The 57,671-nt window shown below is 39.7% G+C and carries 55 protein-coding genes and 4 tRNA genes (2 of these 59 running past the window's edge); 26 read left to right on the forward strand and 33 right to left on the reverse strand.

Going from position 1 to position 57,671, the window contains the following annotated elements; genetic code table 11:
* From proB to B9T33_RS02840, 3 genes are all read right to left on the reverse strand, one after another.
* Positions 1-822 carry the 5' portion of a glutamate 5-kinase gene (proB, locus tag B9T33_RS02830; RefSeq protein WP_086177443.1) on the reverse strand. It extends 312 nt beyond the left edge of the window, so the window shows 822 of its 1,134 coding nt (coding positions 1-822); its start codon is at positions 820-822; its stop codon lies beyond the left edge, outside the window.
* 40 nt (positions 823-862) lie between these two features.
* Positions 863-2,077 (reverse strand): Obg family GTPase CgtA, encoded by a 1,215-nt coding sequence (gene cgtA / locus B9T33_RS02835; protein ID WP_086177444.1) that lies wholly within the window; start codon positions 2,075-2,077, stop codon positions 863-865.
* Between the two features lie 211 nt (positions 2,078-2,288).
* On the reverse strand, positions 2,289-2,663 hold the full coding sequence (locus tag B9T33_RS02840) for a winged helix-turn-helix transcriptional regulator (protein ID WP_086177445.1): 375 nt from the start codon (positions 2,661-2,663) through the stop codon (positions 2,289-2,291).
* 116 nt (positions 2,664-2,779) lie between these two features.
* On the opposite strand from B9T33_RS02840, the gene B9T33_RS02845 reads away from it, so the two are divergent.
* Positions 2,780-3,637 (forward strand): SDR family oxidoreductase, encoded by an 858-nt coding sequence (locus B9T33_RS02845; protein ID WP_086177446.1) that lies wholly within the window; start codon positions 2,780-2,782, stop codon positions 3,635-3,637.
* A gap of 69 nt (positions 3,638-3,706) precedes the next feature.
* On the opposite strand, the gene B9T33_RS02850 is transcribed toward B9T33_RS02845, so the two are convergent.
* The 7 genes from B9T33_RS02850 to uvrB all read right to left on the reverse strand — a co-directional run bounded on the left by B9T33_RS02850 (position 3,707) and on the right by uvrB (position 13,014).
* The gene (locus B9T33_RS02850) at positions 3,707-4,387 is read right to left on the reverse strand and encodes a hypothetical protein (protein WP_086177447.1); all 681 of its coding nucleotides are present in this window, start codon (positions 4,385-4,387) and stop codon (positions 3,707-3,709) included.
* Between the two features lie 3 nt (positions 4,388-4,390).
* Entirely contained in the window at positions 4,391-5,092 is a 702-nt protein-coding gene (locus B9T33_RS02855; RefSeq protein ID WP_171263566.1) for an MFS transporter, read from the reverse strand.
* Positions 5,093-5,415: 323 nt separating this feature from the next.
* On the reverse strand, positions 5,416-6,873 hold the full coding sequence (locus B9T33_RS02860) for a glyceraldehyde-3-phosphate dehydrogenase (RefSeq protein ID WP_086177449.1): 1,458 nt from the start codon (positions 6,871-6,873) through the stop codon (positions 5,416-5,418).
* A gap of 345 nt (positions 6,874-7,218) precedes the next feature.
* Complete coding sequence (locus B9T33_RS02865) at positions 7,219-8,898, reverse strand: hypothetical protein (RefSeq protein ID WP_086177450.1); 1,680 nt, start codon at positions 8,896-8,898, stop codon at positions 7,219-7,221.
* Positions 8,899-9,178: 280 nt separating this feature from the next.
* On the reverse strand, positions 9,179-10,111 hold the full coding sequence (gene rarD, locus B9T33_RS02870) for an EamA family transporter RarD (RefSeq protein WP_086177451.1): 933 nt from the start codon (positions 10,109-10,111) through the stop codon (positions 9,179-9,181).
* Between the two features lie 137 nt (positions 10,112-10,248).
* Positions 10,249-10,836: a lipocalin family protein gene (locus B9T33_RS02875; RefSeq protein ID WP_086177452.1), complete on the reverse strand. Its 588-nt coding sequence runs from the start codon at positions 10,834-10,836 to the stop codon at positions 10,249-10,251.
* Positions 10,837-10,992: 156 nt separating this feature from the next.
* Positions 10,993-13,014, reverse strand: coding sequence for an excinuclease ABC subunit UvrB (gene uvrB / locus B9T33_RS02880; protein ID WP_086177453.1), 2,022 nt, complete (start codon positions 13,012-13,014; stop codon positions 10,993-10,995).
* Between the two features lie 300 nt (positions 13,015-13,314).
* Between uvrB and B9T33_RS02885 the strand changes: the two genes are divergently transcribed.
* Positions 13,315-14,094: a hypothetical protein gene (locus tag B9T33_RS02885; RefSeq protein ID WP_086177609.1), complete on the forward strand. Its 780-nt coding sequence runs from the start codon at positions 13,315-13,317 to the stop codon at positions 14,092-14,094.
* A gap of 52 nt (positions 14,095-14,146) precedes the next feature.
* On the opposite strand, the gene B9T33_RS02890 is transcribed toward B9T33_RS02885, so the two are convergent.
* The gene (locus B9T33_RS02890; protein WP_086177454.1) at positions 14,147-14,326 is read right to left on the reverse strand and encodes a hypothetical protein; all 180 of its coding nucleotides are present in this window, start codon (positions 14,324-14,326) and stop codon (positions 14,147-14,149) included.
* Between the two features lie 469 nt (positions 14,327-14,795).
* On the opposite strand from B9T33_RS02890, the gene B9T33_RS02895 reads away from it, so the two are divergent.
* The 4 genes from B9T33_RS02895 (at position 14,796) to B9T33_RS02905 (ending at position 18,536) form a co-directional block, all read left to right on the forward strand.
* Positions 14,796-15,854 (forward strand): OmpW/AlkL family protein, encoded by a 1,059-nt coding sequence (locus B9T33_RS02895; RefSeq protein ID WP_086177455.1) that lies wholly within the window; start codon positions 14,796-14,798, stop codon positions 15,852-15,854.
* Between the two features lie 186 nt (positions 15,855-16,040).
* The gene (locus B9T33_RS02900) at positions 16,041-17,252 is read left to right on the forward strand and encodes an MFS transporter (protein ID WP_086177456.1); all 1,212 of its coding nucleotides are present in this window, start codon (positions 16,041-16,043) and stop codon (positions 17,250-17,252) included.
* Positions 17,245-17,379 (forward strand): hypothetical protein, encoded by a 135-nt coding sequence (locus B9T33_RS16635; RefSeq protein WP_265733587.1) that lies wholly within the window; start codon positions 17,245-17,247, stop codon positions 17,377-17,379. The genes B9T33_RS02900 and B9T33_RS16635 overlap by 8 nt, the downstream gene beginning before the upstream one ends.
* Before the next feature lie 200 nt (positions 17,380-17,579).
* Positions 17,580-18,536, forward strand: coding sequence for a TauD/TfdA dioxygenase family protein (locus tag B9T33_RS02905; protein WP_086177457.1), 957 nt, complete (start codon positions 17,580-17,582; stop codon positions 18,534-18,536).
* Between the two features lie 137 nt (positions 18,537-18,673).
* Here B9T33_RS02905 and B9T33_RS02910 read toward each other — a convergent pair whose 3' ends face one another.
* The gene (locus B9T33_RS02910) at positions 18,674-19,579 is read right to left on the reverse strand and encodes a LysR substrate-binding domain-containing protein (protein WP_086177458.1); all 906 of its coding nucleotides are present in this window, start codon (positions 19,577-19,579) and stop codon (positions 18,674-18,676) included.
* Positions 19,580-19,681: 102 nt separating this feature from the next.
* On the opposite strand from B9T33_RS02910, the gene B9T33_RS02915 reads away from it, so the two are divergent.
* The gene (locus B9T33_RS02915) at positions 19,682-20,533 is read left to right on the forward strand and encodes a pirin family protein (protein ID WP_086177459.1); all 852 of its coding nucleotides are present in this window, start codon (positions 19,682-19,684) and stop codon (positions 20,531-20,533) included.
* A 277-nt stretch (positions 20,534-20,810) separates the two neighbouring features.
* On the forward strand, positions 20,811-22,061 hold the full coding sequence (gene chrA / locus B9T33_RS02920; RefSeq protein WP_086177610.1) for a chromate efflux transporter: 1,251 nt from the start codon (positions 20,811-20,813) through the stop codon (positions 22,059-22,061).
* Here chrA and B9T33_RS02925 read toward each other — a convergent pair.
* On the reverse strand, positions 22,056-23,174 hold the full coding sequence (locus B9T33_RS02925) for an AAA family ATPase (RefSeq protein WP_086177460.1): 1,119 nt from the start codon (positions 23,172-23,174) through the stop codon (positions 22,056-22,058). The genes chrA and B9T33_RS02925 overlap by 6 nt on opposite strands.
* A 186-nt stretch (positions 23,175-23,360) precedes the next feature.
* Complete coding sequence (gene sthA / locus B9T33_RS02930; protein ID WP_086177461.1) at positions 23,361-24,776, reverse strand: Si-specific NAD(P)(+) transhydrogenase; 1,416 nt, start codon at positions 24,774-24,776, stop codon at positions 23,361-23,363.
* A gap of 207 nt (positions 24,777-24,983) precedes the next feature.
* Here sthA and lipA point away from each other — a divergent pair, with 207 nt between their 5' ends.
* The 3 genes from lipA to B9T33_RS02945 all read left to right on the forward strand — a co-directional run bounded on the left by lipA (position 24,984) and on the right by B9T33_RS02945 (position 29,580).
* On the forward strand, positions 24,984-25,997 hold the full coding sequence (gene lipA / locus B9T33_RS02935; RefSeq protein ID WP_086177462.1) for a lipoyl synthase: 1,014 nt from the start codon (positions 24,984-24,986) through the stop codon (positions 25,995-25,997).
* Positions 25,998-26,429: 432 nt separating this feature from the next.
* On the forward strand, positions 26,430-28,961 hold the full coding sequence (locus B9T33_RS02940; RefSeq protein WP_086177463.1) for an acyl-CoA dehydrogenase: 2,532 nt from the start codon (positions 26,430-26,432) through the stop codon (positions 28,959-28,961).
* Positions 28,962-29,193: 232 nt separating this feature from the next.
* Entirely contained in the window at positions 29,194-29,580 is a 387-nt protein-coding gene (locus B9T33_RS02945) for a carboxymuconolactone decarboxylase family protein (protein ID WP_086177464.1), read from the forward strand.
* 114 nt (positions 29,581-29,694) lie between these two features.
* On the opposite strand, the gene B9T33_RS02950 is transcribed toward B9T33_RS02945, so the two are convergent.
* The 9 genes from B9T33_RS02950 to B9T33_RS02990 form a co-directional block, all read right to left on the reverse strand.
* Complete coding sequence (locus B9T33_RS02950) at positions 29,695-30,567, reverse strand: NAD(P)-dependent oxidoreductase (RefSeq protein ID WP_086177465.1); 873 nt, start codon at positions 30,565-30,567, stop codon at positions 29,695-29,697.
* Between the two features lie 29 nt (positions 30,568-30,596).
* Positions 30,597-31,955, reverse strand: coding sequence for a pyrimidine utilization transport protein G (gene rutG, locus B9T33_RS02955; RefSeq protein ID WP_086177466.1), 1,359 nt, complete (start codon positions 31,953-31,955; stop codon positions 30,597-30,599).
* A gap of 33 nt (positions 31,956-31,988) precedes the next feature.
* On the reverse strand, positions 31,989-32,525 hold the full coding sequence (gene rutF / locus B9T33_RS02960; protein WP_228145775.1) for an NADH-dependent FMN reductase RutF: 537 nt from the start codon (positions 32,523-32,525) through the stop codon (positions 31,989-31,991).
* Between the two features lie 112 nt (positions 32,526-32,637).
* On the reverse strand, positions 32,638-33,018 hold the full coding sequence (gene rutC / locus B9T33_RS02965) for a pyrimidine utilization protein C (protein ID WP_086177468.1): 381 nt from the start codon (positions 33,016-33,018) through the stop codon (positions 32,638-32,640).
* Between the two features lie 27 nt (positions 33,019-33,045).
* The gene (gene rutB / locus B9T33_RS02970; RefSeq protein ID WP_086177469.1) at positions 33,046-33,813 is read right to left on the reverse strand and encodes a pyrimidine utilization protein B; all 768 of its coding nucleotides are present in this window, start codon (positions 33,811-33,813) and stop codon (positions 33,046-33,048) included.
* Positions 33,810-34,925: a pyrimidine utilization protein A gene (gene rutA / locus B9T33_RS02975; protein ID WP_086177611.1), complete on the reverse strand. Its 1,116-nt coding sequence runs from the start codon at positions 34,923-34,925 to the stop codon at positions 33,810-33,812. The genes rutB and rutA overlap by 4 nt, the downstream gene beginning before the upstream one ends.
* Before the next feature lie 321 nt (positions 34,926-35,246).
* The gene (gene rutD / locus B9T33_RS02980; protein ID WP_086177470.1) at positions 35,247-36,050 is read right to left on the reverse strand and encodes a pyrimidine utilization protein D; all 804 of its coding nucleotides are present in this window, start codon (positions 36,048-36,050) and stop codon (positions 35,247-35,249) included.
* 100 nt (positions 36,051-36,150) lie between these two features.
* Complete coding sequence (locus B9T33_RS02985; protein ID WP_086177471.1) at positions 36,151-36,408, reverse strand: hypothetical protein; 258 nt, start codon at positions 36,406-36,408, stop codon at positions 36,151-36,153.
* A 160-nt stretch (positions 36,409-36,568) separates the two neighbouring features.
* On the reverse strand, positions 36,569-37,747 hold the full coding sequence (locus B9T33_RS02990; RefSeq protein WP_086177472.1) for a S1C family serine protease: 1,179 nt from the start codon (positions 37,745-37,747) through the stop codon (positions 36,569-36,571).
* A gap of 171 nt (positions 37,748-37,918) precedes the next feature.
* Here B9T33_RS02990 and B9T33_RS02995 point away from each other — a divergent pair, with 171 nt between their 5' ends.
* Together B9T33_RS02995 and B9T33_RS03000 are read left to right on the forward strand one after the other, a co-directional pair.
* Entirely contained in the window at positions 37,919-38,677 is a 759-nt protein-coding gene (locus B9T33_RS02995; protein WP_086177473.1) for a Nif3-like dinuclear metal center hexameric protein, read from the forward strand.
* A gap of 156 nt (positions 38,678-38,833) precedes the next feature.
* Positions 38,834-39,460: a superoxide dismutase gene (locus B9T33_RS03000; protein ID WP_086177612.1), complete on the forward strand. Its 627-nt coding sequence runs from the start codon at positions 38,834-38,836 to the stop codon at positions 39,458-39,460.
* Positions 39,461-39,738: 278 nt separating this feature from the next.
* On the opposite strand, the gene B9T33_RS03005 is transcribed toward B9T33_RS03000, so the two are convergent.
* Both B9T33_RS03005 and B9T33_RS03010 read right to left on the reverse strand, forming a co-directional pair.
* On the reverse strand, positions 39,739-40,098 hold the full coding sequence (locus B9T33_RS03005) for a tetratricopeptide repeat protein (RefSeq protein ID WP_171263558.1): 360 nt from the start codon (positions 40,096-40,098) through the stop codon (positions 39,739-39,741).
* On the reverse strand, positions 40,085-40,876 hold the full coding sequence (locus B9T33_RS03010; protein WP_228145769.1) for an SEL1-like repeat protein: 792 nt from the start codon (positions 40,874-40,876) through the stop codon (positions 40,085-40,087). The genes B9T33_RS03005 and B9T33_RS03010 overlap by 14 nt, the downstream gene beginning before the upstream one ends.
* Before the next feature lie 462 nt (positions 40,877-41,338).
* Between B9T33_RS03010 and B9T33_RS03015 the strand changes: the two genes are divergently transcribed.
* The 5 genes from B9T33_RS03015 (at position 41,339) to B9T33_RS03035 (ending at position 42,725) form a co-directional block, all read left to right on the forward strand.
* Positions 41,339-41,414: transfer RNA gene (locus B9T33_RS03015), tRNA-Asn, on the forward strand.
* A 5-nt stretch (positions 41,415-41,419) separates the two neighbouring features.
* Positions 41,420-41,495: transfer RNA gene (locus B9T33_RS03020), tRNA-Asn, on the forward strand.
* A 254-nt stretch (positions 41,496-41,749) separates the two neighbouring features.
* Positions 41,750-41,825: transfer RNA gene (locus B9T33_RS03025), tRNA-Asn, on the forward strand.
* 321 nt (positions 41,826-42,146) lie between these two features.
* A tRNA-Asn gene (locus tag B9T33_RS03030) sits at positions 42,147-42,222 on the forward strand.
* 59 nt (positions 42,223-42,281) lie between these two features.
* Complete coding sequence (locus tag B9T33_RS03035) at positions 42,282-42,725, forward strand: DUF2726 domain-containing protein (RefSeq protein ID WP_086177476.1); 444 nt, start codon at positions 42,282-42,284, stop codon at positions 42,723-42,725.
* 61 nt (positions 42,726-42,786) lie between these two features.
* On the opposite strand, the gene B9T33_RS03040 is transcribed toward B9T33_RS03035, so the two are convergent.
* From B9T33_RS03040 to B9T33_RS03055, 4 genes are all read right to left on the reverse strand, one after another.
* On the reverse strand, positions 42,787-43,062 hold the full coding sequence (locus tag B9T33_RS03040; protein ID WP_086177477.1) for a hypothetical protein: 276 nt from the start codon (positions 43,060-43,062) through the stop codon (positions 42,787-42,789).
* A 140-nt stretch (positions 43,063-43,202) separates the two neighbouring features.
* Positions 43,203-44,654 carry an alpha/beta hydrolase gene (locus B9T33_RS03045; RefSeq protein WP_086177478.1) on the reverse strand — a complete coding sequence of 484 codons (1,452 nt, stop codon included), beginning with the start codon at positions 44,652-44,654 and terminating at the stop codon, positions 43,203-43,205.
* A 112-nt stretch (positions 44,655-44,766) separates the two neighbouring features.
* On the reverse strand, positions 44,767-45,648 hold the full coding sequence (gene ubiA, locus B9T33_RS03050; protein ID WP_086177479.1) for a 4-hydroxybenzoate octaprenyltransferase: 882 nt from the start codon (positions 45,646-45,648) through the stop codon (positions 44,767-44,769).
* Positions 45,649-45,672: 24 nt separating this feature from the next.
* Positions 45,673-46,155: a chorismate--pyruvate lyase family protein gene (locus B9T33_RS03055; protein ID WP_086177480.1), complete on the reverse strand. Its 483-nt coding sequence runs from the start codon at positions 46,153-46,155 to the stop codon at positions 45,673-45,675.
* A 358-nt stretch (positions 46,156-46,513) separates the two neighbouring features.
* On the opposite strand from B9T33_RS03055, the gene B9T33_RS03060 reads away from it, so the two are divergent.
* Positions 46,514-47,374: a polysaccharide deacetylase family protein gene (locus B9T33_RS03060; RefSeq protein WP_086177613.1), complete on the forward strand. Its 861-nt coding sequence runs from the start codon at positions 46,514-46,516 to the stop codon at positions 47,372-47,374.
* Between the two features lie 56 nt (positions 47,375-47,430).
* On the opposite strand, the gene B9T33_RS03065 is transcribed toward B9T33_RS03060, so the two are convergent.
* Positions 47,431-47,709, reverse strand: coding sequence for a hypothetical protein (locus tag B9T33_RS03065; protein WP_086177481.1), 279 nt, complete (start codon positions 47,707-47,709; stop codon positions 47,431-47,433).
* A gap of 97 nt (positions 47,710-47,806) precedes the next feature.
* A complete protein-coding gene (gene glnA, locus B9T33_RS03070) occupies positions 47,807-49,222 on the reverse strand; it encodes a type I glutamate--ammonia ligase (RefSeq protein WP_171263559.1) in 1,416 nt (471 codons plus the stop codon).
* A gap of 884 nt (positions 49,223-50,106) precedes the next feature.
* On the opposite strand from glnA, the gene B9T33_RS03075 reads away from it, so the two are divergent.
* The 7 genes from B9T33_RS03075 to B9T33_RS03105 all read left to right on the forward strand — a co-directional run bounded on the left by B9T33_RS03075 (position 50,107) and on the right by B9T33_RS03105 (position 55,232).
* Positions 50,107-50,691 (forward strand): anthranilate synthase component II, encoded by a 585-nt coding sequence (locus B9T33_RS03075; protein WP_086177483.1) that lies wholly within the window; start codon positions 50,107-50,109, stop codon positions 50,689-50,691.
* Positions 50,692-50,708: 17 nt separating this feature from the next.
* The gene (gene trpD, locus B9T33_RS03080; RefSeq protein WP_086177484.1) at positions 50,709-51,755 is read left to right on the forward strand and encodes an anthranilate phosphoribosyltransferase; all 1,047 of its coding nucleotides are present in this window, start codon (positions 50,709-50,711) and stop codon (positions 51,753-51,755) included.
* Between the two features lie 15 nt (positions 51,756-51,770).
* Entirely contained in the window at positions 51,771-52,577 is an 807-nt protein-coding gene (trpC, locus tag B9T33_RS03085; RefSeq protein ID WP_086177485.1) for an indole-3-glycerol phosphate synthase TrpC, read from the forward strand.
* Between the two features lie 65 nt (positions 52,578-52,642).
* A complete protein-coding gene (locus B9T33_RS03090; RefSeq protein WP_086177486.1) occupies positions 52,643-53,266 on the forward strand; it encodes a tetratricopeptide repeat protein in 624 nt (207 codons plus the stop codon).
* A gap of 166 nt (positions 53,267-53,432) precedes the next feature.
* Positions 53,433-54,122, forward strand: a complete 690-nt coding sequence (locus B9T33_RS03095; RefSeq protein ID WP_086177487.1) for a Smr/MutS family protein — start codon at positions 53,433-53,435, stop codon at positions 54,120-54,122.
* A gap of 95 nt (positions 54,123-54,217) precedes the next feature.
* Positions 54,218-54,766, forward strand: coding sequence for a GTP cyclohydrolase I FolE (gene folE, locus B9T33_RS03100; protein WP_171263568.1), 549 nt, complete (start codon positions 54,218-54,220; stop codon positions 54,764-54,766).
* A gap of 109 nt (positions 54,767-54,875) precedes the next feature.
* Positions 54,876-55,232 (forward strand): cupin domain-containing protein, encoded by a 357-nt coding sequence (locus B9T33_RS03105; RefSeq protein ID WP_086177489.1) that lies wholly within the window; start codon positions 54,876-54,878, stop codon positions 55,230-55,232.
* Between the two features lie 64 nt (positions 55,233-55,296).
* Here B9T33_RS03105 and B9T33_RS03110 read toward each other — a convergent pair whose 3' ends face one another.
* Together B9T33_RS03110 and B9T33_RS03115 are read right to left on the reverse strand one after the other, a co-directional pair.
* Positions 55,297-56,673, reverse strand: coding sequence for a diguanylate cyclase (locus B9T33_RS03110; RefSeq protein WP_086177490.1), 1,377 nt, complete (start codon positions 56,671-56,673; stop codon positions 55,297-55,299).
* A 104-nt stretch (positions 56,674-56,777) separates the two neighbouring features.
* Positions 56,778-57,671, reverse strand: partial view of a DUF4105 domain-containing protein gene (locus B9T33_RS03115; protein WP_086177491.1) — the final stretch only. It continues 1,020 nt past the right edge of the window; only the last 894 of its 1,914 coding nucleotides appear in the window; the start codon falls outside the window, past its right edge; it ends in the stop codon at positions 56,778-56,780.

Here is a 57,671-nt window from a genome sequence, read left to right on the forward strand (position 1 = left end):
ATGCGCTGTGACACGGTCATTATCGGTTATGAATAAGGTACCGAGCAATTCACCTGCCATTACACGTGAAAGAACGTTATCACTATCACCACTCGCAATCACAGTTGGACAACCCGATTTGGCTGCCAAACGTGCTGCACGGACTTTAGTCAACATGCCGCCACGACCGAATTTACCGCCGCCGCCTGCCATATCAAATAAGGTTTCATCCATGGCCCGCACGGTATGGAACAATTTTGCATTTGGATTCGAGCGTGGGTCTGAGTCAAACATGCCTTCTTGGTCAGTTAAAATCACCAACAAATCTGCATGAACCTGACCTGCCACCATCGCAGCCAAAGTATCGTTATCGCCAAAACGAATTTCATCGGTAGATACTGTGTCATTTTCATTAATGACCGGAATCACGCGCCACTCAATCAAGTTCTGCAAAGCATCACATGAGTTGAGGTAACGACGGCGGTCAGCCAAATCATCATGGGTCAATAACACTTGAGCGGTGCGAATAGAACGTTGCTCTAAAACACTCGACCAAGTATGAATGAGGCCCATCTGACCAATGGCAGCACAAGCCTGTAGACTGGGTAGATCTGTGGGTCGGTTGTCTAATTGCATACGAACCATACCTTCAGCCACAGCACCGGAAGACACAAGAATGATCTCGTACCCTGCATTGTGTAGTTCTGCAATTTGACCCGCCCAATGCGAGATCGCGTCCAGATCTAAACCTTTTCCGTTTGCTGTGAGTAAAGATGATCCGATTTTAACAACGATACGTTTACAACCCTTGAGCTGACGCTGACCATCTACCACTTCTATCATCCTGTCCTCAGACTTATTTGCTTTGACTCTAGTTCAGCTATTAACGTACGTAGTACGATTCTGCTTCATCTTCACCATCATCATCTTCATCATCAAAGTCATCACCTTGATCTGCCAGACGTTGTTGACGGCGCATTTCACGATATGCTTCTTTTGCAGCAATTGTTTGTTCACGTGTTTCAGCTTCAAGCTGGTCACGGAATGCTTTAATTTCTGCAGCATATTCAGGATCTTCAACTTCGCGTTCACGTTGTTGTTCAATTTGATCCATCAAGTAGTACACAACATCTTTAGTGCCTTCAAAGGTTAAACCTGAAGTTTTAAAGACTGGACCATCCCATTGCAATTCAGCAAGAATATGATCACACCATTCGTCACGAGTATCGTCCACAAGTTGATCGACTTTGTTCAATACAAGCACAATTGGTAATTTTGAAAGTGTCGGAGAGAATTTTTTCAACTCTTCCAAAATGGCTTTCGCATTGTATGCAGGGTCCGAACCATCAATCGGTTGAACATCGACAATGTGTAATAAAATACGAGTACGTGCCAAATGTTTCAGGAAGCGAATACCAAGACCTGCACCTTCTGCAGCGCCTTCGATTAGACCTGGAATATCAGCCATGACAAATGAGCGGTGACTATCCGCATCAACCACACCTAGGTTTGGCACCATAGTGGTAAATGGATAATCTGCAACTTTTGGTTTTGCTGCTGAAACTGCGCGGATAAATGTTGATTTACCTGCGTTAGGCATCCCTAACAGACCAACATCTGCCAGTACTTTTAATTCAAGGCGAATTTCACGATATTCGCCTTTTGAGCCGTGTGTACATTTACGAGGAGAACGGTTGGTTGAAGATTTGAAGTGAGTATTCCCCAAGCCACCTTCACCACCTGCTGCCACTAACACACGCTGACCGTCAGCCACTAAGTCGCCGATGATATCGCCAGATTCTGTATCTACAATAGTTGTGCCCACTGGAACGAGCAATACGGTATCTTCACCGCCACGGCCTGAGCAGTTTGCCCCACGACCATTTTTAGCACGTTCTGCACGGAATTTACGTGTATAACGATAATCTACAAGGGTACTTGTGTCGTTGTCGGCTTGTACAAATACATTACCGCCACGGCCACCATCACCACCATCTGGACCACCAAATGGTACGAATTTTTCACGGCGAAAACTGGCTACGCCATTGCCACCGTCGCCAGCCTCTACGGTAATGACTGCTTCATCAACAAAGCGCATATTTGCCAATCCTCTAAAAACTTTAAAACCGCTTATTCTGCCATATTTTAAAGAATTTCTCGAATAATATTATTCAGCAATACTATAAATTTCATTCATCTTCGTGCTGATGCAAATTTTTAAGATAATCCGCACATAAGTTAAAAATTTATAAACCCAAATTGTGGGCACACATGATTAATTTTTGACTCATTTCATAAAACTCTAAATGCTATTTACGCGCATTTTCCTTTGATTCAATGATCTCAGGTAAGCTTCTTTCAACCCAACCAATCAGATGCATTAATTTTTCTGCTGCCTGCGAACCCATTAAAGTCAATTGATATTCCACTTTAGGCGGCACTACTGGATACACCGTTCTTAAAATAAAACCGTCCTGCTCTAGCATTTTTAAAGTTTGTGCGAGCATCTTTTCACTGATCCCTTCTATACGCTGTTTTAACTCACTAAAACGATGTACACCTTCAGTTAAACAACGCAGTACAAGCACAGACCATTTATTGGTGAGGTGTTCTAATATTTCACGTGATGGACAATCCGTGGATAAAACTTGACCAAGTAATTTACTTGTAGCGTAGGTATTCATTAATTCTTTCCTCAGGCTCACTTACTTACTTTTTGGTACGTACTTACATTTAGTAAGTTATCAGATTAAGATTTAATCATCAAGATCATTTAATCAACAAAAAGAGGGTTTGAAAAATGAAAATTGCAATTACTGGTGCAACAGGTCAACTTGGTCAATTGGTCATTCACTATTTACTGAAAGAACAAGCTGCAGCAAATATTGTCGCTTTAGTCCGTAGTCCTGAAAAAGCCGAAAATTTAAAAGCTCAAGGTGTGGAAATTCGTCATTTTGATTATGATGCGCCAGAAACATTAGTCCCTGCCTTACAAGGGATTGATAAATTACTTTTGATTTCTGCAAATGAAATTGGCCGCCGCACGCCACAGCATAAAGCAGTCATTGAAGCTGCTGTAAACGCAAAAGTACCGTATATCGCTTATACCAGTCTTTTACGTGCAGATACTTCGCCACTCGGTTTATCACAAGAACACCGTGAAACAGAGAGCCTAATAAAAAATAGCGGATTAAGTTATACCTTTCTACGCAACAATTGGTATATCGAAAATTATCTCGCGAGCGTTGCACATGTTGCAGAAACTGGCACTTTATTGGGTGCAGCGAAGGATGGGCAAATTAATGCCGCAACACGTGCTAACTATGCTGAAGCAGCAGCAAAGGTATTAAGTGGCTCTGGCCATGACAATAAAACCTATGAACTCGCTAGCTCTGAAAGTTTTAGCTTGGCAGATTTAGCACAAACCATTGCGCAGGTTTCTGGCAAAGCAGTTCAATATCAAAATCTGTCAGCGACAGATTATACACAAGGACTTTTACACGCAGGCTTACCTGAAGCTTTGGTCTATGTCATTGTCGATGCTGATGTCCACACAACAAATGGCGCGATGTATAGTGATGATAAAACCCTAGAGCAGTTGATTGGCCATCCAACCAGCACTGTTATTGATGCTGTCAAAGCTGCAATTCACAATTAAAACTAATTCATTAAATCTGATAAAAAAGCCCTATGACTGTATAGGGCTTTTTTGATTTGAGTGCATGGATTAAGGTCTTAAACTTTTCAGCGGCAAATCCATATTTATATTTAAATTGGCTTTGGTATTTCGTTCTGCGTTGTACATGGTTGCATTAAAACTGGCAATTTTTCGCATCGTCATCGGATCATTCAGTTTTAACTTCGGCGCAAATTGGTGTACCACATGTAAGTCCACCTTTTCATCAAATTGAAAATGCACAGGCCCATTAAAATTGATACGAATAGGTATGTTATAGCGGCGCTTTAAATGAAATGGCACATCGAGGTGGATCGGAATGTTCATTTTTAAAGGTAATTTCGGTACTAAATTATTTTTAACGACCAAATCAGTAGTGGCTTCTAGAGGCATTATTTGATTGATCTTGATATAGGTCAAATAATCAATATCTACCGAAATTGGGACTTCTACACTAAATTGTAAATCCGCCAGATATTTGCCTTTTAACGGTAGCTGTAGTTTACGGTCTAAAGCGATTTGGGTATCCAAAGTCCCGATGGACTGAGTTTGCAAATAATTGCCCACAGAAATTTTCGTCGGTAATGAATGTGACAATTGAATGTCGGCATTTTTTGCACGCACTTGCATCGACGCATAAATATTTAAATACAACCAAAATAGCACCGCAACCAATAGCACAACTGCGATAAAACTTAAAATGATGCGTTTTGGCGATTGAAAGATCCACATGGCTTACTCCTGAGCTTTCGCTTCAGTTTTGGCATGCTCTCTGTTGAGTCGCAATGTTTTCAAGGGAATCACCAATTCCCCTTTTTTAATTTGAACAGGCAGCGTATTTTGCACATCAACCGTGGCTTTTAATGCCGTTTTAATCGGCACATTCAAGTTTCCTTGAATTGGGATATTGGTTTTTAAATTGGCATTCAATGGAATATGTAAATTTTCCTTCAATACGGTTTTGACTGGTGCATCAAATTTCAAATGGACTTTTTGTTCTAGCGGAATATTAATATTAACGGGGATATCTAGCTGAATCGGAATATTCCCTTTTAATGGCAAAGTCACATCCTGCCCTAAAACTTTGACTTGAACTTGAGTATCTACAGGCAAACTTTGATTAACTTTTAAGGTTTCCCTTACAGGTATCGTGGTTTTAATCGGTACTTGATTATCAAAATACACTCTTGGGGTCAGCGTCTGGGTAAGCGGAATATTTAGATTTTCATGAATCGGAATCTCGGCATTCACCCGCCCTGTTACGTCTACATCAAGCGCATCATGAATTTTCACTTCTGCTTGTAGCGGCTCTTGCAGGTCAATATTGACGCTTTGATTTTCAAGTGGAATATAAATATTGAAGTGTTTAAACACCCATATGGCGAGGAGCACACCAATGAGTGCAGCAAACACGATAAATGCCAATCCACTGAGCATGTGTTTTACTTGCAAACCAAATCCTTTTGCTTTTGTATTTATACAGACTTATCTTGGCTGAATAATGGGTCGAACTTTGCAATTTTTTGTAGCTATTTATTAATAAATTTCAATTATTTAATTTAAAATATTAAAAGAATTTTCCTCATTATACTTAAGCAAAATTATACTTACACTGGCTTAAGCCACAAATATACATGATCATTTTGATCAATCACTTTTTTAGCCCTATATGTAGGCTTCCAATATATTCATTTCCTAAACATAAACTAAAAACATAAAAAAAGAGCCCCAAATGAGGCTCTTTTTTTGCGATTCACTAATTAAGCATTAGTTTCAGCAGGAACTTTTGGATAGCTTACGCCGCCCATTTGTTCAGCAATACGCAATACTTGGCAGCTATAACCTACTTCGTTATCGTACCATACATAAGCAGTTAAACGGTTACCTGAAGTGATTGTTGCTTGCGCATCAAATACACCTGCAGTACGTGAACCGATAAAGTCAGAAGATACAACTTCTGTAGAGTTTGTATAACCGATTTGACCTTGAAGGCTAGAGTTGATTGAAATTTGACGAATGTATTCGTTTACTTCTTCACGATCAACATCTTGACCCAATGTAAGGTTCAAAATTGCTAAAGATACGTTTGGTGTAGGTACACGTACTGAGTTACCAGTCAATTTACCTTGAAGCGCTGGAAGTGCTTTAGCAACCGCTTTAGCAGCACCAGTTTCAGTGATCACCATGTTTAAAGTAGCAGCACGACCACGACGGTCAGCTTTATGGTAGTTATCGATCAAGTTTTGGTCGTTTGTAAACGAGTGAACTGTTTCAACGTGACCATTAATCACTGTGTATTTGTCATTTAACACTTTAAGTGTTGGTGTGATCGCGTTTGTTGTGCAGCTTGCAGCAGAGATGATTGTATCTTCATCAAGGATGTCAGCTTGGTTCACACCGTAAACAACGTTCTTCATGTCACCTTTTCCAGGTGCAGTTAGAATAACGCGTGCAGCACCTGGACATTTAAGGTGTTGAGCAAGACCTTCTGAGTCACGCCATTTACCAGTGTTGTCGATTACAAGTGCATTGTTAATACCGTATGCAGTGTAATCCACTTCAGATGGGTTAGATGCATAGATCACTTTAATGAAGTTACCGTTTGCAATAATTGCTTCGTTTTCTTCATCAACAGAGATTGTGCCAGCAAATGGACCGTGGATAGAATCACGACGTAACAATGACGCACGCTTTTCTAAATCGCCATCAGATGATTTACGAACAACGATTGCTTTAAGGTTAAGACCACGACCTAAACCTGATTGGCTAATCATTAAACGCGCAAGGATACGACCGATGCGACCGAAACCGTAAAGAACAACGTCTCTGTTTTCTACGTTCGTTGCATTTCCTTCAAGTGATTTAACAGCATCAGCAACAAATGCATCTACATCGCCGCCTTTTGCTTTAAATTCTTCAGCAAGTTTGCCAAGATCAATTTCAGCAGTACCGATATTGTCAATTTTTGCCAAAGCTTCAAGAATTGGGAATGTGTTTACTACAGAAAGTTCAACATCCAATACACGAGTACGACGGTGAGCTTTAAGAATTTGGATAACCGAACGGTTAATTAAAGAACGACCGTATACTGTAGCTACGATGTTTTTTTCACGATATAACTGACCCACTAGGGCAATCATACGTTCCGCAAGTTCTTCACGGTTTTTCCAGCGACCTTGGTGCTCTGCATGTAGGGCAACGATAGTGTCTTTGCTCACAGATACGTCCTCTAATTAATTGTAAATCTAAGCTAAATTTCAAAACCCCACAATTGTAATGGAAATCTGCAAATTAATGAATCTAAAAGCAGAGTTCCTACAAGTTATTTTCCATTATATTCACTATCAATTTTAAAAATAGTTGCTTTTAGCATGATGATTTTATGACTGAAAGTGCAAAAAACTCCTTTTTACAGATTTTTTGTCACAAAGTTCTAATTGGAGCTTTATCGGTCAGTTGTGTGTACATCTTTTTAAATTGAAAAGCAAAAGCGATTTATTTAATCTTAATTTGATTTATTTTTATCAGCTTGAAAACTCAATTTTAAGCACAGGTAAATGCGTTCAATTTTCAAAATTATGGGCAAATTGTTCGATGTCAAAATCAAAATAACGCGTACTAAATTCAACCAATTGCGGCAATTTATCCAGTCCATTGTCCCCTTGCGCTAATGCAAAGCGACGATACTCTGGCTCAGCTTTTATATTTTCATCCATAAGCTCAAAATCGAGCGTCACAATATATGCTGCATGTTGTTTGAACACACTTAACACCTGCATAAAAGCATTGCGTTTTAATTGCTGTTTCGCTTTGGTTAATGCTAAAGCGTTGCTTTCATATTCACCCGATTTGGTCATACGTTTGGAAAAACCAACATGCGATGCTGTAGGAGCAACTAAATCATTCAATGTATTTTCAGTATTTAATTGCTGATATTCACTTAAAATTTGGCGCAGCAAATTTGCTAACTCAAGTCTTGGCGCTTGAGACAAAGCGTGAAATTTTTCCCATTCATCTTCATTATGTGGCGTGAATATTTCGTAACGACGTTTTTTTAAGAGCAATAACCACGCCTGTAGTTTTTGTTTGAGATGGTTTAATTCAATATGTTCAATCGCAAAAAATTGAAGTTGTAGTGCATTGAATTCAGCAATCAGATTTTGGCACAGACCCAACATTTTGAAATAGACAAAATCAAATTGCACTGAATCTGTCAGTTGAAATTTAACACTGTGTTGTAATGGTTCTAATATTTCCGATTTTAAAATATGCTCAAACTGATTAAGTACCTGTGATGCATGTTCTGTATGTTCTAGAGTATACAAAAGTGGAATTAACTGCGTATCGACGACCTGCTGTAACTGCTCCACCATGCTCTGTACTTCAAGGGAAATAAAGCCCTGCATTCGAGACAGTTGTAAGACTTGCGCTTTGATCTGTTCAATATAGTCATTTTCTAAAGTCGTTTTTAAATCAACCACCAATCCATTAAACATGGATTGATCATGAGATTCTGACTTTAGAAAATAAGTTATGCCAAATGCTGAAGCTTCAGCAAAATTCGGTGCCAAGACAAATACAAATTCTGCACTTTGTAATAATCCAAAATGTGCAGCTTTCTGCTCACGCTTTAGATAATATTTAAATATAGGATGTTTCAACACAGCAGCATCTTGACGGACGGTTGCTTGAAATGCCTGACCCAATAGTTGCTGCTTTAGAAAAATTTCAACAATAAAACTTTTAACTTGTCGTTTGCTGAGTTGTCGATCATCTTGAGGAACTTCGATGTTTATCGCATGAATAATCTGCGCCGCATTTAAAATAAAATGATGATGTAGCAAAATTTTTTCATGCTGTAATTCAAAGTCCTCTTCAACATCAATATCCCGAATAAAACTTAGGCTCTGCTCTAATAATTGTGCAATCTGGTAACAGTCGTTGAAAGTTCTTAACTGTTCAAGTTGCTCTGCTAGATATAGTGCGTTTTCACGCATTTGCTCATCATTCAATACTTTTAGCAATTTGGCGAAATTGAGCGGTGGCTCATGCTCAAATCGATGATTTGCACTATTCCAAACGATCCCTTTCGGTATTAGGATCTGTTGCTGAACCAGTTCCATTTGATCCATATTTAACTGCGGCCAAATTTGAGCCAATACATCCTGCCAGTGCAGATCTAACGTCGGCACCAATTGTGCGAGTTGCACGCGTACTTCAACAGGAATAACCACGGATTGCATATTTTGCCCTTGGAAAAATATCCATTTTTCGTCAAAAATCAGTCGTTTTTTATCGTAAATAAATGCTAATAATTTCGCATCTGCTATTCAACATCATTCATCCTGAATTTTGTACTAAATAGCATCATTGATGTTTTTATATGGTTGTAGTTTAAGTTTTTCTTATCAAACAGCAACTACAGATTTTGACGCATCAGTTATTTAGCGCTCAATGCTGTATTAAATTGAACATAATCCACTTCCAACCTATTTTAAATAGCTGCAATATTCTTGCTTCGTTTTAGGAATCGATACGTTTATTGAGTTGTTCAATATTTTGCGTTAAAGCGCGTGCATTTGCTTTTTGTTTATAGACATGCAAAATGCCTTCAACAACCAATAATAGTACTGCACACCAAATTGGAATATAGGTTAACCATTCTTCAGCTTCGACCCGTTCCCCTAAAGCAATTGAGGCAAAGGCAAGTAGCACAGGTTCCAAATAGCTGAGCAAACCAAAAATCACAAAAGGTAAATATCGGCTTGCCAACATATAACTGCCCAGACCTAAAGCACTTAAAAAACCCAGACCAATGATAGCCAAGATGAGATGTGGAAATGCCACCATCAAATTAAAGGTGTTGCTATGAATAAAGCCGAGATAAAACGCAACAGGAAGAATTAAGCACAAATCCCACCAAAAGCCACCGAGATGATCAGTCTTAAAGGTTCGACGTAAAAAGAAATAGATCGGATATGCCACTGCAACATAAACGGTTTCCCATGCAATGCTACCTATACGCCATATTTCATGACCCACACCTAAAATTGCCAATGCAACTGCCGCCATTTGCCATCTGGAAAGTTTTTCCTTATACAACACACAACCGACCAAGACCATCACTAGTGGTAACAGGAAATAACCCAACGAAACTTGCAGACCGCGACCATTAATCGGTCCCCAAAGAAATAACCAAAGCTGAGTGGTACATAAAAGTGAGCTGATGATTAACCACAGCAAAAAAACAGGTTGTTGAATGACGCGCTTAAAGATTTCGCTCACTTTATTTAAATCTTTCATCCACCACATAAAGACCGTTAAAAAAGGCAGTGTTGCTAGCATACGCCAGGCAAAAGTCTGCTCACTGTCTAAGGGTTTAAGAAAAATTGTAAAGAAATACAATATGCCAAAAGTGACTGATGCCAATACAGACAATGCAACGCCCTTATACATCTTTCACTCCAAAGCAAATCATTAAATTGAAATCATTTTTTACTTGATGAATCAAGTATCTTCAATTAAGCATTCTAGCAAATAAAAAACCATGCGCAGGCATGGTTTTTTAGCATTTGTTCAAATCGTTAAAATATTTATTTCACTGTTTGCTTGGTATGAATGATGTCGGACAAATCATAGCCAACTGATTGCGCATAATTTAAATATTCTTGAATCACATTTTGATCAGGATGTGCTGAACGCGACAAGACCCACATATATTTACGGCGTGGTTCTCCCACCAAAACCGTTTGATAATCATCATCAATTTTTAAAACCCAGTAATCACCACGCCCGACAGGTAACCAGCGAATCGCTTCAGGTAAAAAGCTAACTTTTAATTTAGTATTAAATGGTGCATTTTGTACAAATGCTTCACCTACCGACTGCTGTTTACTTCCATCTTTAGATACACAGCGGTTATTTACAGTAACGTTTCCGTTTTCATTTAAGGTATATGCCGCCGTAACATCTCGATCACAGCTTTTCTGAAAGACCATCGGCTTACGCGCTACTTCGTACCACACGCCCAAATAACGATCCAGCTCTACTTTGTCTACAGTTTGCAGGGGTTTAGTTTGAGCATATGCCATCGTGGCAGCACCCAGTCCAATGAGCACAGCTGCACCCACGGCAATTTTTGCCAGTTTAAAACCTGCTTTCGGAATTTCTTTTGTTGTCATTTTGACTCCTCATTTCTATGCAAACTGTCGCAAAGATAAGCGAATACTTTGTTTTTTCATTTTAACTGTAGCTTATTATTTTGATTCTAGGACATTTTCTTGTCTGAATTATGTAGTGAAATTCAGACAAGAGATGCATTTCTTGTAAGACAAAAATTACTGAATCATTTGTGCTTTTAAACGCAAAATTTCATCACGTAATCGTGCCGCCTGCTCAAACTGAAGATCTTTTGATGCTTTCAGCATTTCTTTTTCCAGCTTATTCATGTGTTTGGCCAAAAGTTTCGGATCAGACATTAAATGACGTTCATCTGCACTCAAAGCCTTGGCTTGTTGAGAGATTTTTTCATCAATTTCGTCATCCGCCAACACCTCACCCGTATCAATATCTTTATGATTTTGACGTACAGCACTGCGCGGCGTAATACCATGTTCTAAGTTAAAGGCGATTTGTAAGTTACGACGACGATCCGTTTCATCAATCGCCTTTCGCATAGAGTCGGTCACTCGGTCGGCATATAAAATGGCTTTACCATTTAAGTTACGTGCAGCACGACCAATGGTTTGAATTAATGAGCGTTCAGATCGTAAGAAACCTTCTTTATCGGCATCCAAGATAGCCACCAAAGAAACTTCTGGCATATCCAAGCCTTCACGCAATAAGTTAATCCCGACAATCGCGTCGTACACACCCGAACGTAACTCATGAATAATTTTGGTACGCTCAACAGTATCGATATCTGAATGCAGATAAGCGACTTTCACACCATATTCTTTTAAATATGAAGTTAAATCTTCCGCCATCCGTTTAGTGAGCGTTGTCACTAATACACGTTCATTCAACTCTTTACGATTATTAATTTCTGAAAGCACATCATCGACTTGTGTTAACACAGGACGTATTTCGATTTCAGGGTCAACCAAACCTGTTGGACGCACCACCTGCTCTACAATTTGTTCGGATTTTTCCATCTCATAGTGCGCTGGTGTTGCACTGACATAAATTGTGGACGGAACAATTCGCTCCCATTCCTCAAATTTCATCGGACGGTTATCTAAAGCGCTTGGCAAACGGAAGCCATAATTCACCAAATTTTCTTTACGTGAACGGTCACCTTTATACATAGCGCCAATTTGAGGAACGGTAACATGCGATTCATCAATAATGAGGAGTGCATCGTCTGGAATATAGTCGAATAAAGTTGGAGGTGCTTCCCCTGCTGGACGACCTGATAAATGACGCGAGTAGTTTTCAATACCATTGGTATAGCCAAGCTGCTGCATCATCTCAAGATCATAGCGTGTACGTTGCTCAATACGCTGAGCTTCCAGCAATTTATCGTTGGCACGGAAAAAACCAAGGCGCTCTTTCAATTCATCCCGAATGGTATCAATAGCGCGGTATAAGTTATCTTTTGGTGTTACATAATGGCTTTTCGGATAAATCGTCACGCGCGGAACTTTACGCACCAATTTGCCTGTTAATGGATCGAACCAGCGAACCGAATCCACTTCGTCATCAAACAGTTCAATTCGAATTGCATTTTGATCTGATTCCGCAGGAAAAATATCAATAATTTCACCGCGAATACGGTAAGTACCCCGTAAAAATTCAAGTTCATTCCGCGTATATTGCATCTCAACCAAACGACGAATAATGTCATCACGGCTGATACGATCACCTTCAACAATATGTAAGAGCATGCTCATATAAGCATTAGGATCGCCCAGACCATAAATTGCGGACACGGAAGCAACAATAATCGAATCTCGACGCTCTAATAGTGCGCGCGTCGCCGACAGTCGCATTTGGTCGATGTGATCGTTAATCGATGAATCTTTTTCGATAAAAGTATCGGAAGATGGTACGTAGGCTTCGGGTTGGTAATAGTCATAATAGCTGACAAAATATTCCACCGAATTGTGCGGAAAAAATGCTTTAAACTCACCGTAAAGCTGTGCTGCCAAAGTTTTGTTGTGTGCCATGATAATGGTTGGACGTTGGGTGCGTGCAATGACATTCGCCATGGTATAGGTTTTACCTGAGCCCGTTACCCCAAGTAACAACTGATTATGCATACCTTTTTCAACCCCATTCACCAATTTCTCAATGGCTTGCGGTTGATCCCCAGCGGGTTGATATTGTGTTACCAGTTCAAAAGGCTGTTCCTGCATCACACTCTTCTTCAACAATTCATCACAGACTTTATTATGAGGGCAAAGCGCAGCAAAACAACGTTAAATTTCTATAATGCTTGAAAGACAGACATCGCATAGAAATGTAAATTACGTCTGAGCACTTCAATTCAATAAGTCATTATTTATCAATCTTCAAAAACAACGCGCTTAGATTTATTTACAAAATGAAATGACATCTATTTTCAAGCATATTTCTTGCAATATTAAACGATTTTGATACTTGACCAATTTTGCTTTCGGCTGCAACATGAATCGAAGAATGGCGAAGATAAAAATATGATGACTTACCAATACCATGACGAAACTATCGTTAAAGATTTAGCTGATGACACCATATTTGTATTTGGCAGTAATATGGCAGGTCAGCATGCAGGAGGCGCTGCACGAACCGCACTTGAGCATTTTGGTGCGATGAATGGTGTAGGTCGTGGTTGGGCAGGTCAAAGTTTTGCAATTCCCACAATGAATGAACATTTACAACAAATGCCACTGTCTCAGATTCAGCATTATGTTGATGATTTTAAAATTTACACCAAAAATCACCCTAAATCGAAATACTTCATTACTTCGATTGGCTGTGGTGTTGCTGGATATAAAGTCGAAGAAATTGCGCCTATGTTTAAAGGTATTTCACATAACGTGATTTTCCCTATTTCGTTTCGTCCATTTGTTGAAAAAGCTCTGCCTAAACTCACTTCAAAACTTTTACATACGATTTATCGCGATTCAGTGATTTTTGCGACGTCTACCGATCAATTGGTCGATGTGCTTGCACTCTCTGAAAATGAAAAAAGTTTGGCAAAAATTGTGCTCAATACGCAAATGTATCCAACCGATAGTAATGGACGGGATCGTATTTTTGAAATTGAAGATATTTTACATGCACTCAACGGCAAGCTTTTTGAGTTTCAAAGCAATTCAGAAGGACCGATGATTTTCGGTGGTGCGATTTTAGCGTTATTGGAACTTTATAATATTAATGAGCAAGATTTTGCTGATGTTTGGATGGCAAAACGTGAAATTCAGCCACCACGTCCAGCAAATAAAGCACGTAAATAAGTTGTGTATGTAAAGCATAAAAAAAGCCAGTCATGAGACTGGCTTTTTTATTTTAACGTTTCCCCATAGAACGACGTGTACCACGAGGTGGCATCCATGTACGATCTGCATAACGTTGAGGTTTTGGGCGCATGTCTTCAAAAATTTCATCAGATGCGTTTTCATCTGCTTTTTTGATTGGAAAAGGCAGATTAACTAAAGCCTTTTTCTTGGGAGGATTTTGCGTACTCATTGGAATAACTCAATTGAATCTGGCGCTATTGTACAAAAAAAATCGGTTGGGGTGTAAATCGCTGTGTTCATTTCCTCAAAATCGAAGCAAAAAATTTAATTTTACAAATACAATAACCATTTAAAATACTGCTTATTGAAAGCCCCAAAAACGCCGAATGATAAATGGTCATAATCTTAAAAATTACTGCTTTTTTACATCGCTTATTGACATATATGACAGAAAAACCTGTCATTCATGCCAATAAATTTCTAATCTAAACAATAAGATATAAATGTGTCGCTTCAATAAATCACAAAACTTTTTACATAAAAACACATCTAAACGTCATTTTTAGAACAAATACTCTAAATTATTACAGAACCATTACGCTAACTCTTGTTTTCTATAACATTTTAGTGCATTTTATTTTTGAATAATGAGCACCTAGAAAAATTATTATCAATTGACGGACATGGAGTCCTTTAAAATGAAAAAAAGTGTATTGTGCATTGCTGCTTCTATGGCTGCCCTACCTATGCTCAGTCATGCAGACTCACCATATTTTAGTTTAAAAGATGGTGATGGCTTCAAACGTTTTTCTGTCTCTGTTGGTGCTCTACATGTTATGCCTCAGGGTAAAGCACAGCCTTTTCGCGTGAATACTGCTATCAATGAAGGTTATGAGGCAGACGTTGGTGATGTTAAATCACAAACAGTAAAAGACAATATTCGAGAAGGATACAAAGTCCCTCCACTGCTAGCCGGTGCGCTAGACCTTTTGGACACAGTTCCTGCTTCAATGAGTGGTAAAGCCACCATTTCAGGACTTGAGCAATGGGACAATCCAGGGACAGGCCTTGAAGCAGACGACGTCACCACTCTTGGGATCATGACCAACTATTTCTTCACTGACAACGTATCACTAGAAATGAAAGCGGGTATTCCGCCAAAAGTTGATTTACAAGGTTCAGGGAAAATTTACGCGCCATTTTCTGCAATTGCAAAACCACTAGGCGGCGCACTGGGAAATCTTGAACTTGAAAATGATATTTTCATTACCGACTTAGGCGCACATGGTGCAGCAGCTTCTGCACGTGCTTGGACACCTGCAGCAGAAATCCAATATCACTTTGGTAAAACTGGGGTAAATAAATTCCGTCCCTATGTTGGGCTAGGCGTGATGTATGCTTACTTTAATGAGTTGGAAATGAATCCACAAATTGAGAAAGATTTGATTGCCGCAGGTCACATGATTGCCAATATTAAAGAAGGTAATGCAGGCGCTTCTTTAGAAGGAAAACCCAGTAAGGCAAATCCAAAAGTTAAATTGGAAGCAACCGATGCTTTTGCACCTGTGCTAACAGCGGGCTTCACTTATGATTTCAATGATAAATGGTTTGCTGTAGGTTCTGTCAGCTATGCACACCTTCAGAATGAAACAACCATTACCGTTACAGATGCCACACATGGTGAATTGATTAAATCCAAAGCTGATATTGAAGTAAATCCAATCATGGCATATGCAGGCTTTGGTATGCGCTTCTAATTGCCAGTTCAAAATTAAAATGAGACGACTTCGGTCGTCTTTTTTATTGCGACAGTTATCTCAAAACGCTTTTTATAAAAAGACTAATCCATAAAAATTATTTATCGTTTGGTGAATTAAATTTAATCGCAAGTCAAAGTTGAATCGAATACCATTAGTATAAATTTAAAGTTTGTAGACCACTTGATGTCTGATACTCGTTTTTCTAAACCACTCATTTATATGCTTATTGGTAGTGCCATTATTTTGGCCTTATCGCTTGGTGTACGTCATGCCTTTGGTTTGTATTTGGTGCCAATGAGTACTGAGTTTGGTTGGGGGCATAATGTTTTCAGTCTTGCGATTGCCATGCAGAACCTAATTTGGGGTGCAGTTCAACCTATTACAGGTGCTTTCGCTGACAAATATGGTAGTAAAGTGGTTGTCGCCGTTGGTGGTGCACTCTATACACTGGGTCTATTACTCATGGCTGTCAGTTCCACAGGCATGTTGTTAAATTTAAGTGCGGGTTTAATCCTCGGTCTTGCACTTTCAGCAACGTCTTTTCCTGTTTTATTGTCTGCCGTTGGGCGCGCAGCACATCCTGAAAAGCGTAGTCTAGCGATGGGCATTGCCAGTGCAGCAGGGTCTTTTGGTCAATTTATCATGTTGCCCTCTACCCTTTTACTACTACAAAAATTCGGCTGGTCTTCAGCTTTGGTCGTTAGCGCCATTATAATTGCACTCATCATACCATTGGCTTGGATGCTTAAAGCCCCAATGTATGTCGCAGCAAATGCTCCAGCCTCTACTCAGCCTGCCTTGGGATTAAAAGACATTTTAAAATTGGCTTGGGAACATAAACCTTTTTGGTTCTTATCTTTAGGTTTCTTTGTATGTGGTTTTCAAGTGGTGTTTATTGGCATTCATTTACCAGGTTATTTGATTGATCATGGTTTTAATGCCACTACAGGCACGATTTTCCTAGCACTGGTTGGACTGTTTAATATCGTGGGTACCTACACTGCTGGCTGGCTAGGTGGAAAATATTCAAAACCGAAACTGCTTATGGGCTTATATGGACTACGCAGTATTGCCATCATTGCCTTCTTGGCACTTCCCCTGAGCACATGGACAATCTATACCTTTGGCGTCATTATGGGTTTATTATGGTTATCGACCGTACCACTCACCAATGGCATTGTTGCCAACATGTTTGGCGTTAAATACCTAACCATGCTCAGCGGCATAGTGTTTTTTACCCATCAAGTTGGGTCATTCTTTGGCGGTTGGCTCGGTGGCGTGAATCACGATATGACGGGCGACTACAACGCAATTTGGATTTTTTCGATTGTCTTAAGTCTATTTGGTGTCTTTGTCCATTTCTTCGTAAATGAGGAGAGCGTGGTAAATGAATGAATCTCTGCTTTGGCTTCGTATTGGCATAAGCTTTGCCATTATTGTTTTACTGTCATTGGCTTTACTGCTTTGGTTCAATACGCCTGAATTATTTGAATATTTCAATCAAGCATTTTGTGCGCATTAATGCCTTCCACATGCTCATAATCAAACAGTTCAACAGCAAAATTTTTGCAATAAAATACAGTTTTTATTAAAAGCTGTATTTTCAAGCACATAAATTAATTTATACATATTTTCATATACTTAGAATATTTTTTAATTTTTCAGCATCGAGGTTATTTCTTAGATTAGTACTCAACAAAACATAAATTGAGAACTTTTGAAATGACCGCTTTAACTCAACTATCGCAAGCGATTCATGATGCACCCCTTTGGCATCAAGCAGATCTTTACCAAGACCCAAGTGAAATTAGAATTGAACCACAACATGACCAAGCTCTCGGGGCAGTCGTTTATGGTTTAGATGCCCGTAAAGCACAAGCAGGCGAAACCATTTATCGTTTAAAGCAAGCATTAGCAGAGCATTTAATTCTTATTTTTAAAAACCAAAGTTTGGATGACCTGCAATATCTCGCCTTCACCAGCTACTTTGGTTCTATATTCCGTCCGGGTGCAGACATTCCCGTACTCGCATCACAAAACGATACAGGTACTCCTCCAGATGTGGTTCCAGTGTCTAATGCGGTAGGTCAAGGCGACTACACGGGTCATGGCGAATTGGCTGCACATGCAGACCATCAATGGACACCTCTACCCTCATTTGGTTCATTGCTATATGCCATTGAACTGCCACAGGATGGCGGACAAACTTCATGGTTCAATACCATTAAAGCCTATGAGGCATTAAGTGAAGACACTAAACAACATATAGACTCATTACAGCTGATCACCTATAACCCCTTTGTCCGTGCCAAAAGTAACAAGGGCACAACGGGTTATGGTTCAACGCCACTCTATCGTTTTAAAGATCAGCCGATCGTTGGACATGCTTACCCTCACCCATTGGTACGTACCCATCCTGAAAGTGGTCGCAAAGGTTTATGGTTAAATGAACGTTCTGAAGTTGAATTGGTTAATTATAACGATCAAACAGGTAGTCAATTAATTGCCAACCTCCGTGAACACCTATTAAAACCTGAATTTCGTTATGAACATCATTGGGAACAAGGAGACATCGTTTTTTGGGATAACCAAGCTACATTACATGCCCGCCGCCCATTTCCATCAGATCAACGACGATTACTGAAACGCATCAGTCTTGCAGGAGGCCGCCCTTACTAAGGATTAAATAATCAAATAGCTAAACGATAAAAGAACAAGAACAAGAACGACGTTTTAAAATGACAGATCTTCAGTAGCGTATAAAAACATAAATTTAGAATAAAAATAATCATACTGCTTGAAGATCTGTCCCCCATTTATTCAACTTCTAGCGCTTTAAACTCCGCAATCAAATAATCTAGCAATGCTCTCACAGCAGGCAACATGCCTTGTCTAGTTGCATAGGCAACATGGATGACACCTTGTGGTAGTTGCCACATTGGTAAAAGCTCGATGAGTTCTCCACTTTTAAGTTCTTCCCTTACAAAAACCAAAGGTAAAGACACGACACCAATGCCCGACATGGCAGCGAATTTCATAGCACTAAAGCTATCGGTTCTCAGCCGTGGGCTATACTCAATTTGCTGAGTTTGGCTTTTTTCACGATGTCGAAAATCCCAATAGTGTTTTGGTCGATCAAAACCAATGGTCGGTAGATCTGCTAAATCCTCTAAATTTTCAGGCAATGTATGTTCTTGAAATAATTGCGGTGATGCGACCAATACATGCTTCCACGCATCTAAATCACGCACAATCAAATCACTATCCATTAAAGGCATATTACGCACACGTATGGCTAAGTCCACGCCTTCTTCAATCACATCCACCCGATGATTGGTTGCCCATAAGTGCACATTCACTTCAGGATAACGCTGCATAAAATTAGTGATCATTTGCGCCACAGGCATCTCAACCAGTGCAACTGGGCAGGAAATTTTGATGACGCCACAGAGCTGATCATGCAAGGTGCTATAGACAAAGTTTTCAGTTTTTTCCACTTCATCTAAAATGCTAACGCAATGAATATAGAACTGTTGTCCTATTTCAGTCACCGTAAATTTACGAGTATTACGTTGAATTAAGCGCACATCTAACCGCGCTTCCAATTCCGAAATACGGCGCGAAAGTTTAGATTTAGTAATACCGAGCGCTTCACTGGCTTTAGTATATCCCTGATATTTCACTACTTGCACAAAGTAGTAGTAGTCATTCAAATTTTGCATGATTGTTTCATTTTTAGAATAATCTGTTGATGATTTCGCCCTGTCATTCACAAACTATACCTCAATAATAGAAGTATGAAACAACAGATTGAGGTTAATAACATGAATACAATTCAACGTGTTTATCAAAGTGATCGGAGTACTTGGGTCGGTGATGGATTCCCAACAAATTCAATGTTGCCCATGCAAGAGTTAGGCAATCAGACCAGCCCGTTTCTTGTTATGGGTTATACCGGTCAGTACCAATTTTCACCAAGTCAACATAAGCGTGGTGTAGGTATGCATCCACATCGTGGTTTCGAAACTGTGACGATTGTGTATGAAGGTGAACTTGAGCATTCGGACTCAAAAGGCAATCACGGCACAATCGGTCAAAATGAAGTGCAATGGATGACAGCAGCTCGCGGCATCATGCATGAAGAACGTCACTCAGCACATTTTGCTCAACATGGCGGTACTTTAGATATGGTTCAACTTTGGGTCAACTTACCAAGTCATGCCAAAATGTCTGAACCACGTTATCAGGAATTGACCGCTGCCAATATTCCCCAAATTGAATTGGAGAATAACGCAGGTATAGTTCGAATAATTGCAGGTGAATACGAATCGACTCAAGGCGCAGCTGAAACCTATAGTCCTTTAAATGTACTGGACATTCGTTTAAATGCAGATGCGACTCAAAGTTTTAAATTGGACCCTGCGTGGAATAACATGATTTTCGTCCTCAGTGGCTCCATTGAGATTGATGGTCAGTCTTATACACCAATGCAAACACTGTATGTGAATGCAGATGCAACTGAGGTGTCAATTCATGCCAATGAAGCAAGCAAACTGTTGATTCTTGGTGGTGAGCCGTTAAATGAACCCATTGCAGCACATGGTCCATTTGTCATGAATCCAGAAGACGAAATCCGCCAAGCCTTTTATGACTTTCAACATGGTCATTTTGCTTAAGCTTAGATACACCATGCTCAACTTGATGTTGAGAATCACATGAAAAAGCCCATCACAAGATGGGCTTTTTTTGGCCTTATAAAATGCTTTTTTCATGTTTGAGCGGCATTTTTTCTAACTAATTAGGACATCTCGATATCTATACAGACCATAAGTTTTGCAGATATTTGACGATATCTAACAACATCAAGATGTCATAATTTTGTTCTATCATTGGTAATTGTTCATTGATACTGCTTCTAAAAAATCAAATTCACAACAGCACTTAAAATTAAAAATGGATAAAAAGTTTGCCTTACCAATTTCATATCAACATTTATGGATGAGTTTTTTTAAACTCGGTTGCATTGCTTTTGGTGGCCCTGCTGCGCACTTGGTATTGTTTTATCGCTATTTTGTTCAGCAGCAAAAATGGCTTTCTGAAAATGAATACTCACATCTTTTGACTTTGGCTCAATTACTTCCCGGTCCCACCAGCAGCCAAGTCGGTATGGCGATTGGCTATTCACTCAAAGGTTACCAAGGTGCGATAGTCGCATGGTTTGGTTTTACCTTACCTTCTGCTGTAGTTATGACAGTCATTGCATTAATTGGACTGCAATACGCTGAATTATTTTCAAATCAATTCTTTCATATGATTCAACTTATTGTCATTGCTGTGGTTGCATGGGCATTTTGGCAAATGATGCGTAGTTTCTGTCAGACAAAATCACAATATTTATTAATGCTTTGTGCAGGATTTTTTGTATATTTCACGACCACTGCATTCAATCAAATTTTAGTCATTCTATTTGCAGCACTCATCGGGCTTTTCCTGTATCGAAAAAATTGTTTTCAGACTAGGCAAGCTTCTGTACCCACTGCAGCAAACCCCATCGATTTAAAGCATCAAAATCTCTACTTCAGAACTCTAAAATGGTCTTGGCTATGGCTAGTTGCTTTTATTAGCCCCTTCTTGATTTTTCACTTATGTGAAATAACCCGTCATGCCACTTCTTGCTACAGCTTAGAAAGCTTTTATCGCACGGCCTCATTAGTCTTCGGCGGTGGACATATTATTTTGCCTTTTTTGCATCAAGATTTTGTGCAAAATGGCATGATTAGCAACGAAACTTTTGATTTAGGATATGCTGTTGCACAGCTCATGCCCGGCCCATTATTTAGTTTTGCATCATATTTAGGTCCCTTTTTACCCATAAGCTCATCCAACGTGATAAATGCCATACTGGCAACGGTGGCAGTTTTCCTACCCTCATTCTTTTTACTGTTCGGGCTTTTACCTTATTGGTCAAAGCTGATGAACTATTCGATCATTTTTAATGTGATTAAAGCCGTTAATGCCGCTGTTGTTGGATTATTACTCTGCTTACTCATTCAAATGGGACAAAAGTACATCCTACAAGCTGTAGACGTCTTATTTATCGTGTTCGTCATTGTTCTTTTGCGGAGCAAAATACCCGTATGGGTGAGTTTAATGGTTAGCTTTGCTGTGTATTTTGGGCTGTTGAATATCCTCAATACACTATAAGTCATCATCCTCAACAAAACGTGCGCCCTTCACTACCGTTTCGCCATTTTCTTGATCAAGCTGATAATGCTGCACTTCACAATATTGTTTAATCATTTCCGCCAATTCATTGGAATGCGTGGTCAACCATAACTGAGTATAGCGACTGGCTTCAGCAATCAACCTTGCCAAAGCTGGTAACAAATCGGGATGCAAACTATTTTCTGGCTCATTTAATGCCATAAAATTGGGAGGACGTGGACTCAGTAAAGCCACAGCTAAACATAAAAACCTTAATGTACCATCTGAAAATTCTGCACTTTCTAAAGGACGTAAAATCCCCTCTTTTTGCATCATCATTTGAAAGCGACCACCCATTTCCTGTACAAAAAATTGACTGTGTGGAAATGCCTGATCTAACACCTCAAAGAGCGTTTCACTTTGCCCACGCTCGCGTAAGGTTTCAAATGCTGCAGCTAAATTTGTACCATCATGTGAAAGTATGGGTGAACGAATCCCCACTTGTGGAACCCGCATGGGTGAATTGCCACTGACGGAAAATTCATGATAAAAACGCCAGTTCCGCATTGTCTCACGTACTTGTGACACTTCAGGATACAAATGTGGATCGGACAATTGCCCAAAGATGGAATCTTCTTGCGTCAACGTCATGGGGTAGGAAATTCGCTGATCATCGACATTTTTTAAAAAAGCAGCTTGGTTCACCCGATCCATCAACTCACTCATTGAACGCCGTTGATAACCACTTAACCAAATATTTTCTTTTTTCACCAAAGGATCGAGTGCAAACATCGTAATCAAAGGTTCAGGAAAACCGATTTCTAATTGATATTCATAATGCTCCATCTCAACCGCGAGCTTCATACGTTTCGGATCTTTGGCTCGATCACCTGCGCGGTGACCACCCGCCCACATGATTTTTTGAATGCCACCTTCATTGGCAATCGCTTGCGACAACTGCCCATTTGCAGCTTCATGTAATAAACGCACTGCTTTATATAAATTGGATTTTCCACAACCATTGGGACCGCTAATAATATTCAGCCGTGACAATGCCAAGTTCATCTTATGAATGGAACGAAATCCTTGAATGGACAGAGAACGTATGGTCATAAAAATCCTAATCTATTTTTTTAAATTTTTGGCTTAGTGTTATGGTCGCTATTTTTTTACGATGATCATGGCGATTTTACTCGAAATAAAAAAGCCTGCAAGTTGACACTCACAGGCTTTCATTAGAATTGAAAAGTTTAAATCTTCTATTTTCAGCTAGTGAAAATGAGGACTTAAACGCTCAACTTAGAATAAACGGTTCATACCATTTAAGGTGGCAACACGATAAGCTTCCGCCATGGTTGGATAGTTGAATGTCGTTTCCACAAAATACTTGATAGTATTTTTAGGACTATTCATTACCGCTTGGCCAATATGGATAATTTCCGCTGCGTTATTACCAAAGCAATGCACGCCCAAAATTTCCAAAGTATCACGATGGAACAAGATTTTAAGCTCGCCCACGGTATCACCTGTAATTTGCGCACGTGCAAGGTGACGGAATGATGCTTGTCCAACTTCGTACGGAATTTTTTCTTCAGTTAACTGTTGTTCAGTCTTACCAATTGATGAAATTTCCGGAATGGTATAAATCCCTGTTGGAATATCCGTTACAGGAGCAATACCTTCTTCACCACTCATATTCGAACCTGCACAACGACCTTGGTCATATGCAGCAGAGGCAAGTGATGGCCAACCAATCACATCACCCGCAGCGTAGATATTTTCTACTTCTGTTTGGTATTGATCATTTACAGTCAATTGACCACGACTATTTGGTTTAATGCCAACATTTTCAAGGCCCAAGCCATCTGTATTACCAGAACGACCGTTACACCATAAAATTGCATCAGCTTTAATTTTCTTACCACTGAGTAGATGAAGCACAACATGGTCGTCATGTGTTTCTAAATGATCAATTTGTTCGTTATGACGAATCAATACACCTTGTTCACGTAAACGATATGACAATGCATCTGAGATTTCATCATCTAAGTAGCTGAGCAACTTGTGTTGTGTATTGATCAAATCAACTTTGTGATCAAGACCAATAAAGATAGATGCATATTCACAACCAATTACACCTGCACCATAAATGATGATTTTTTGAATTGAATAATCCAAATCCAAAATTTTGTCTGAATCAAAGACACGAGGATGGTTAAAATCAAGTGCAGCGGGACGGTACGGACGTGAACCTGTCGCAATCACCAATTGCTGAAAAACTAAAGTTTCAGTCATGCCTTCATTGGTGAAAATTAGTGCTGTATTTTGATCTTGAATATATGCACGGCCATGATAGATATCAATTTTGTTACGGTCATAAAAACGTGAGTGAGTTTCAACTTGCTGTTGAATCACTTTATGTGCATTACGTAACACCTGTTTCATGGTGAATTGTTTCCATTCACCTACTTTTTGGAACATTGGGTCACGTTGGTAACGCAAAATGCTTGAAACTGTCTGACGCAACGCTTTACTAGGGATCGTGCCGACATGGGTACAGTTACCGCCAAGCTGTTCACGCATATCTACAATGGCAACTCGCTTACCAGATTTAGCAAGTTTCATTGCAGCGCCTTCACCAGCAGGGCCTGAGCCAAGAACTACCGCATCGTATTTCACGAAAGTTCCACTTACGACCTCTTTCTTACGTGGCATTCAAAGCTCCTTACAAAATATTTCTTTAGTCTGGGCTCTATTATGACGTATATCCTAACTTTTTTGGATATTTAGCTCACACATATTATGTGATAACCACATTTATTATATGAATACTGTTTCCCCCCTATTTCAGCTCAAGTCCGTTATAATAAACGAGCTATTTTTTTGAATATCTCCTCGTCAAAAACAGTGGAAAAGTTGAATATGTCTGAGAACCGTAAACCTGAACAAGGTGTCAAACTTCGTGGCGCAGAAAAAGTCGCTCGCATACCTGTGAAGGTTGTGCCAACGGTTGAAACGCCTCGTAAGCCTGACTGGATTCGGGTCAAAATGGCTGCTCCTGATGAAGTTCAACGCATTAAAACAACTTTACGCGCACAAAAATTACATACCGTGTGTGAAGAAGCGGCATGCCCGAACTTACCAGAGTGCTTCGGTGGTGGTACTGCAACCTTTATGATCATGGGCGACATTTGTACACGTCGTTGCCCATTCTGTGACGTTGCCCATGGCCGTCCAAATGCTTTAGATCCTGATGAACCACGTCACATGGCAGAAACGATTGCCAATTTAGGTTTGAAATATGCGGTCATCACATCTGTAGACCGTGACGACTTGATTGACGGTGGTGCACAGCATTTCGTTGACTGTATTAAAGAAGCACGTGATCTTAGCCCTAAAACGCTACTTGAAATTTTAGTACCTGACTTCCGTGGTCGTATGGATGTTGCCCTTCGTATTATGACGGAGTGCCCACCAGACGTGTTCAACCACAACATTGAGACTGTGCCTCGTTTATACAAAGCGATGCGTCCGGGTTCAGATTATCAACATTCTTTGAACTTACTTAAAATGTTTAAAGAATACTGCCCAGATGTTCCAACCAAATGTGGTTTGATGGTGGGTATTGGTGAAACTGAAGAAGAAGTGATTGCACTGCTTGATGATTTACATGCGCATGGCGTGGACTATGTGACGATTGGTCAATATCTGCAACCTTCGAAAGAACATGCTCCAATTGACCGCTTTGTAACTCCTGAAGAATTTGATCGTTATACAGAACATGGTCAAAAATTAGGTTTCAGAAATATTTGGGCTGCGCCAATGGTGCGTTCAAGTTACTTCGCTGACCGCCAGTACTATGGTGAACCAGTTCCAGCTGTACGCCGTAAAGTTGACCCTGCCAAGAAAATTGCTGTGCAAACCATTGAAGCTTGATGCTACTTTGAGTTAAGCCCCAAAACCCCTCCTCGTGAGGGATTTTTTATGTCCTGTTAAATGATTCATTTCATTTAAAACTTACTTAAGTCTACATTTATCTCACAGTTGTCACTTTTACATCGCTTAAAAATCACTCTATTTTAAAATAAATCATATTCAGATTTATGTGCGTATTCATCTCAATTTTGCTGCTATTGCGTTTTCAAATGCAAAAATAAAGAGGCGCTAAAGTTGATATCCACACTAAATTTGAGTCCATATTAATTTAATAATACTTCACTAATTAGAATTCACTGTGCTACCCGAGAAGGGCGTTTTAGGTTTTGATCATTCTAGGACGATATACAGTCCATAATGACATTGTACCGACCCAAAATCTCTAAATCCCCCTCTCTCGCGTTAATCGCATATTCAAATGGAGGGTAAGCAATGTATTTCATCATCAGTATTTTGATCTTAGTTCTATGCTTATGGGCGGTCTTCTTCTTTAGCCTATCCCGAGCTGTTGGGGCAATCTCATTGATTGTCATTTCAATCTTGCTTGCTTTCTTAAGTCCTTGGTCACTGATATTGGGCTTACCACTGATCCTCGTTAGCCTTGTGGTACTCATTGAACCACTCAGAATGGCATTTATTTCCAAACCTGCCTATAAAGTTCTCGCCAATGCAATGCCAACCATGAGTAGCACGGAACGCGCGGCATTAGACTCGGGTACAAGTTGGTGGGAAAAAGAACTGTTTATGGGGGCTCCTAACTGGGAAACCTTTAATAACTACCCCTATCCAAAATTGTCTGCCGAAGAGCAAGCCTTTCTTGACAATGAAGTCGAAAAACTCTGCGGCATGATCAATGAATGGGAAATTCACCATCGACATAAAAGACTGCCAGACCATGTATGGCAGTTCATCAAAAGTAATGGTTTTTTAGGCCTCATTATTCCCAAAGAATATGGCGGCCGAGAATTTAGTTCCTTCGCACAAAGTCGTGTGATGAGTAAAATTGCTTCTCGCTCCCTCACCACTGCGGTTAGTTGTATGGTGCCCAACTCACTTGGACCGGGTGAATTATTACTACACTATGGCACAGAACAACAAAAAGACCGTTACCTACCCGGCCTAGCCAAAGGTGAAGAAATTCCATGTTTTGGTTTAACCAGCCCAGAAGCAGGATCAGACGCAGGTGCCATCCCAGATACAGGTGTGGTGTGCTATGGTGAATTTGAAGGCAAAGAAATTCTGGGTTTGAAAATGAATTTCTCAAAACGCTGGATTACCCTTGCCCCAATCGCGACTGTCGTTGGCTTGGCTTTTAAAATGTATGATCCTGATGGACTATTGGGTGATAGCAATAAGAAAGAATATGGCATTACCTGCGCCTTGCTGCCTTCTTCACATGATGGTGTGATTGTTGGTGCGCGACATAACCCAGGCTCTCCATTTATGAATGGTACAGTGGATGGTGAGGATGTATTTATTCCACTCGACTGGATTATTGGTGGGGTAAAAAATGCCGGTAAAGGCTGGCGCATGCTCATGGAATGTCTAGCTGTGGGGCGTGGGATTTCCTTACCTGCACTTTCTACAGCAGCAGGCGAAATGGCTTATTTAAATGTCGGCGCATTTGCACGTATACGCCAACAATTTAAAATTTCAGTCGGTAAATTTGAAGGTGTACAAGAAGCCACCAGTGATATTGCCAGTGATGCGTATATGCTTGAAGCATTTCGCTACTTGGTGACTTGTGGTCTGAACCAAGGTGGTAAACCTGCAGTAATGACTGCAATGGCAAAATACTATGCCACTGAAACGATGCGTAAAGTGGTGAACCACGGTATGGATATAGTCGGTGGTCGTGCAATTCAAATGGGGCCGCGAAATTTCTTAGCACTCAATTATCAAGCCATTCCTGTGTCCATCACTGTTGAGGGTGCCAACATTCTGAGCCGTTCACTAATGATCTTTGGTCAAGGTTCAATGCGTTGTCATCCTTATTTATATGAAGAATTGCAATTATTACAAGCTGAGGATAAAAACACTGCACTCAAAACCTTTAATGAATTATTATTCAAACATTTAGGTTATACCTTTAACCGAACTGCACGTTCATTTGCCTATGGTTTTACAGGGGGTGCAAATGATTCACCTCAAAGTGCAACGGAGCTCACCATTCCGTATTACAAAGTCATTAACCGTTTAAGTGCCAATTTCTCCTTAACTGCGGATATGTGTTTGGGACTTTTGGCTGGAGATATTAAACGTAAAGAAATGCTGTCAGGTCGTTTGGCTGACATACATGCACATTTGTTTATTGCAACTGCGATTTTAAAATACTTTGAGCACAGTAAAAAAACTGATGCTGAAGCATTACATGCAAAATTAGCAGTAGAAAAAGCATTGTTTAATGCACAAGAAGCTTTCTATGGATTGTTTGCCAACTTTCCTAAGCCGATTGCAGCATGTCTCGTCAAAACTTTATGTTTCCCTTTTGGTCGACCACTACAAGCACCGACTGACAGACTCAAACAACAAGTCGCTGAAAGTATGATGGAAGACAATGCATTTCGAAATGAATTGAAAAAGCATGTCTACTACACAACCGAAGCTAATGATGTAACTGGGCGTATGGAGTCGACATTCTTAATGCTCTTGGAGATCGAACCACTTTGGGATCGCTTCAAAAAGGCAGAGTCCAAAGCTAAATTCAGCGGACTCACCTTTGAAGCACATATCTTGGATGCCTTAAGCCAAGGCTTTATCAATGAGCTCGAAGCCGAACAGCTTAGAACTTACAATGCCAAACGTTATGACAGCTTATTGACCGATATTTTTGATATGCAACTGGATAAAAATCTACCTTTGGATAATCCACATTTACCAGAAGCTGAACGACATAAAATGCAGGATCAACAACTTTATCAACAAAAAACCGATGATGAGCCTGAAGCTTTTTTACGTTTTTAAGCTTGGTTTTTAATCGATCACTTACAACATGTTCAAAGTTAAAAGCGATGTTTCGACATCGCTTTTTCGATGCCTAAAACAATTAAGCCAAGCTTATCTTGCAATACATTTATTTTTTATATTTGTTTATAAATTCACAATAAGTTCGACCATCCGCCAATGGTATATGAGTCATAGAGGCGTACCCTGTGTAGCACTGAAATAAAAAATAACGCTCAGAGGGTTAATTCGCATGTCACAGCAAGATTATGAAAATGGTTTAAAAGTCCGTACCGAAATGATGGGCGAAAGTTTTGTGAAACGTGCACAAGATAATACCGTGCCATTTACCCAACCCTTACAAGACTGGATCAATGAACATGCATGGGGTTCGACATGGCAACGTGAAGGCGTATTACCACGTAAATATCGCTCACTAATTACCATCGCATTTTTAACAGCACAAAAAAGTCCAACTGAACTCAAAGGACATGTTCGTGGTGCATTAAATAATGGTGCAACTGTGGAAGAAATACAGGAAGTGTTATTGCACAGCTTACCTTACTGCGGCGCACCTGCGACACAAGAAGCATTTCGAGCTGCTTTAGAAGTGATTAATGAATATCAAAAAACTGAATAATGTGTTTGGTACAAAAGCCGCATCCATGCGGTTTTTGTGCATTTGAGTAATGCAAATTGAAATATCACTGATGAAAATAGTGCTGTAGAAACCTGCTGAATAAAATAGATTAAATCAAACTAACTCAATCTGATTCATCGCCTCTAGACTGCATACAACCGCTGAAAAGTCCAAATTTTCGGCTTGCGATTTGGCAATTCTTGCATATTGATGCTGCATCAAACTCAGTGTCGGTAGATCTAAATCTTTCTGATGAATTAGATTCATGGCAATCCCAATGTCCTTTTGCAGCAAATCAAGCCCGAATGTTTTATCAAAACGTCGGCTAAGTACACGCTGTGCCATGATATTTTCAGACATGCTGCTTTGACCGCTTGAATGATTAATACAATTTAATGCAGAACTGAGTTCCACTCCCTTAGATTTGAGTAAAGTCAAACCCTCCGCCAATGCCCAAAGATGTGTTGCCATTAAAGTATTGTTTACAGCCTTGACCGCAAAGCCCGCTCCACTTTGACCGACATGCTCAATTAACGACGCAAAACTACGGATAATTGGTTCAGCCCGCTCAAAAGCATCGGTATCACCACCGACCATTACAGTTAAAGTGCCACGCTGCGCACCAATCGTTTGCCCCGAAACAGGCGCATCTAAATACGCCACATTTATTTGCTGTAATTTCTGACTCTGTCTCTGTGCTGAGTCAGGTACACCACTGGTGCAGTCAATCCAAATACTGCCAGATTTAGGTGCATGTGTTGCAATCAATGCTTCTACATCAGCACTGGTTGGTAAGCAGGAAATAATAAAATCTGCCTGCACAGCTTTGGGCAAACTCACCGCAGTAGTTTTAAACTCTGTAGCATGTGCAAGGGCTTTATCAAAATTACGATTCCATACCCATACATCCAAACCTGACTTTGGCAAATGGCTCGCCATATGCCAGCCCATCGCCCCCAAACCAATAAATGCCACGGATTGTTTCAAACTCAAGACTCCTCTTATCAGCTTGCGACTTAATGATGTACGACAGCTGTATCAGTTGCTGAATGCTTTTTTTCACTCATATCATCTGCAACATCTTCTTTACGGTTGAGGACAAAGTTCAAAAATACAGCTGCTAAAGTTGCGGTTCCAATACCACCCAAATCAAAACTGCCAATATGCAAACTAAAGTTTCCTGCGCCCATAATCAAACTCACAGCGGCAATAATTAAGGTACTGTTTTTGGTAAAATCAACTTTGTTATCAATCCAAATCTTTGCCCCAGCCACCGTAATCAAACCAAAGACAACAATAGATGCACCGCCTAATAACGCCACAGGAATCGTACTAATCACAGCGCCAAATTTAGGTGAAAGTCCTAACAAAACCGCAAATACACCAGCCACTACAAAGATTGTTGTTGAATAAACTTTCGTAACCGCCATCACTCCAATATTTTCAGCATAAGTGGTCATACCTGTGCCGCCCACTGAAGCTGACATTGTGGTACATACACCATCTGCAAGAAACGCACGTCCCATATAGGGATCAAGATTTTTACCTGTCATGGCAGACACCGCTTTAAAATGCCCTAAATTTTCAGCAACTAAAATCAGTGCTACAGGTGCGATCAGCAGCATGGCATTGGCTTCAAAAACAGGTGCATGGAAAGTCGGCAGACCAAACCAAGCGGCATTGGCAATGGTGCCAAAATCAATTGCAGTTCCCCAGCCCATAACATTGGTCAATAAGAAATACACAAAATACGCCACGACTAAACCAATCAGCAGCAATAGACGTCGAATCATGCCACGAGTAAATACAGCAACCGCACTGATACATAAAATGGTCACAACAGCCATCCAAGTATCAAATGTATTGGCTGATACACTTTTAATTGTGACAGGAGCAAGATTTAAACCAATAATCATCACAATTGCGCCTGTGACGATGGGTGGCATAAGTTTTTCAATCCATGCCGTGCCGGTTTTCATCACCACCAATCCAATACCTGCATAAATCAGACCACAGGCAATCGTTCCGCCCAAAGCCAAAGCGATATTAGGATTTGATCCTACACCGCTATAGCCTGTCGCAGCAGCAACAGCACCAATAAATGCAAAGCTTGAACCGAGATAACTCGGCATGCGTCCACCCGTCATCAGGAAAAATAAAATTGTCCCGATACCCGTAATAAATATCGTCAAATTGGGATCAAAACCCATCAACAAGGGTGCAAGTACCGTTGCCCCAAACATTGCAAAAGCATGCTGAAGACCTAACACAATACTTTTTGATGCAGGCAAATATTCATCTGTTTGCACAGGTGTTGTATCTAAATTGCCTTGATAAGGCTTAAATTTCGGAAACCACGATTCTTTTGCATTCATGAGGCTCCCCTCCTTGAGATGGGAAAATTAATATCAGTTCATTGGTTGAGTTTCACAGTAACGACGATTGAAATACATCAGTCCGTTTTGACCTTGTTGTTGTTGAATAGCTTTGACTTCACAGATCAGCACATCGTGACTGCCTACCGACATGCTCTTTACCACTTCACAGTCAAATGACACCAACGCACCTTCTAAAACGGGTGCTTGAGTGCTTAGGGTCTGCCACGTACCTTGTGCAAAACGCTCATGCATTGGCGTTTTTCCACCAAATAAATTGGATAAATGGCTTTGTTCGGCATTCAAAGTATTTACACACAATACTTGATTGGCCTGAAAAGTTTCAAAAACGGATGATGAACGGTTTAAACAGACTAAAAGTGTCGGTGGCGTATCAGTCACACTACATACAGCAGAGGCAGTAAACCCAGCCAATCCCGCTGGACCTTGCGTGGTAATCACATTGACTGCTGCACCCAAATTGGCCATGCCTTGTCTAAATTGTTGTTGGTCCACTTCAGTCTTTTCCAATTGAGCGATGCTTTGTAATTCATTAAATGCAGGTTGCATTGATACTGCATGTGTATTGGCGATTTCGGTATGCTGAATTTTGCTGTTCATGACTTTCTCCATGACCCACTTTTCGTATTGAAGTGTTTATTTTCGCGTTGTTTAATTTGATTTAAATATGTGCAATAGACGCTATTTCCACCAAAGCTTCTGGTTTCACTAAGCCTGTTTGTACACAATATCGAGCAGGTTTATCCCCCGGGAAATACTCTGCATAGATACTATTAATTGCAGCGTAGTCTGCCCAATCTTTGACAAAAACATGATTAAAAGTCACGTCATCCATCGTGCCACCTGCAGTTTCGATTACCTTTTTAATGGTTTCTAAAATGTGTAGTGTTTGTGCTGCGGCATCGCCAACATGTACGACATTATTTTGTTCATCAAAAGCCAATGTGCCTGAAACATATACAATGTTGTCTACCTGAGTTGCAGGGACATAAGGTGCAAGTGGCTTGCCTGTTCCTTCTGGTAAAATGATTTTTTTTGGCATCGTGTTCTCCAAATTTATCTCATTGATTTATGCTGTTTTTTCGAATGCCACTGGTGGCTGAAAAATTTCAACGAAGTTTGCGGTGTCTGAGACCCAACCAAAGAAGGTTTTGATATTGAATAAGCTCGCTTCATGCGCTTCGACTGGACCTGCTTGGTAACAAGCATCTGAAAGTGCCACACCGAAATACTCTAAAAAGAACCCATCTCGTAAAGTAGATTCAACGCAGACATTTGTGGCAATACCAACAAACACCAAGTTTCGAATACCACGACAACGCAAGATGCTGTCTAAAGCCGTATTAAAAAATCCGCTATAACGTGGCTTTTCAATCACGATGTCTTGTGCCAAAGGTTGCAGTTCATCAATCAGCTCAAAATCCCAATGCCCTTTTGCCAATAAAGTGCCTTGCAACTCTGGTCGTTTACGCATGGTTTTAAGGGCATTAGATTTATGAAAATTCGGAGAATCGATTCCACCCGCTTCACGGTATTGATCATCCCAACCATTTTTAAAGTAGATGACTTGAATGCCAGCCGCGTGTGCAGCATCTACGGCAGTTTTGATATTTTCAACCACAGGTTTTGTTTTTGATACATCAAAACCTGCGAGGTCTAAATACCCTCCCTGCGACGTATATGCATTTTGCATATCTATGACGATTAAAGCTGTTTGTTCAGGTGCCAGTGTCAAAGCTTCAGGTTCAGCGGCGAGCACTTTTCCTGTACCCGCTTGTGCAGTAAATGCACTGCATACAACGTTTTGCTTATTTAAATCTAAGGTGTTTAAGCTCATGCTGTTTTCTCCAAAATAGGCATTGCAGAAAAATCACCATCAACCACTACGCCTTCACGGCATTTCATTAAGGGCTGAATTTTTTGTCCAAAGTCTTCAACACATTGAATAAAATCATCAAAAGTCAGCAATATGCCTTCAGTGCCTTTAATTTCACCAATTTCATCCAGCATGGCTGCCACTTTTTCAAATGAACCAACCAAAGTCCCCATGTTGATATTGACAGGTGAAACACTCGATGCCATTTGACGAATATTGGTGTCTGTACCTGATTGGGTATCTTTTCCACCCTGATTCATCAACCAATTAATTGCTTCAACGTCTGCGCCATCGTTATAGCTTTGCCATTTTGCAAATGCGGCTTCATCAGTTTCAGCAGCGATCACCATAAACAACACATAGGTTTGAACGTCACGACCTGTTTGGTCGGTATGCACTTTCAAACGATCATTGATTTCTGCATAAGCTGTTGGCGTATTCAGCCCCTTACCAAAAACAAAGTTGTAATCTGCATATTGTGCTGAGAACGCTAAACCTGTATCTGACTGACCTGCACAAATAATTTTCATATCCGCTTGTGGTACTGGACTCACGCGACAATCTTCCATTTGAAAATGCTCGCCTTTAAAGTCTGATGTTCCCGTTGCCCATAAGTCACGAAGCACATGTACATATTCAGAAAGGTAGTCATAACGCTTTCCAAAATATTCGTCCCCAGGCCACATGCCCATTTGGGTATATTCAGGTGCTTGCCAACCTGTAACCACGTTTAAACCAAAACGACCATTCGAAATAGAATCAATGGTTGATGCCATACGCGCCACGATTGCAGGTGGCATGACCAATGTTGCCGCAGTCGCATAAATTTTAATTTTGCTGGTCACAGCTGCAAGGCCAGCCATTAAAGTAAATGTTTCTAAGTTATGATCCCAAAATTCAGTTTTGCCACCAAAACCGCGCAGCTTGATCATGGATAAAGCAAAGTCGAAACCGTAGTGTTCAGCACGTTGTACAATTTGCTTGTTCATTTCAAAACTAGGCTTAAATTGTGGTGCATTTTCAGAGAGCAGCCAGCCATTATTGCCGATTGGACAGAAGATACCAATTTTCATATTCACCACCTCTTTTATAAGATTTAATTTAAAATAATGTTTTAAATTGAAGTTCATTATTCTTGATAGATATTTAGCAATTGCCGTGCCAATATTTTTAATTAAATATATATCAATTATTTATAAATTATTTATTTTACTTTTTAGTAAAAAATATACCCTAGTGGGCTGGTCTGTTTTAGACACCTTTGTTTTAAAATAGTGCACATTTCGAACCAAGATATTGCCTTCATTTTTACCGAATTCACTGTTCTATTTTTTTGAACAAGCATTAAAAAACCCAAATTTTCATTCGGGTTTTTATTTAACAAATAGGCTAAATTATCCGCATTTATTCACTAAAAAACTCAAAATCATCGCATTGATTTTTTCAGTTTCCGTATGGGTAGATGCATGCGCACCTGTTTCCAAAATACTTAATGTTCCTATTCCTATACAGTGTTGTAAGTCCGAGGATTTTTTCACGGGGACTAAAAAATCATCGTTATTAGCAATCAAATGCACAGGGATATTTTGCAAGGCTTCTGCATGCGCTTTGGTAACCTGAAACTCTTGTAGTGCTTTTAAGCGTGCCAATATATTCTGTGTTGGTGGGAAATTAAGGAGCTGAGTATTTTCCGCTTGTGTCAAAAGTTCAATGTGATCTGATATCCATTGTGGTGGATATAAAAATAATGCCTGTGCCCGCACATAAGCTTCTACACCACTATTTTTGAGTAAATGGATACGTGTCGAAAAACATTTTTCGGTATGCGGGTCTAAACGATCCCACGCATTAATACAGGTCAAACTCAGCATGTTTATGGCAGCTTGTTCATGAAGCAAGCGCGCAAGTTCAATCCCAATATGCCCACCTAGAGCATGTCCAATAAAATGAAAACTATGAATACCGATGTGTTTGAGTAATTGAACAACCTGCTCAGCCATATCTTGCATGGCATAATCCGTATTTAGCGGAGCTGCATCTGCGTGGCAACCTTCTTGATCATAGGTCATTACATGATAATTTTGCTGTAAGGCAGCAAGTTGAGGCTGCCAAAAGGAACCGCGTCCACCTAAGCCAGAAGACAATACAACAATTTGTGCCGCAGGCTTACTGAGACATGAATAAAATTGAAATTGCATAATACAAAATAAACCTAAACATTGTTTTTACCATTCAGCAAAAAACATGCCGTTTAGAAACATATTCGAATCTACAATTTTTAGTATTCCATTAATTTTTTTAAATCCAATACACATTAAAATTATAGAAAAACTCATTTAATTCGAAACGGACTTGATAACCTAATTCTGTTAATTCAGCAGATAGACTTCGAATATCTTCTAACGGTAAGTGTTTGGGTAATACTGTAAATACTGCAGTGTTGCCCTGCTTGGCATTTTCTTCAATCAGCAACGCCAAGCGTGCCTTATATAAGGCAATATCTAAATTGGCTTGACTCGATAACACTTTGGCATGTTCGGCAGGTAAAAAACTCATATTTTTATACTCTTATCTCATTATTCTTCGTTTTAAATTAAGATAGATTGAGCATAAAATGCATAGCATTTTTGTAATTTTCACACCAATTTTATTCAATGGTCATTTGCTTGACTAGAGTGAAAAAAATCCCTCTTATGAGGGATTTTTATTTTATAGATTACTGCGGTAAGGGAATGTACTGCGAATCACTATTTTGTGATTGCGCTTTGCGCTCGCCAACCTGTACAGGTAAGGTCATTGCCTTGCCATCACGCTCTATTGAAATTTGCATGATACTTAAAGGCGCTTGCTGCGCGACATAGTTAATCAAATGTGAAGTTGAAGTAATCACTTCATTATTTACTTTCACAATTTTATCACCACGTTTTAAACCCGCTTGTGCCGCAGGGCCATCACGTAATACATCTGCAACGACTACCCCGTTGATACGCGGTTCTAAAATATTTTCTTGTTGAATTGGGAGCAAACTAATACCCAACCAACCACGAACCACTCGACCATCTTTTAAAATCGAGTTCATCACTTGTTGGCAAATTTTGGCTGGAATGGCAAAACCAATCCCAAGCGACCCACCTGACTGTGAGAAAATCGCAGTATTTACACCAATCAAGTTCCCAGCGACATCAATCAATGCACCACCCGAATTACCCGGATTAATCGCTGCATCGGTTTGGATAAAATCTTCATAGGTGTTAATACCTAAGTCAGAGCGCCCTGTCGCAGAGATGATCCCTTGGGTAACGGTTTGTCCCACACCAAATGGATTACCAATGGCTAGTACGACATCGCCGACTTCATTACCACTGAGTTTAAATGGCAACACAGGTAATTGGGTCAATTCAATTTTAATGACGGCTAAATCAGTGTCAGGGTCTGTACCCACCACTTTCGCTTCTGCTCGACGACCGTCATGTAGAGCGACAACAATTTGGTCTGCCTGTGCAATCACATGGTTGTTCGTCAATATATAACCATCTGCGCGTACAATTACACCCGAACCCAAACTATTTTCATTTTCGTTACTTTGATCTGGGAGTTGATTACCAAAAAATTCACGATATACAGGATCATTTAATAAAGGATGATCAAGTTTTTTTACTTTTTGTGTAGTAAAAATATTCACGACCGCGGGTGCTGCTACCTTCACAGCAGCACTATATGACACCACACCACCGGTACGTGAAGTATCGATTAAGGGTTCAACCTTTTCCGCAGGCATTTTCACACCATCAGGAGCAATGGTAGCTTTAGGCTTTTGTAGTTGTTGCCAAGTCAGAAAACCAATGATCACGAGTATTAGTAATACCCAAGGCAACCATGTAAAGTTCCGGCGCACGTTTATATCCTCTAAAAATTTTATAATGCATTGATGACTAAATAATTTATACCGTATTGTAATGTAATATTTTCAACAAACTTTAAAATAAACACAGAGATTTGTGATTCTTTAGTTACAATTTAGTTCATATTAAATTTAGTTAAATCCCCTCGTAATTTTGAGAAGACTATGGCTCAGTTAAGTGAAATTATTCAGTGGTGTGATGCCACGCTTAAATCTCATGAATTTAAAGACTATGCACCCAATGGGCTACAGGTCGAAGGCGATCATGAGGTCAATAAAATTTTATGTGCTGTGACTGCCTCACAAAGCGCAATTGATGCTGCGATTGCTGCAGGTGCCAACTTACTTTTAGTGCATCATGGCTATTTTTGGAAAGGCGAAGCCTATCCCATAACTGGCATGCGTGGCAAACGCATCAAAAGCTTGATTAAAAATGATATTTCTCTCGTGGGTTATCATTTACCTTTAGATAGTCACCCTACCTTAGGTAACAATGCCGCAATTGCAGATTTGCTTGAGCTCGAAAATATTGAAGCGTTAGACCCACCTGAACGTAATCCCATTGGTAATATTGGCTATTTAAAGCAAGCCATGAGTCCAGAAGCTTTTAAGCAGTTTGTATCTGACAAATTAAGTTTTGATGCGACTCACCTTCCTGCTGATAAATCATCCATTCAAAAAGTTGGATACTGTACAGGTGGTGCACAAGATTTTATTACAAAAGCAGCAGCGCAAAATTGTGATGCCTATATTTCGGGTGAAGTCAGTGAACGCACTTTTTACGAAGCACAGGAATTAAACGTACATTATTATGCATGTGGCCATCATGCAACTGAACGATATGGCGTACAACAACTCGCAAAAGCTATTTCAGAACAGTTCAATATTGAGTATAGTTATTTCGAATTAAACAACCCGATTTAATTTAAATCGTCTCGGTGTTTGACTTTATCCTTATACGTATATATTCAGGCTTTATTCTGTATTGTTATTTATAAGCAATGCGCATTTTACTGCAAGAATCTATTACAATAACGGCACTTAATGTCAAAACCCAGCAAAATGCAAGGAATTGAAAACATGACAACGATTACTTTACCAGCGTTACCTTACGGTTACGAAGATCTTGCTCCGCACATCAGCAAAGAAACTTTAGAATTTCACCACGACAAGCATCACAACACTTATGTTGTTAACTTGAACAATTTGATTGCTGGTACAGACCTTGAAGGCAAATCTTTAGAAGAAATCATCACAACTGTTGCTGGCGATGCTTCTAAAGCAGGCGTGTTTAACAATGCTGCGCAAGTTTGGAACCACACATTCTACTGGAACTGTATGGCTAAAAACGGTGGCGGTAAAGCAACTGGCGCTTTAGCTGCTAAAATTGATGAAACTTTCGGTTCTTACGAAAAATTCGCTGAAGAATTTGCTGCTGCTGCAACAACTCAATTCGGTTCAGGTTGGGCTTGGTTGGTTGCTGACGAAGTAAACGGTAACCTTTCTATCCTTAAAACTTCAAATGCTGACACTCCACTTGCTCACGGTAAAGTTGCAGTGTTGACTATCGACGTTTGGGAACACGCTTACTACATCGACTTCCGTAACGCTCGTCCTAAATACATCTCTACTTTCTTAGAAAGCCTAGTGAACTGGGACTATGCAAATGCTAAATACGCTGGCCAAGAAGCTGGTGTTGAAAAATAAGTTTTATTTTTCAAAATAAAACCACCCTCTGGGGTGGTTTTTTTATGGGTTAAACAATCTTCAAATTTATAAAAATATATAAGTGTTTCTCTTTCTTGTTTTAGGCTTAAATGAAGACATACAAGTTAGAAAAATAGTCCACTTATAGATAACGTAACTAATAAATAATCAAAGCCCAATAGTCATTACCAGCGCTTATGCCTTCACAATAAACGTATGATTAAAAAATACAAAAATCATGAAACATGTAATTTAATTGATTACAAAATACTTAAAAATTACTGAAGTCCAGCAAGCATTAACTTAGCTTCGGCATGTCCATTATTTGATGCCTTTTTTAGCCAATTCAGCGCTTGTTCTCGATTTTTTGGTAATCCATTATCACCATTTAAATATTTCTTCCCAATAGTGAATTGGGCCAATGCATTACCATTATTAGCCGCCTTTAAATACCATTTATTTGATAGTGATATACTTTGTGCTATTCCGTGGCCATTAGCATACATTGATCCAAGATCATGTTGCGCACCTGAATGTTCTTGAGCTGCAGCCTTACCAAACCACTCAAAGGCTTTGGCATAATTTTGGCTTACACCCTGCCCATAAATATACATTGAACCAAGGTTATATTGCGCCAAATGCATGTCCTTGAACCGCTGCCCTGCTGTACCATTCAAAAGCTTTGACATCACTTTTAGTTACACCCTGACCAGCTTCATACATCCTACCAATATTATATTGCGCAACTGCCTCCCCCTGAGCCGCTGCCCTGCTGTACCATTCAAAAGCTTTGACATCACTTTTAGTTACGCCCTGACCTGCTTCATACATAGACGCAAGATTATTTTGTGAAGGCACATACCCCTGAGTCGCTGCTTTGCTATACCATTCAAAAGCTTTGACATCACTTTTAATTACGTCTTTACCTTTTTCATACCTCACGCCAAGGTTATGTTGCGAAGGTGCATACCCTTGATTGGCTGCCTTGCTGTACCATTCAAAAGATTTAGCATCACTTTTAGTAACACCCTCACCATAGGCATACATCATCCCAAGATTATGTTGCGCTAATGCAAATCCTTGATCAGAAGCTTTGCTAAACCATTCAAAAGCTTTGGCATCACTTTTAGTTACGCCATCACCATAGCTATACATGAGTCCAAGGCTATATTGTGCAGGTGCAAGTCCCTGAACGGCTGCCTTGGTATACCATTCAAAAGCCTTGGTATAATTTTGACGTGTGCCCTCACCATTAGCATACATTACCCCAAAACTATATTGAGCAGTTGCAAGCCCTTGAGCCGCAGCCTTACTAAACCATTCAAAAGCACTGACATAATTTTGGGGTATACTCTCCCCATCATAATAAGCATCTCCTAGCTTATTTTGAGCAGATGCATCTCCTTTCTGGGCCATGTTCTGTAGTTTTTGAAAATTCTCTATGTTCGCAAATGTAGGCTTCATAAATAGCAATAATGTGAGTGTTAATAATATTTTTTTAGTGAGTTTCATTTTCAATTTCTATTAAAGTGAAATAATTTAGTGTTGCTCTAATTCTTTTCTAGAATAACATTACAATATAACCAAAACTCTAGCCATTTGACATAAAGGCAATAATAAAAATTGAAGCCTAATGCGCTCGCAAAATTTATACTTCTAAATTGTAAAACCTCTAATACCTAACCCATGACTCCATCAAATCAGCACCAGCTACATCTCATCAAATGAAAAAATTGATCATTTTTTACAATATAAAAGCCAAATAAATCAATATTTAAACGAAAAAACCTATTTTGCACAATAAAAAAACATTTAACGTAATTTTCTTATAAATATGCTTGACCACATTTATATTCATCCCTAAAATGCGCTTCAGATTCTCCAATAGCTCAGTCGGTAGAGCGACGGACTGTTAATCCGCAGGTCCCTGGTTCGAGCCCAGGTTGGAGAGCCATCTATTCTTCCATAGCTCAGTCGGTAGAGCGACGGACTGTTAATCCGCAGGTCCCTGGTTCGAGCCCAGGTGGAAGAGCCAGATTCTAAAAACCCACTCATTGCGAAGTGGGTTTTTTATTGCCTGTATTTTCATCATTCGAAATCACAAAATCCAAATGACTTAAAATAGTCTGCAATATAAAAATACGTTCATCTAAGTTTTGAGTTTCTATCAAGATCTCGCACTATTTTTAAGTTTCAGCCTATTTTTAAGACACTTAGTTTAACTTTATGTGAATTTATCCAATTCATTCTTGACCATCTGCCCTTTGCTCTCTAGAATGCGTCTCAGATTCTCCAATAGCTCAGTCGGTAGAGCGACGGACTGTTAATCCGCAGGTCCCTGGTTCGAGCCCAGGTTGGAGAGCCAAATTCTAAAAAGCCCATTCATTATGAAATGGGCTTTTTTTATATCTGTTACTTTTCCACCCTAGATAACAATCATTGCTCTGCTTAACTTTTATTATTCATTAACTAAAGCCCCTTAAAGACTTCGGTAAAGTTAACCCTTTTATTAAATTGCATACTCTACTTATGCGAACAAAAATGACACGCGCATTTAATTTAACTACATGAAAAAACACGTCACCGCACAAACATGTTTATTTTTAATGCATTCAACGCAAATTTCTGGATTTTTTACGATTGTGACTTGACCTCAATGCATTTGCCCCATAGAATGCGTGCAGATTCTCCAATAGCTCAGTCGGTAGAGCGACGGACTGTTAATCCGCAGGTCCCTGGTTCGAGCCCAGGTTGGAGAGCCAAATTCTAAAAAGCCCATTCATTACGAAATGGGCTTTTTTCATATATGTAGTTTATTTCTGTGTTTGATCTAAGTCAGTTTATCTTCTTCGTTATTGGCTGTATGGCAACTTTAGCTCTTGCCTGTATAGTCTTCCCACGCCTGTTCCGTCCTAAGCAAAAATTCTACCCACGTCGTGTTATTACTACATTTGAAAGTAAAATGTTTCATCGACTGAATGAAGCTTTCCCTAACTATCACGTTTTAGCACAAGTGGCTTTTAGCGCACTCATTACCAATCAAAATTATAAAATTCGAAATCGATTTAATCGTAAGGTCACTGATTTTGTGATTCTTGATCAAAGCTATAATGTCTTAGTGATTATTGAATTAGACGATCCTAGCCATATCGGCAAAGAAACTGAAGATGCAGAACGCGATGCGATGCTGCAGGAAGCGGGATATCGTATTTTACGTTATACCAGCATCCCGACCATCAGCACGTTAAAGCATGATCTGCGCTAAATGACTTTTTCAAAATCATTCAAACCATAAATTTTACGATAACAGCGCAGATAAAATAAAATTATAAACCTTGTGCCTTTTGCTCGGCTAATACTTCTGACACAGCTTGATCAGCTTCAACTGCTAGCTGTTCATCAGCTTGAGTTTTTGCCGCTGCTTCTTTTGCTTTGATCTTTTCAATCATTTCTGCTTGCTGTTGTTTATATTTTTCTTGATTTTTCGCATCACTATTCACTGCAAGAAAAGCCATACTCACCAAAAATATTGGAATGAGTAAACCTAATGCCATCAGGATAATCATCTTTTTCGTATTCGGTTTTGGCTTTACTTCAGACATAGTATTCAATTCGATCACTTTAAATTTTCGCACCCAATATAGCAAAGATTGAAATTCTCTCAAGTGTTCTATTCACGTTCTGGTTTTAAACAAAAAATTGCCATAAAAAAGGAGACTAGCTCCTTTTTTATCGAATCAGTTTAAGAAGGGACTACACCAGTACAATGTGGACTTGTACTCGCATCTTTCTGAGCCTTAGTTAAGTCTATCCCTGTACCAGCAGACATCTTAGACTGAATAAAATCAACTGCCTGCTCATTTCTACAGATAATTGCCTGGGTATGGCTAGCATTTGGCACAATATCCAATTGATAACCTTCAGCGTAGTTAGCCTGAGGGAAATATTTCGTCGCTTGTGCTTTCATATTTGCAAAGAGTGCTTGAGTAACCACAGGAATCACTGCCTTATCTTCCGCCCCTTGAATAATATAAACAGGGGCTTTAATTACTTTGGCAGCAGTTGCATTTGTTGCAGGCTGATTGTCATTTAAAAATTTCTGAACAACTGGGTCAGTATCAATTTTATTTAAATCAATTCCATATTGAGAAATCATATTGTTCGGGTTCTTTATAAACTCAAATACACCCTCTTTAAACTGTTCTTGCAAGCCATTGGCACTGTTCGGCTCAGGATAACTTAAGCATGCACCATCATCCCCAGTACGACCATAGGCTTTTTCTGCAATTACACCTGCATCTGCAGTAAAGATATTTTTTAAATCATAATTTGGCTCATATGCCTTAATCCCTGAAGTCGTTAAAGCCGCATAAGCCAAAAGCTCAGCATAACCATCTGCAAGTTGCCCAAGATATGCGTCCTCTTGTGCTGATGTTAACTGGCCTTGAGCCACTAATCCGCGGATTTGAAGAAGCTGTTCATCTAATTTATTGACACCTTTACTCACACCGGTTACTTCATCCACATTTAACGCTGGATCAAGATAAATCTTAATGATCGTTCCTAAGCTTGATGCTGGTGCAGCTGCCACCGCTCCTTTATAACTGGTATCGACATTGGCAAATTCCGCAGTCCCTAATGATGCATGACCACCCTGCGATTGACCAATAGACATCCAATCTCCACTGAGTTGTTTACCATAATGTTCTTTTGCTGCTTTAACCGCAGTAAGCGCCGAATTCGCTGCACTCGATAAATTTAGATATGGATGTACGCCCGGTGTTCCTAAACCCTCATAATCAGGTGCAACGATAACATAGCCAGCAGCCAATAAACTTTCTGCAAGTATCTTAAAGCGCGGATGGATTAAGTTTTTGCTTGGTGCACAATCATCCCCACCACCGACTGTTCCATGTTCCCAAACGATGACACGATAACCATCTTTAGGCTGAGTCGCATTTGGAAACAAAACCAATGCAGTCGCGGCCGCTTTTTTCCCCTGCATATTGGTCATGTTATAAGTCATGACCTTAATTGATGATGTATTGTTTACACTATCCAAAGCATAATTGGCTTCAGACACATATGATGATTTTTGATTTGAAGAAGATGAGTCCTTATCGTCATTACAAGCGGTTAAAGACAGCATTGAAACAGCAACTGTCAGGGCTAATGCTATTTTTGAACGTTTCATAAAGTATCCTTTTTAATCATTATTTTTTAAGCATGAAGCTACATGCCTTCTCATTAATGCACAAAAAAAAGCACCCGAATAGGATGCTTTGTTTCAAATTATATTTTTCAGATTAAAGGTTTAAAGCCATAACAATACCGACAAATATCATGAGCCCCACCCAGCGATTATGACGAAATGCCCAAAAGCAGCGCTGTGGATCACGATCATTGGTTTTCGTCCATTGATAAATAAAATCAAAGGCAACAAATAACAGTGCAATTAACCCAAAAGGAAATAGTAAATCTTCTAAGTAAAGCGCAAAACCAATCAATAAAACACTCGTAGCTTGCAACAATGAAATAATTTCGATATCAAAGCGACCAAATAAAATCGCTGTAGATTTCACTCCAATTTTTAAATCATATTCACGGTCTGTAATGGCATATTGTGTATCGAATGCAACTGTCCATGCCAAATTACCGAAGTAAAGCAACCAACAAGTTAAATCCAAGGGATGACCCACCGCGGTATAGGCCATGGGAATAGACCATGAAAATGCAGCCCCTAAAAATACTTGCGGCAAATGTGTATAACGCTTCATAAACGGATATATAAAGGCTAAGAACAATGCACCGAACGAGCAATAAAAGGTTTCAATCGGCAAGAAAAACAACATGCCCGCACTGAGTGCCACTAAGATCAAAAAGACATAGATAGCTTCTTTAGCACTGATAATCCCTGTGGCTAAAGGACGGTTTTTAGTACGCTCTACCGCGCCATCCACTTTACGGTCAGCAAAATCATTAATGGCACAGCCCGCAGCACGCATACAGATGGTCCCAATAATCATTGGAACAAGAATACCCAAAGATGGCATACCTTGATTTGCAATCCATAATGCCCACATGGTTGGCCAAAACACCAACTCAGTACCAATAGGCTTATCAAAACGACATAAATAGTAATATGCTTCCAAGCGCTCACGCCAAGAAATTTGCTGCACCGTTGTCATGCCCGTCCTTATACCGAATCTGAATTAAGCTTGCTGTATATAGTGTTCAAATGCAGGTAGAAAAGTTTCCTGCACAATGAATTTACAACCATGCCAAGTATAACAGCTCTGACGTGTCCAACCATCTTCTAGCCAGAGCACACGGCGCTCACATGCAGGGTTTGTACGTTGAAATAAGAACAAACCAATCGGTTTTTTACCAATATGCTTATAAATACGCGCATGTGATTGCAAGCTTAAAATCGGAAAAATACTTTTTGCCTTCACCCATGGTTCAGCTTCACAGCCAAATAACAAGCTTTCACGTACCCATGAAGTATGTTGATAGGGCATTTTCATCCATTTAGCATCGAGAAATGTGAGGCGCTGATAATGTTCTTTTTCTGGAATAACTTGAAATTTACCACCTGCCAAATCAGTCAATTGCTGGGTTAATGAACCTGAAGCATACAGCCATGTTTTTAATTCTTCTGGAATGATATTGGGTTGACTGTGTGTGCTTTGCATGTCCCTCACCTAAACTCAGCTAAGATGTAAATGATCATGTGTTGAGATTATACACATGGCAGTTTAATTTTTAAGGCTCGTTTTACATCAGGTGATGATTCTATTAGTTTCCATATCACATGAATATAAAAAGCTGCTCTTGAGAAACTTATCTTTGAAAAACTCAACACATCATGTAAATGATATTTTTTGAATTTAATTTATGCTATCCATCTATATAAAAATGCTCTTTTTAGATTGCACCACTAAGCCTACACAACATTGACCAACCCAAAAATACGACCACATGATCAAAATATTATCCAAAGAATTTTTACAAAAAACATGGACACTCACAATTGTCGCGACAACTTTATGCATGAGCACATGGTCCAGTGCCAAGGAACTGGCTTTAAGTTTTGATGATGGACTTAATCCTCAAAATAACCCTCAAGCGACCATCATCAATCAACAGATTTTACAGCAACTCAAAGAGCATAAAATTCAATCTGTGGTATTTCCCAGTTTAATAAAAATTGGTGACTTTCAAGGCAAACAATTGATTGCTCAATGGGGTGAACAAGATCATGTCATTGGCAATCATAGTGCACTTCATCAGAACTTAAATAAAGATAACATCTCAGCGCAGACTTACATCCAAAGCATTGCTGATGCCGATGCTGTGTTCAGGACATTGCCTAATTATCAACGGATATATCGCTATCCTTTTTTAAAGGAAGGCAATACAGCAGCAAAACGCGATGCAGTCTATCAATGGCTGAGTTCGCATGATTATCAAATCGGTGCAGTGAGTATTGATGCCAGTGACTGGTTTTATAATCGCAAATATCTAGATTATGCCAAACAGGCTGATACCGAAAAGCTCGAGCGTTTAAAACATGCTTATATTGCTCATTTATTGAATCGTGCAGACTACTATGATCAGCTCGCTATACAGGTAATAAAACGATCACCGCAACATGTTTTGCTGCTCCATGTAAACCAGATCAATGCTGCTTATTTAAAAGAGATCATTCAAGTATTTCAGCAGGCAGGTTGGACGTTTAGCTCTGCCCAGCAGGCTTTTCAAGATCCATTGTATCGAGAGCGCAGCGCAAACATTCCAGCAGGTGAAAGTATTCTGTGGTCCATTGCCAAAACACAAGGACAGCAATTACGCTACCCTGCGGAAGACGCACCCTATGAACTAGACAACTTAAAACAACATCAACTCGATTAATTCAATCGAGCACATTGATGCTTTGCAGCACGCAACAGCATCATCTTTTAGACCTGTTATGCATTATCTGTTTTGGCAATCACTTCAAATTTACCTTGCGGCGTTTTAATTAAAACTAACCCTTCAGCGCTGATATAAAAACTTTTCGGATAATCATAATCCAGGGCCAGTTCTGGATTTTTTAGCTCAACAAATTGCGCCTGCTTATAACCTTCCACGGTGCGACCTATTTCTAAATAAGTGACTTCTGAAAAGTTAAGTTTAAATCCCTTGTTATGATCTTGTGGATCAATCCAAGGGAAAAAGCCTGTATGTTTTTTGCGTGGTTTTGCCATATTGAGATATTCATTCAAATCTTTGTTTTATCTTAACGCATCCTATAAAAAAACCCGCACAAGGCGGGTTTTTTCTACAGTGAAATTCTCGAAAGAATTACAAGCTGTAGTACATATCAAACTCAACTGGGTGAGTTGTTGTATTTAAACGACGAACATCTTCGCGTTTAACTTCAACATAAGCATCCAGCATATCTTTAGTGAACACACCGCCTTTAAGAAGGTAATCATGATCAGCTTCAAGTGCGTCAAGCGCCATTTCTAGGCTATGCGCAACTGTTGGGATTTTAGCTTCTTCTTCAGGAGGAAGGTCATACAAGTTTTTGTCTGCAGCTTCACCTGGGTGGATCTTGTTTTGGATACCGTCAAGACCAGCCATCAACAATGCAGCAAAACCTAAGTACGGGTTCATCATTGGATCAGGGAAACGTGCTTCGATACGTTTGCCTTTCGGGCTAGAAACGTAAGGAATACGGATTGAAGCTGAACGGTTACGTGCTGAGTAAGCAAGCATGATCGGTGCTTCGAAATGCGGCACTAAACGCTTGTACGAGTTTGTAGAAGGGTTAGTAATTGCATTCAATGAACGAGCGTGTTTGATGATACCACCAATGAAATACAATGCCATTTCTGAAAGGCCTGCATATTCATCGCCAGCAAACAAGTTCTTGCCATCTTTAGAGATAGACACGTGAACGTGCATACCCGAACCGTTATCACCTACCATTGGTTTAGGCATGAAAGTCGCAGTTTTAGCGTATTGGTGTGCAACGTTCCAAACCGCATATTTGAACTGTTGAACTTCGTCCGCTTTACGAACCATAGTGTTGAAGCTCACACCAATTTCTAATTGGCAAGATGCAACTTCGTGGTGATGTACTTCTACACGACCTGGGCCCATGATGTCTTCAATTTTTGCACACATGTCTGCACGCATATCTTGTGAAGAATCAACTGGTGGAACTGGGAAGTAACCGCCTTTAACGCGTGGACGGTGACCAGAGTTACCCGCTTCGTAGTCTTTACCAGTAGACCAAGCAGCTTCTTCAGCGATTAATGTATGGCGCGCGCCAGACATGTCGATGTCCCACTTCACTTCGTCAAATACGAAGAATTCTGGTTCTGGACCAAAGAAAGCTGTATCACCGATACCAGTTGATTTGAGGTACTCTTCTGCACGGCGAGCGATAGAGCGTGGGTCACGGTCATAACCTTGACCAGTTGATGGTTCGATAACGTCACAAGTTACCACAACTGTAGCTTCAGCGAAGAACGGGTCAAGGAAGCAAGTTTCAGCATCTGGGCGAAGGATCATGTCAGACGCTTCGATACCTTTCCAACCAGCAATTGACGAACCGTCAAACATTTTGCCGTCTTCAAACGTATCTTCGTCAATTGTATCTGCCGGGTAAGTTACGTGTTGCTCTTTACCCTTAGTATCCGTGAAACGAAAATCGACCCATTTTGCGCCACTTTCTTGGATGAGTTGAAGGACCTTGTTCGCCATGCTCATTTTGCTCCGATGATTTTTTTGTGCACAATGAAGTGCGTGTTAGTAGTTGGTAGTTATTAAGCAATTACCGTACCAACTTTAAAAAGCAAAGTTAAAATATTGAATTCCTTATCAGAATAGAAGATTTCAGCCCGTTACTTTGCTGCTATTATACTGTGTGTCACAGCAAATGCACCATATTCAGCCACTCTTCATCACTTTTGTTTAAAAAGCTTTTTACGGTGTATCAAAATGGTGCACTAAAATTTAATAAACCCAAATGCACCATAAAGAGTCACCTGTTGAGCCTGAAGTTTCCTTTTTGTTTAAACATTTTTGATGTATTTATGAATTTATTTAAAATCTAATGATTTAGATGCTTAATCCTTAAACATTTACGCATTTTATAATGCATTTTTTATCAATATTGAACTTTTCAATACTAAAGCACGGTCCTTCATCTCAATAAAATCATGCGAAAAGATGAATATTTAAACTTAAATACCTTAAAATTTAAGTGCTCCATTTTGGGGATTTTGCTTCAAAATAGCTCATTATTGAGTATATTTTTTAAAGCTTACTTTGGGATAGTTTATTTCTTGTCATAATTTTAATTTTCAAATGTTGTTAATTTCACCAATTAAATGATTCAGACATGATGTCATCAATTTAATTCAATAATTTTAAATCTAAAAAATTCTCTACTTATAAAATGATGTGCAAGCTACGGCTAAATTGTTCAGCCGAAAATGCTTATTTTTTGCTATGATTGCTCGAATTCTGTGTTTTTGCTATTTGCGAATCCTTATTTACAGGGCATTATTCATGCACTGAAATTTCATCAGAATTCATTCTAATTTTTTATAAGCACAGTTAAGTGCAAAATTTCAAAGGTTAAAACGCTCATGCTTTTGATGATCGACAACTATGACTCTTTTACCTACAACATTGTCCAATATTTTGGCGAGTTAAATCAGGAAGTAAAAGTAGTACGTAATGATGCCGTGACATTGGAAGATATTGAGCGATGGCAACCGAAGTATTTAGTCATTGGTCCCGGCCCTTGTTCACCGTCTGAAGCAGGTATCTCAATTCCTGCTATTCAGCATTTTGCAGGTAAAATTCCTTTACTGGGCGTGTGTCTTGGGCATCAAGCGATTGGTCAAGCTTTTGGTGGCGATATTATTCGTGCAAAAAAAGTTATGCACGGTCGTTTGTCGGACATGTATCACAGCGATACAGGTATTTTTAGCAACCTCCCTTCTCCATTTGCAGCAACGCGCTATCACTCCTTGGTGATTGATCAAGCGACATTGCCAGAATGTTTAGAAGTGACTTGCTGGACCAATGAAGAAGATGGCTCTATGGAAGAGATTATGGGTGTTAAACATAAGACATTGCCTGTTGAAGGCGTGCAGTTCCACCCAGAGTCGATTCTCAGTGAGCATGGTCACCAAATCTTCAAAAACTTCTTAGAAATTTACGCTTAATCGAGTGCAATAGAATTATGAATATTCAACAAGCTTTAAATAACATCACAAAAAATATTGAGCTCACTCAACCTCAAATGGAAGAAGTGATGCGTACCATCATGCTTGGCGAAGCATCGCCAGCGCAGATTGGTGCACTGATGATGGGTCTACGCTTAAAAGGTGAAAGTATTGACGAAATTACGGCTGCCGCACGTGTTATGCGTGAGTTCGCCATTAAAATTGATGTCAGCGACCTACCTCACTTAGTTGATATTGTCGGTACAGGTGGTGACGGTCAAAACTTGTTTAACGTATCGACTGCATCAAGTTTTGTCATTGCTGCTGCGGGTGCAACCATTGCTAAACATGGCGGTCGTGGCGTGTCGTCTAAATCAGGCTCATCTGACCTTCTAGAGCAAGCAGGTATTAACCTCGACCTTAGCATGGAACAAACAGAGCGTTGTATCCGTGAAATGGGCGTGGGTTTCTTATTTGCTCCAAATCATCATAAAGCAATGAAATATGCTGCTGGTCCACGTAAAGAATTGGGCTTCCGTAGCATTTTCAATTTACTTGGCCCGCTTACGAATCCGGCTGGTGTAAATCGCTTTGTGATTGGGGTATTTTCTACAGAACTTTGCCGTCCGATTGCTGAAGTTTTAAAACAGCTTGGTGCCGAACATGCCATGGTTGTACATTCTAAAGATGGCTTAGATGAGATCAGCCTTGCTTCAAGCACCTATGTTGCTGAGCTTAAAAATGGTGAAGTGACTGAATGGGAAATTCAACCTGAAGCTGTGGATATTGAGTCGCAAACATTAACTGGGCTCTCTGTAGACAGTGCTGCGGAAAGTCTGACATTAATTAAAGATGCTTTAGGTAAGAATAAATCTGCACTTGGTGAAAAAGCGGCAAATATGATTGCGCTCAATGCAGGTGCTGGCATTTATGTATCAGGCTTAACCAGCAACTATAAACAAGGTGTAGCATTGGCTCATGACATTATTTATGGTGGTCAAGCCTTAGAAAAAATGGGCATTTTGTCTGAATTCACCAAAACTTTAAAAGAATACGAAGCTTAAGATTAGGAAAAGATCATGGTAGATATCGCAAATACAATTTTAGGAAAAATTGTAGATCGCAAAAAGGAAGAGTTTGCTATTCGTCTTAAGCAACGTAGCTATAAAGATGTAGAAGAATTGGCTCAAGCTGCTACACCTGTACGCGGTTTTGCTCAGTCTGTACAAAGTATGCGCCCTGGGGTTATTGCTGAAATTAAAAAGGCATCACCATCAAAAGGCATCATTCGTGAAAATTTCAACCCAGCTGAAATTGCACAGCAGTATCAAGACGCGGGTGCGGCATGTTTATCAGTATTAACTGATGTCGACTTTTTCCAAGGCGCGGATGAAAACATTCAAATCGCACGTTCAAATTGTGACCTGCCTGCCCTGCGTAAAGACTTTTTGATTGATCCTTATGGCGTGATTGAAGCACGTGCTTTGCATGCGGATTGCATCTTACTCATTGTGGCTTGTTTGTCAGATCAACAACTTGAAGAAATGTCGAAAACTGCATTTGAGCACAATCTCGATGTGTTAGTTGAAGTACATGATGAAGCTGAGCTTGAACGCGCTTTGCGTCTTTCTGATCGCTGCTTACTTGGTGTCAATAACCGTAATTTAAAAACCTTTGATGTCGATTTAAATACATCACTGCGTTTGAAAAAACTACTTGAGCCTTCACGCCTACTGGTAACAGAAAGTGGGATTACCACACCTGCTGATGTCGCAATGATGCAGGAACATGACATTCATGCTTTCTTAGTGGGTGAAAGCTTTATGAAACAGCCGCGCCCTGATCAGGCGTTTAAAGAATTGTTTGGTGTGCCAAAAGCCATTTAAGAAACACAAAATTCAGGGTGCTACGGCATCCTGAATTTTTTCTTCCCCACCTCGATAGCGTATATATGTCTCATTCCCCTGTTAAAGAAATTATCAATCAAGCTCAGCATTTCACCCCTTATGAGCAGATGATTATCGGTATCAATCATTGCTTAGGCTTCAATAAATATAAACAAGATGTAGAAAAGGGACGTACATGGATTTGGGTATCTGCAGCCTACTATGGACTTTTTATTGCACAGTATAATTGGGCTTTAACGTGGACAGAATCACCAAGTTATAACATTGAGCATGATATTTCCGTAGATGAGATAAAAGTTTTAGCTGAAAAAAATGACTTAGCCGCTTTGTATATGCTGGGCGTGTATTTTACGGAATGCGATCCTGAACTTGCCGTACAATGCTATCAAAAAGCTGCTGATAGCAACTTTTACCCAGCAATCAATAATTTGGCAGATAAATATGAGACAGGCTCAGGGGTTGAGCAAAACATTCATAAAGCGATTGAGTTATATGAAATTGCAGCACAACAACATATTGCAGCTGCCGAATGGAGCCTCGGATTACTTTATTTTAATGGTGAACTAATAAATCAAGATCTTGAGTTGGCAAAATATTGGTTAACTAAAGCAGATAATAATGGCTGGCCTCAGGCTCAAGAACTTTTAGACGTGTTAGATGAAAATTGACTGTCGCTAAATGAATACCCAAGCTCAGTAAACTAACTTAAACTTTTTGATCTCCACGACTTGAGCCATGTAATACTTAAATCAATATAAAGCCATTCCAGTTCAAATCAGTCGCATTTCAGGCTATAATTGTCCTAAATTTTTGTACATTTCCCGTTTATTCATTATGAGCAAACACGATTCTTCGCTTTCTAAAGATCAGTACAATCTACTGAAATCTTTTAAAAAGCAAATTACGAATCCACATTCCTCAAATATTGCTAAACAGCCTGAGCCAAAGCCAAAGACTGTTGAGCAAGAGCAGGAAGATGACTTCGCATTATTCCAGAAGCAAATGCAAGGTGTTCAAAAGATTAATGCCGGCAATGTTGCAAAAATGGATAAAGCCAGTCGCAAGAAGCCAGATGCACAGACTTTAGCAAAACGTGCTTCAGCCATTGGACCGATGGAAACAGATGATGCTTTATTGTCTGATACCCAAGCGATGCTCAACCCTGTCGCAAGCCAAGCGGCTTTAAGCTACCGCATAGCAACCTTGCAACATAAAGTCTTTGAAGATTTGAAAGCTGGAAATTTACGCTGGTTTGAAGCTGTAGACCTACATGGCTGTACAGTTGAAGAAGCACGCCAAGCCGTACTCCAAATTATTCAAATTGCAAAAGACGAAAATCAGAATGTTTTAAAAATTGTGCACGGCAAAGGTCCCGAAGCCATTTTAAAAACCTATGTAAATAGCTGGTTGCGTCAACATCGTGATGTATTGGCTTTTGTCAGTGCCCCTGAAAAGCAAGGCGGAACTGGTGCAGTTCTCGTGCTTTTAAAACGTGCTGAAAAGAACCCAAAGTTTAATCAGTAATCGGATTTTTCCCCAAAAGAAGGCATTGTAATAGTTTTCTGCTACAATGCCGTCCTTGTTCAATCTCTCAGTGTAAGTGAACACCTCTTATGTCTATGCAGCAATCCTACGCAAATATCCTAACTGCCGTTGGCGAAGATCTGAATCGCCCAGGTCTTAAAGATACGCCGATGCGTGCTGCTAAAGCTTTTTCTTATCTGACTTCTGGTTATAGTCAGACACTTGAAGAAGTGACCAACAATGCGGTTTTTCCATCCGAAAACCGTGAAATGGTGTTGGTTAAAAACATCGAATTTTACTCTTTGTGTGAACACCATCTGCTTCCATTTCATGGTCGCGTACATATCGCCTATTTGCCTGAAGGCAATGTATTGGGTTTATCTAAATTTGCCCGTATTACCGAAATGTTTGCACGTCGCTTACAAATTCAAGAAAATCTGACTCAACAAATTGCTGAAGCCGTTGCGGAAGTGACTGGCGCTCGCGGTGTTGCTGTGGTTATCGATTCAGCGCATATGTGCATGATGATGCGTGGTGTTGGAAAGCAAGAATCAACAACACGTACCGTGTCGTTTACTGGTGACTTTAAAACCAATAAAGAAGAACGACGCGAATTCTTAAGCGCCGTGCCTGAAAGTTACTAATTTAATTTTAGTTTAAAAAGCCTCAATCTGTATTGAGGCTTTTTTTATTTATGCTTAAATGTGCTGCAAATTTAAATTCTTTATTGCTCAACGATTGTCAGGATGATGTATGTCTCACATATTTTTAGCGGGTCAAGGTATTACACAAGCTGAACCGAGTATTGATTACCCTCGCCCAGACCGATTAGTCGCTGGCAATCCTAAGCGTCAAACACAAAGCTTATATGTACATCCAAATATGGATTGCGGTATTTGGCAATGTGAAGTCGGTGCATGGAATATTGTATTTGCAGACAATAAACAAGAATTTTTTAATGTTATTGAAGGTTTGGTTCGCATTCATGACCAAGCTGGAAATTACATTGAAGTCAGCGCTGGCAATGCGGGTGTCATTCCACCGAGTTTCATCGGTACTTTTGAAGTCGTTGAAACTGTCAAAAAATATTATGTTGTAGTCGAAGTTTAAGCCACGTAATGTTCGTTCGAAAATAAAAAACTCCCACTGATGGGAGTGTTTATGGCTTAACTATTTACACACGAGACAAATGTTGAGTGACCTGTATACAGTTTCGTCCATTATTTTTTGCGGCATAAAGTGCATGGTCGGCAGCATCGAGGAAGCGTTGATAATCTGGATGGCCATCATATAAAACACAGCCCACGCTAATCGTGAAACTAAATTGTTGACCTTGTACCGTTCGGATCACACCTTTTTCAATATAGCTGCGTACACTTTCTGCAATACTCATGGCACGAACCAAGTCTGTATCGACCAAAAGTAATAAAAATTCTTCTCCACCAATACGGAAAGCATAGTCACTGCCCTGACTAAAACGTTGCAAAGTTTCGCCAATAAATTTAAGTGCTAAATCCCCAGCTGCATGACCAAATTTATCGTTAATATTTTTAAAGTAGTCAGCATCAAAAGCCAAAAGAGAAAGTGGGGCTTGTTTTTGGCGAGCAAAATTAATTTCACGCGATACAATCGTGTTTAAATAACGTCGGTTTAAAAGCTGCGTCAGTGAGTCATTACCCGATTCAATGTATTCAGCAACTTGGAACAATTGATCAACTAAGTGCTGAATTTCTCGATTAATTTCACGAATTTTTTGAATAAATTCTTGAAGCTGTTGTCGATCTTCAATCTTCATCGTTTGTTCTGTTAGCGCATCAACTTTATAAATTCGGTCAATAACCAACTGTACTTGATCTGAACCTGAAAATGCATACGCTGCCTTATGGATAAACCACAAACCAAATTCAGACTTCGAAAATAACGGATGATAAAAACCCACTGCACCAGAGAAAATTTTATACATCAGTTCATTTTCCCAATCGAGTAATGAACCACGCTGTTTGTCTTTATGTACTGCAACATCCTGCATAGCAGAAAATAAACGATAATTATGTTTGATTTCTTGGCTCTTTTCAGTGTTTAACTCATAAGAGCGACACATAATTTCCGTACTTAATCCCATAATTTGTACAAGGTAGCTGCACATGTGCAGCACATTATGGGTATTATTTTGTTCTAATAATTCAAAGATTTTACGTTCTATTTCACGTACACCACGCATAATAAACCATGATGGAATACCAATACGTGCATGGACCATACCAACTTTTTGCTGACGTTTTACCGCAGGTTCAAATTGAAAGTTAATGGCAACTTCAAACGTTTCTAGCAACCATTTTCTTAATGTGTCAATTAATCTTTTTTGAATGATATCGTCTTTAAAAAAATGTGCGGCTTCTGGCTCTAATAGCATCTGCTCATAGAAAACAGTCACTAAATGTTCGACATGAGTTTGTATAAAACGCAGCGCTGCAAGATGTTCTGTTTCAGTATATTGATCACAAATATTTGCCCAAGCCTGGCTAAGACTGGTTATACATTCTTGATTCATAGAAGCGTTTTTCCGCAGCGATACAAAGCCACAGATGATACCCTTCTTTATTGAATTTTATATATTATTTTAATTGATATTTCCATTTTAAAAACAGAATAAAATCAATAAAAATAAATATAACTCAATTGGAATTTATCCCAATTTTTAGCATCTTGCTGCTCATATTCATAGCCTAGACGTAAAGCATTTTGCTGATTGAATAAATATTGCAACTGACCATTAACTTTTAAGTTCCACTGATTCGAATCTTGCCAATAGGGTAATTCGACTTGCAGCAGACTATTGATTCTATCTGACCATATATTCTGACAACCTACCGTTGGTCCAACCCCGATACGCCAACCTTGATCTAAAGCATGTCCTCCTTGTATCTGCATTTGTGATTGCACATAGCATAAATGAGTGCGCTGCTGATTTGCCCAACTATAGCCACTTTGTACTTTCACCTCAGCCACACCATATTGCTCTTTTTCACTAAACTTTCCATCAGCAACAGATTCCTGTTGCCATCCAAAGTTAAAACCCCATGTTAGAGGTGTTTTAAAGGGGGTAATCGGATTGTATGAATTTACTGATAAAAAATCGAAGTGATTAAGTTTGACTTGGTCATCGCGATATTGAATCGATCCATCCCAAAACATTAGTTGAGTTCCAATACGAAAACCACCTTGTGGATCAATCAAGTCATGATAGGCTTCACGATGACTGAGTTCGATAAATTGATCCCCTTGCACTTTGCCCACACTTGCAGACATAGTTCGTGCATGATGTCCTTGAACAGGATCAAGCTTGGGTCGTTTTGGTTCAACACGCTGCTTCGGGACATCCGATTGACTTCGAAGCGCTAAAATTTGGCGTAATTTAGGCTGTGCCTCGTCTGCTGAAACTTTTCGCCCAATCAATTGTAGATACAAATGGTCATATGCCATTTCAAGAATTTTGGCACGATCACTATCCGAATATTTCGCAATTGCATCTGCTATTTGGCTCGCATC

Source organism: Acinetobacter sp. ANC 5054 (genome assembly GCF_002135295.1).
Classification (GTDB): Bacteria; Pseudomonadota; Gammaproteobacteria; order Pseudomonadales; family Moraxellaceae; genus Acinetobacter.

What these genes read in the sequence shown, in the direction of transcription:
- rutB (WP_086177469.1), bottom strand. Translation starts at nt 33,813, where the DNA reads ATGAGCTTAAACACCTTAGATTTAAATAAGCAAAACGTTGTATGCAGT.
- B9T33_RS02850 (WP_086177447.1), bottom strand. Translation starts at nt 4,387, where the DNA reads ATGTGGATCTTTCAATCGCCAAAACGCATCATTTTAAGTTTTATCGCA.
- B9T33_RS03105 (WP_086177489.1), top strand. Translation starts at nt 54,876, where the DNA reads ATGTCTCACATATTTTTAGCGGGTCAAGGTATTACACAAGCTGAACCG.
- B9T33_RS03045 (WP_086177478.1), bottom strand. Translation starts at nt 44,654, where the DNA reads ATGAAACGTTCAAAAATAGCATTAGCCCTGACAGTTGCTGTTTCAATG.
- B9T33_RS03090 (WP_086177486.1), top strand. Translation starts at nt 52,643, where the DNA reads ATGTCTCATTCCCCTGTTAAAGAAATTATCAATCAAGCTCAGCATTTC.
- B9T33_RS03040 (WP_086177477.1), bottom strand. Translation starts at nt 43,062, where the DNA reads ATGTCTGAAGTAAAGCCAAAACCGAATACGAAAAAGATGATTATCCTG.
- B9T33_RS02875 (WP_086177452.1), bottom strand. Translation starts at nt 10,836, where the DNA reads ATGACAACAAAAGAAATTCCGAAAGCAGGTTTTAAACTGGCAAAAATT.
- B9T33_RS02905 (WP_086177457.1), top strand. Translation starts at nt 17,580, where the DNA reads ATGACCGCTTTAACTCAACTATCGCAAGCGATTCATGATGCACCCCTT.
- rutD (WP_086177470.1), bottom strand. Translation starts at nt 36,050, where the DNA reads ATGCAATTTCAATTTTATTCATGTCTCAGTAAGCCTGCGGCACAAATT.
- chrA (WP_086177610.1), top strand. Translation starts at nt 20,811, where the DNA reads ATGGATAAAAAGTTTGCCTTACCAATTTCATATCAACATTTATGGATG.
- B9T33_RS02915 (WP_086177459.1), top strand. Translation starts at nt 19,682, where the DNA reads ATGAATACAATTCAACGTGTTTATCAAAGTGATCGGAGTACTTGGGTC.
- B9T33_RS03000 (WP_086177612.1), top strand. Translation starts at nt 38,834, where the DNA reads ATGACAACGATTACTTTACCAGCGTTACCTTACGGTTACGAAGATCTT.
- B9T33_RS02910 (WP_086177458.1), bottom strand. Translation starts at nt 19,579, where the DNA reads ATGCAAAATTTGAATGACTACTACTACTTTGTGCAAGTAGTGAAATAT.
- rutC (WP_086177468.1), bottom strand. Translation starts at nt 33,018, where the DNA reads ATGCCAAAAAAAATCATTTTACCAGAAGGAACAGGCAAGCCACTTGCA.
- cgtA (WP_086177444.1), bottom strand. Translation starts at nt 2,077, where the DNA reads ATGCGCTTTGTTGATGAAGCAGTCATTACCGTAGAGGCTGGCGACGGT.
- trpC (WP_086177485.1), top strand. Translation starts at nt 51,771, where the DNA reads ATGGTAGATATCGCAAATACAATTTTAGGAAAAATTGTAGATCGCAAA.
- B9T33_RS03110 (WP_086177490.1), bottom strand. Translation starts at nt 56,673, where the DNA reads ATGAATCAAGAATGTATAACCAGTCTTAGCCAGGCTTGGGCAAATATT.
- B9T33_RS02865 (WP_086177450.1), bottom strand. Translation starts at nt 8,898, where the DNA reads ATGCAATCCGTGGTTATTCCTGTTGAAGTACGCGTGCAACTCGCACAA.
- B9T33_RS03075 (WP_086177483.1), top strand. Translation starts at nt 50,107, where the DNA reads ATGCTTTTGATGATCGACAACTATGACTCTTTTACCTACAACATTGTC.
- B9T33_RS02940 (WP_086177463.1), top strand. Translation starts at nt 26,430, where the DNA reads ATGTATTTCATCATCAGTATTTTGATCTTAGTTCTATGCTTATGGGCG.
- lipA (WP_086177462.1), top strand. Translation starts at nt 24,984, where the DNA reads ATGTCTGAGAACCGTAAACCTGAACAAGGTGTCAAACTTCGTGGCGCA.
- rutF (WP_228145775.1), bottom strand. Translation starts at nt 32,525, where the DNA reads ATGCAACCTGCATTTAATGAATTACAAAGCATCGCTCAATTGGAAAAG.
- B9T33_RS02840 (WP_086177445.1), bottom strand. Translation starts at nt 2,663, where the DNA reads ATGAATACCTACGCTACAAGTAAATTACTTGGTCAAGTTTTATCCACG.
- B9T33_RS02925 (WP_086177460.1), bottom strand. Translation starts at nt 23,174, where the DNA reads ATGACCATACGTTCTCTGTCCATTCAAGGATTTCGTTCCATTCATAAG.
- ubiA (WP_086177479.1), bottom strand. Translation starts at nt 45,648, where the DNA reads ATGACAACGGTGCAGCAAATTTCTTGGCGTGAGCGCTTGGAAGCATAT.
- B9T33_RS02895 (WP_086177455.1), top strand. Translation starts at nt 14,796, where the DNA reads ATGAAAAAAAGTGTATTGTGCATTGCTGCTTCTATGGCTGCCCTACCT.
- folE (WP_171263568.1), top strand. Translation starts at nt 54,218, where the DNA reads ATGCAGCAATCCTACGCAAATATCCTAACTGCCGTTGGCGAAGATCTG.
- rutA (WP_086177611.1), bottom strand. Translation starts at nt 34,925, where the DNA reads ATGAAAATTGGTATCTTCTGTCCAATCGGCAATAATGGCTGGCTGCTC.
- rutG (WP_086177466.1), bottom strand. Translation starts at nt 31,955, where the DNA reads ATGAATGCAAAAGAATCGTGGTTTCCGAAATTTAAGCCTTATCAAGGC.
- B9T33_RS02855 (WP_171263566.1), bottom strand. Translation starts at nt 5,092, where the DNA reads ATGCTCAGTGGATTGGCATTTATCGTGTTTGCTGCACTCATTGGTGTG.
- glnA (WP_171263559.1), bottom strand. Translation starts at nt 49,222, where the DNA reads ATGAGCATGGCGAACAAGGTCCTTCAACTCATCCAAGAAAGTGGCGCA.
- B9T33_RS02985 (WP_086177471.1), bottom strand. Translation starts at nt 36,408, where the DNA reads ATGAGTTTTTTACCTGCCGAACATGCCAAAGTGTTATCGAGTCAAGCC.
- B9T33_RS02890 (WP_086177454.1), bottom strand. Translation starts at nt 14,326, where the DNA reads ATGAGTACGCAAAATCCTCCCAAGAAAAAGGCTTTAGTTAATCTGCCT.
- B9T33_RS03095 (WP_086177487.1), top strand. Translation starts at nt 53,433, where the DNA reads ATGAGCAAACACGATTCTTCGCTTTCTAAAGATCAGTACAATCTACTG.
- B9T33_RS03065 (WP_086177481.1), bottom strand. Translation starts at nt 47,709, where the DNA reads ATGGCAAAACCACGCAAAAAACATACAGGCTTTTTCCCTTGGATTGAT.
- B9T33_RS02945 (WP_086177464.1), top strand. Translation starts at nt 29,194, where the DNA reads ATGTCACAGCAAGATTATGAAAATGGTTTAAAAGTCCGTACCGAAATG.
- B9T33_RS16635 (WP_265733587.1), top strand. Translation starts at nt 17,245, where the DNA reads ATGAATGAATCTCTGCTTTGGCTTCGTATTGGCATAAGCTTTGCCATT.
- sthA (WP_086177461.1), bottom strand. Translation starts at nt 24,776, where the DNA reads ATGCCACGTAAGAAAGAGGTCGTAAGTGGAACTTTCGTGAAATACGAT.
- trpD (WP_086177484.1), top strand. Translation starts at nt 50,709, where the DNA reads ATGAATATTCAACAAGCTTTAAATAACATCACAAAAAATATTGAGCTC.
- B9T33_RS03010 (WP_228145769.1), bottom strand. Translation starts at nt 40,876, where the DNA reads ATGGCCCAGAAAGGAGATGCATCTGCTCAAAATAAGCTAGGAGATGCT.
- B9T33_RS02885 (WP_086177609.1), top strand. Translation starts at nt 13,315, where the DNA reads ATGACTTACCAATACCATGACGAAACTATCGTTAAAGATTTAGCTGAT.
- B9T33_RS02900 (WP_086177456.1), top strand. Translation starts at nt 16,041, where the DNA reads ATGTCTGATACTCGTTTTTCTAAACCACTCATTTATATGCTTATTGGT.
- B9T33_RS03055 (WP_086177480.1), bottom strand. Translation starts at nt 46,155, where the DNA reads ATGCAAAGCACACACAGTCAACCCAATATCATTCCAGAAGAATTAAAA.
- B9T33_RS02845 (WP_086177446.1), top strand. Translation starts at nt 2,780, where the DNA reads ATGAAAATTGCAATTACTGGTGCAACAGGTCAACTTGGTCAATTGGTC.
- rarD (WP_086177451.1), bottom strand. Translation starts at nt 10,111, where the DNA reads ATGTATAAGGGCGTTGCATTGTCTGTATTGGCATCAGTCACTTTTGGC.
- B9T33_RS03060 (WP_086177613.1), top strand. Translation starts at nt 46,514, where the DNA reads ATGAGCACATGGTCCAGTGCCAAGGAACTGGCTTTAAGTTTTGATGAT.
- B9T33_RS02995 (WP_086177473.1), top strand. Translation starts at nt 37,919, where the DNA reads ATGGCTCAGTTAAGTGAAATTATTCAGTGGTGTGATGCCACGCTTAAA.